General features: G+C 74.4%; 42 protein-coding genes (2 of these 42 only partly in view). 26 read left to right on the top strand and 16 right to left on the bottom strand.

Annotated features, from left to right (window positions below; all coding sequences use genetic code 11):
- Window positions 1-3,922: the 3' end of a hypothetical protein gene (locus ACLQ2V_RS21705; protein WP_425720379.1), read on the top strand. Its footprint begins 25,205 nt before the window's first position; 3,922 of the gene's 29,127 nt are visible here — the last part of the coding sequence; the start codon falls outside the window, past its left edge; it ends in the stop codon at window positions 3,920-3,922.
- Between the two features lie 281 nt (window positions 3,923-4,203).
- The gene (locus ACLQ2V_RS21700) at window positions 4,204-4,419 is read left to right on the top strand and encodes a hypothetical protein (protein ID WP_425720418.1); all 216 of its coding nucleotides are present in this window, start codon (window positions 4,204-4,206) and stop codon (window positions 4,417-4,419) included.
- Between the two features lie 240 nt (window positions 4,420-4,659).
- On the opposite strand, the gene ACLQ2V_RS21695 is transcribed toward ACLQ2V_RS21700, so the two are convergent.
- Complete coding sequence (locus ACLQ2V_RS21695) at window positions 4,660-5,418, bottom strand: DeoR/GlpR family DNA-binding transcription regulator (RefSeq protein ID WP_425720378.1); 759 nt, start codon at window positions 5,416-5,418, stop codon at window positions 4,660-4,662.
- A gap of 61 nt (window positions 5,419-5,479) precedes the next feature.
- Here ACLQ2V_RS21695 and ACLQ2V_RS21690 point away from each other — a divergent pair, with 61 nt between their 5' ends.
- On the top strand, window positions 5,480-6,691 hold the full coding sequence (locus ACLQ2V_RS21690) for an MFS transporter (RefSeq protein ID WP_425720377.1): 1,212 nt from the start codon (window positions 5,480-5,482) through the stop codon (window positions 6,689-6,691).
- Between the two features lie 162 nt (window positions 6,692-6,853).
- Here the strand turns inward: ACLQ2V_RS21690 and ACLQ2V_RS21685 are convergent, their stop codons facing one another.
- Window positions 6,854-12,313 (bottom strand): carboxyl transferase domain-containing protein, encoded by a 5,460-nt coding sequence (locus ACLQ2V_RS21685; RefSeq protein ID WP_425720376.1) that lies wholly within the window; start codon window positions 12,311-12,313, stop codon window positions 6,854-6,856.
- A 660-nt stretch (window positions 12,314-12,973) separates the two neighbouring features.
- Between ACLQ2V_RS21685 and ACLQ2V_RS21680 the strand changes: the two genes are divergently transcribed.
- Window positions 12,974-14,347, top strand: coding sequence for a PQQ-binding-like beta-propeller repeat protein (locus ACLQ2V_RS21680; RefSeq protein WP_425720375.1), 1,374 nt, complete (start codon window positions 12,974-12,976; stop codon window positions 14,345-14,347).
- Between the two features lie 81 nt (window positions 14,348-14,428).
- On the opposite strand, the gene ACLQ2V_RS21675 is transcribed toward ACLQ2V_RS21680, so the two are convergent.
- From ACLQ2V_RS21675 to ACLQ2V_RS21665, 3 genes are all read right to left on the bottom strand, one after another.
- Entirely contained in the window at window positions 14,429-15,649 is a 1,221-nt protein-coding gene (locus ACLQ2V_RS21675; RefSeq protein ID WP_425720374.1) for a S8 family peptidase, read from the bottom strand.
- Window positions 15,650-15,784: 135 nt separating this feature from the next.
- On the bottom strand, window positions 15,785-17,920 hold the full coding sequence (locus tag ACLQ2V_RS21670; RefSeq protein ID WP_425720373.1) for a B12-binding domain-containing radical SAM protein: 2,136 nt from the start codon (window positions 17,918-17,920) through the stop codon (window positions 15,785-15,787).
- Between the two features lie 560 nt (window positions 17,921-18,480).
- Window positions 18,481-20,070: a beta-1,3-glucanase family protein gene (locus ACLQ2V_RS21665; protein WP_425720372.1), complete on the bottom strand. Its 1,590-nt coding sequence runs from the start codon at window positions 20,068-20,070 to the stop codon at window positions 18,481-18,483.
- Window positions 20,071-20,201: 131 nt separating this feature from the next.
- Between ACLQ2V_RS21665 and ACLQ2V_RS21660 the strand changes: the two genes are divergently transcribed.
- Entirely contained in the window at window positions 20,202-21,224 is a 1,023-nt protein-coding gene (locus ACLQ2V_RS21660; protein WP_425720371.1) for an NAD(+) diphosphatase, read from the top strand.
- On the opposite strand, the gene ACLQ2V_RS21655 is transcribed toward ACLQ2V_RS21660, so the two are convergent.
- Both ACLQ2V_RS21655 and ACLQ2V_RS21650 read right to left on the bottom strand, forming a co-directional pair.
- Entirely contained in the window at window positions 21,202-22,815 is a 1,614-nt protein-coding gene (locus tag ACLQ2V_RS21655; protein WP_425720370.1) for a class I adenylate-forming enzyme family protein, read from the bottom strand. The genes ACLQ2V_RS21660 and ACLQ2V_RS21655 overlap by 23 nt on opposite strands.
- Before the next feature lie 6 nt (window positions 22,816-22,821).
- Entirely contained in the window at window positions 22,822-23,829 is a 1,008-nt protein-coding gene (locus ACLQ2V_RS21650) for an aldose epimerase family protein (protein ID WP_425720369.1), read from the bottom strand.
- 50 nt (window positions 23,830-23,879) lie between these two features.
- Here ACLQ2V_RS21650 and ACLQ2V_RS21645 point away from each other — a divergent pair, with 50 nt between their 5' ends.
- On the top strand, window positions 23,880-24,833 hold the full coding sequence (locus ACLQ2V_RS21645; RefSeq protein ID WP_425720368.1) for an LLM class flavin-dependent oxidoreductase: 954 nt from the start codon (window positions 23,880-23,882) through the stop codon (window positions 24,831-24,833).
- Between the two features lie 96 nt (window positions 24,834-24,929).
- On the opposite strand, the gene ACLQ2V_RS21640 is transcribed toward ACLQ2V_RS21645, so the two are convergent.
- The 4 genes from ACLQ2V_RS21640 to ACLQ2V_RS21625 are packed head-to-tail and all read right to left on the bottom strand — an operon-like array spanning window position 24,930 to window position 29,323.
- On the bottom strand, window positions 24,930-25,991 hold the full coding sequence (locus ACLQ2V_RS21640; RefSeq protein ID WP_425720367.1) for an SIS domain-containing protein: 1,062 nt from the start codon (window positions 25,989-25,991) through the stop codon (window positions 24,930-24,932).
- 39 nt (window positions 25,992-26,030) lie between these two features.
- Complete coding sequence (locus ACLQ2V_RS21635; RefSeq protein WP_425720366.1) at window positions 26,031-26,834, bottom strand: BtpA/SgcQ family protein; 804 nt, start codon at window positions 26,832-26,834, stop codon at window positions 26,031-26,033.
- Window positions 26,835-26,862: 28 nt separating this feature from the next.
- On the bottom strand, window positions 26,863-28,434 hold the full coding sequence (locus ACLQ2V_RS21630) for a pyridoxal phosphate-dependent aminotransferase (protein WP_425720365.1): 1,572 nt from the start codon (window positions 28,432-28,434) through the stop codon (window positions 26,863-26,865).
- Window positions 28,435-28,471: 37 nt separating this feature from the next.
- Window positions 28,472-29,323 carry a TauD/TfdA family dioxygenase gene (locus tag ACLQ2V_RS21625; protein WP_425720364.1) on the bottom strand — a complete coding sequence of 284 codons (852 nt, stop codon included), beginning with the start codon at window positions 29,321-29,323 and terminating at the stop codon, window positions 28,472-28,474.
- 133 nt (window positions 29,324-29,456) lie between these two features.
- On the opposite strand from ACLQ2V_RS21625, the gene ACLQ2V_RS21620 reads away from it, so the two are divergent.
- On the top strand, window positions 29,457-30,854 hold the full coding sequence (locus tag ACLQ2V_RS21620; protein WP_425720363.1) for an aldehyde dehydrogenase family protein: 1,398 nt from the start codon (window positions 29,457-29,459) through the stop codon (window positions 30,852-30,854).
- Between the two features lie 50 nt (window positions 30,855-30,904).
- Here the strand turns inward: ACLQ2V_RS21620 and ACLQ2V_RS21615 are convergent, their stop codons facing one another.
- On the bottom strand, window positions 30,905-31,429 hold the full coding sequence (locus ACLQ2V_RS21615; RefSeq protein WP_425720362.1) for a hypothetical protein: 525 nt from the start codon (window positions 31,427-31,429) through the stop codon (window positions 30,905-30,907).
- Entirely contained in the window at window positions 31,426-31,827 is a 402-nt protein-coding gene (locus ACLQ2V_RS21610; RefSeq protein ID WP_425720361.1) for a cupin domain-containing protein, read from the bottom strand. The genes ACLQ2V_RS21615 and ACLQ2V_RS21610 overlap by 4 nt, the downstream gene beginning before the upstream one ends.
- Window positions 31,828-32,138: 311 nt before the next feature.
- Between ACLQ2V_RS21610 and ACLQ2V_RS21605 the strand changes: the two genes are divergently transcribed.
- Complete coding sequence (locus ACLQ2V_RS21605; protein ID WP_425720360.1) at window positions 32,139-32,399, top strand: phosphopantetheine-binding protein; 261 nt, start codon at window positions 32,139-32,141, stop codon at window positions 32,397-32,399.
- A 171-nt stretch (window positions 32,400-32,570) separates the two neighbouring features.
- Window positions 32,571-33,428: a hypothetical protein gene (locus ACLQ2V_RS21600; protein ID WP_425720359.1), complete on the top strand. Its 858-nt coding sequence runs from the start codon at window positions 32,571-32,573 to the stop codon at window positions 33,426-33,428.
- Here ACLQ2V_RS21600 and ACLQ2V_RS21595 read toward each other — a convergent pair.
- Window positions 33,391-34,875 (bottom strand): serine hydrolase, encoded by a 1,485-nt coding sequence (locus ACLQ2V_RS21595; RefSeq protein ID WP_425720358.1) that lies wholly within the window; start codon window positions 34,873-34,875, stop codon window positions 33,391-33,393. The genes ACLQ2V_RS21600 and ACLQ2V_RS21595 overlap by 38 nt on opposite strands.
- 722 nt (window positions 34,876-35,597) lie before the next feature.
- Between ACLQ2V_RS21595 and ACLQ2V_RS21590 the strand changes: the two genes are divergently transcribed.
- From ACLQ2V_RS21590 to ACLQ2V_RS21520, 15 genes are all read left to right on the top strand, one after another.
- Window positions 35,598-36,962, top strand: a complete 1,365-nt coding sequence (locus ACLQ2V_RS21590; protein WP_425720357.1) for an MFS transporter — start codon at window positions 35,598-35,600, stop codon at window positions 36,960-36,962.
- Complete coding sequence (locus tag ACLQ2V_RS21585; RefSeq protein WP_425720356.1) at window positions 36,959-41,194, top strand: amino acid adenylation domain-containing protein; 4,236 nt, start codon at window positions 36,959-36,961, stop codon at window positions 41,192-41,194. Before ACLQ2V_RS21590 ends, ACLQ2V_RS21585 begins: the two co-directional genes overlap by 4 nt.
- A 20-nt stretch (window positions 41,195-41,214) precedes the next feature.
- Window positions 41,215-42,987 carry a non-ribosomal peptide synthetase gene (locus tag ACLQ2V_RS21580; protein WP_425720355.1) on the top strand — a complete coding sequence of 591 codons (1,773 nt, stop codon included), beginning with the start codon at window positions 41,215-41,217 and terminating at the stop codon, window positions 42,985-42,987.
- Window positions 42,984-44,225, top strand: coding sequence for a cytochrome P450 (locus tag ACLQ2V_RS21575; protein WP_425720354.1), 1,242 nt, complete (start codon window positions 42,984-42,986; stop codon window positions 44,223-44,225). Before ACLQ2V_RS21580 ends, ACLQ2V_RS21575 begins: the two co-directional genes overlap by 4 nt.
- 216 nt (window positions 44,226-44,441) lie before the next feature.
- Window positions 44,442-45,368: a hypothetical protein gene (locus tag ACLQ2V_RS21570; RefSeq protein ID WP_425720353.1), complete on the top strand. Its 927-nt coding sequence runs from the start codon at window positions 44,442-44,444 to the stop codon at window positions 45,366-45,368.
- 82 nt (window positions 45,369-45,450) lie between these two features.
- Window positions 45,451-46,203, top strand: a complete 753-nt coding sequence (locus ACLQ2V_RS21565) for a TenA family transcriptional regulator (protein WP_425720352.1) — start codon at window positions 45,451-45,453, stop codon at window positions 46,201-46,203.
- The gene (locus ACLQ2V_RS21560) at window positions 46,200-47,153 is read left to right on the top strand and encodes an aminotransferase class IV (RefSeq protein ID WP_425720351.1); all 954 of its coding nucleotides are present in this window, start codon (window positions 46,200-46,202) and stop codon (window positions 47,151-47,153) included. The genes ACLQ2V_RS21565 and ACLQ2V_RS21560 overlap by 4 nt, the downstream gene beginning before the upstream one ends.
- A complete protein-coding gene (locus ACLQ2V_RS21555; protein ID WP_425720350.1) occupies window positions 47,150-48,526 on the top strand; it encodes a hypothetical protein in 1,377 nt (458 codons plus the stop codon). The genes ACLQ2V_RS21560 and ACLQ2V_RS21555 overlap by 4 nt, the downstream gene beginning before the upstream one ends.
- Window positions 48,523-49,200 carry an RraA family protein gene (locus ACLQ2V_RS21550; RefSeq protein ID WP_425720349.1) on the top strand — a complete coding sequence of 226 codons (678 nt, stop codon included), beginning with the start codon at window positions 48,523-48,525 and terminating at the stop codon, window positions 49,198-49,200. The genes ACLQ2V_RS21555 and ACLQ2V_RS21550 overlap by 4 nt, the downstream gene beginning before the upstream one ends.
- Window positions 49,197-49,814 carry a nitroreductase family protein gene (locus tag ACLQ2V_RS21545; RefSeq protein ID WP_425720348.1) on the top strand — a complete coding sequence of 206 codons (618 nt, stop codon included), beginning with the start codon at window positions 49,197-49,199 and terminating at the stop codon, window positions 49,812-49,814. Before ACLQ2V_RS21550 ends, ACLQ2V_RS21545 begins: the two co-directional genes overlap by 4 nt.
- Complete coding sequence (locus tag ACLQ2V_RS21540; protein WP_425720347.1) at window positions 49,811-51,094, top strand: MFS transporter; 1,284 nt, start codon at window positions 49,811-49,813, stop codon at window positions 51,092-51,094. Before ACLQ2V_RS21545 ends, ACLQ2V_RS21540 begins: the two co-directional genes overlap by 4 nt.
- The gene (gene dapE / locus ACLQ2V_RS21535; protein ID WP_425720346.1) at window positions 51,091-52,197 is read left to right on the top strand and encodes a succinyl-diaminopimelate desuccinylase; all 1,107 of its coding nucleotides are present in this window, start codon (window positions 51,091-51,093) and stop codon (window positions 52,195-52,197) included. The genes ACLQ2V_RS21540 and dapE overlap by 4 nt, the downstream gene beginning before the upstream one ends.
- Window positions 52,198-52,221: 24 nt before the next feature.
- Window positions 52,222-53,616, top strand: a complete 1,395-nt coding sequence (locus ACLQ2V_RS21530) for a hypothetical protein (RefSeq protein ID WP_425720345.1) — start codon at window positions 52,222-52,224, stop codon at window positions 53,614-53,616.
- A 75-nt stretch (window positions 53,617-53,691) separates the two neighbouring features.
- Window positions 53,692-54,927, top strand: a complete 1,236-nt coding sequence (locus ACLQ2V_RS21525; RefSeq protein ID WP_425720344.1) for an ATP-grasp domain-containing protein — start codon at window positions 53,692-53,694, stop codon at window positions 54,925-54,927.
- A 96-nt stretch (window positions 54,928-55,023) separates the two neighbouring features.
- The gene (locus tag ACLQ2V_RS21520) at window positions 55,024-55,416 is read left to right on the top strand and encodes a hypothetical protein (RefSeq protein ID WP_425720343.1); all 393 of its coding nucleotides are present in this window, start codon (window positions 55,024-55,026) and stop codon (window positions 55,414-55,416) included.
- Between the two features lie 269 nt (window positions 55,417-55,685).
- Here the strand turns inward: ACLQ2V_RS21520 and ACLQ2V_RS21515 are convergent, their stop codons facing one another.
- The gene (locus tag ACLQ2V_RS21515) at window positions 55,686-55,916 is read right to left on the bottom strand and encodes a DUF2188 domain-containing protein (protein ID WP_425720342.1); all 231 of its coding nucleotides are present in this window, start codon (window positions 55,914-55,916) and stop codon (window positions 55,686-55,688) included.
- Between the two features lie 244 nt (window positions 55,917-56,160).
- Between ACLQ2V_RS21515 and ACLQ2V_RS21510 the strand changes: the two genes are divergently transcribed.
- Window positions 56,161-56,616 carry a DUF4383 domain-containing protein gene (locus ACLQ2V_RS21510; RefSeq protein ID WP_425720341.1) on the top strand — a complete coding sequence of 152 codons (456 nt, stop codon included), beginning with the start codon at window positions 56,161-56,163 and terminating at the stop codon, window positions 56,614-56,616.
- Window positions 56,617-56,712: 96 nt separating this feature from the next.
- Here ACLQ2V_RS21510 and ACLQ2V_RS21505 read toward each other — a convergent pair whose 3' ends face one another.
- A complete protein-coding gene (locus ACLQ2V_RS21505; protein ID WP_425720417.1) occupies window positions 56,713-57,474 on the bottom strand; it encodes an aminotransferase class IV in 762 nt (253 codons plus the stop codon).
- Between the two features lie 179 nt (window positions 57,475-57,653).
- On the opposite strand from ACLQ2V_RS21505, the gene ACLQ2V_RS21500 reads away from it, so the two are divergent.
- A protein-coding gene (locus tag ACLQ2V_RS21500; protein WP_425720340.1) for a SpoIIE family protein phosphatase crosses the window boundary here: on the top strand, window positions 57,654-57,671 show its 5' end (the start). It continues 1,791 nt past the right edge of the window; 18 of the gene's 1,809 nt are visible here — the first part of the coding sequence; its start codon is at window positions 57,654-57,656; the stop codon falls past the right edge of the window.

The raw sequence follows: 57,671 nt of genomic DNA, 5'->3' as shown, positions 1-57,671 counted from the left end.
CGCGCCGCCGACGGAGGAACTGGAGATGCTGCGCCAGGACCCGATCACCGTGGCGCAGGGCGTGGCGTTCAACCTCAACACCCACGTCGATCTGGAGATCACCGACGGTCCCGGGGCGGGACGGTACCGGATCAACCCGCTGGGGCTGGCCGCCCAGCTGCGGCCGGACCCGCTCTCCGGCACGCTCGTGCCGGTGACCACCGCCCAGGCGGTGCGGGACCTCGACGCCGGCCTGGTGCACCGGGCCGACGCGGCCGGCATCGACCAGGCGGAACGAGAGCGGATCTACGAGGACCTGCTCGGGCGGACGTCGTTGCAGTCGAAGGCCGTGGAGCAGCTCCCGGCCGTGCTGCAGGGGCGCATCGAGCAGGCCCGCGAGGACGCCGACAAGCAGACCCTGCAGTGGCTGCGACAGCACCTGCCCGGCGGGGCGGAGGCGGCCCCGGGCACCGCGCGGCCCGTCGTCGACACCCCCGACAGCGACTCGGCCGAGGTCCGGGCCGGGCGGGCGCGGCGGTTGCTGGCCGAGGACGCGCCGGCCGGCTGGAGCACGATCGGGCCGCTGACCCAGCTGCCGGCCGTGCTGCGGCCGGGCACCGGCATCTGGGTGGCCCGGCCGCAGGGCGCGTTGGCGGCGCGGCGGGACGTCGACGGCAGTTTCCGGGTACGGGATCCGTTCACCGCCGGGGGCGAGCAGACCCTGAGCGCCGCGCAGTTCCACGCCGGCATCGCCGGTGCCGGGCCGGTGACCCTCGTCGAGCCCGACGTGGTGACGAGCTGGCTGCTGCACGACGGGGCGTGGGCGCAGTCGCGCCAGTTCGCCGTGGCCAACCTGGCGGTGCTGCGCGCCGACGACACCGCCGCGCAGTTGGCGACGGCGTCCACCGACCCGGTGGCGAAGCTGCACCACGCGTTGATCCAGCTGATCCGCGGCGGCGCGGTGACGCCGGCCTACCAGTACATCGAACAGGACGCGGCGGGCCGCCACGAGATGCTGACGCGGCTGGTGACCGCGCCGCCGCCCCCGGCTGCCCTGCGCGCGCTGGCCGACCTCGTCGAGGCCGCCGCGCACGCCGCGCCGGCCGACCAGCGGCGGGTCGCCGCCACCGACGCGCAGCTGCTGCGGGCGGTCGCGGCCATCCGGGACCCGGAGAGCGGTCCCGTGGCGACGTTCCGGGCCATCGCGGCCGCCGCGTACTCGGCGCGGGGGGAGCAAGCGCAGCATGACTGGCTGCCGGCCCTCAAGGGCCTGCACCGCGGGTCGCCCCCGGCGCAGGCCAGGGACGTCACGCTGTTGAGCGAGGCCTTCAACGTCGTGCGCGCGATGCAGTACCACAGCGTCGACACCTGGATCGGTGAGCGCATCTCGGACCCGGAGACGGGAGCCAGGGCGGCGAACGCGTTGTACGCGAGGGCGGCCGGGCTGAGCGCGGCCGACCTGGGCGCGCACTGGAAGGACGTCTCCGACGACACGGACCTGTTCAGGGTCCTGCCCCGCCCGGCGCCGGACGCCGTCGCCGAGACGCCGCCGGCCCCGCCGCCCGCCGTGCACCACCCGATGCCGGAGGGCTCCGGCGCGCTGCGGGACTGGCGGCAGATCACCGACTGGCAGCGCTCGCGGGAGCACCTGGACAGCCACCGCGCCGAACTGCTCTCCGACCGCGCCGAGGCGCAACTGGCCCGGCTGCGCCGCGCGCAGCCCCACGATGCCCACCTCGACGTGTTGGACGCGGTGCTCACGCTGGCCCGGCACGGCCACGTCGACGACGCGTACCGCTACCTGCTCGGCCCCACTCCGGTGACCCCGTCGCCCGTCGCCGAGGGCGCACCCACCGGGCGGGAACGGCTCCTGACCGGCCTGCTCGCCAGCCCGGAGCTGGCCACCCCCGCCGCCGTGGCGGCACTGGCGACCCTGGCCCGGGCCGTCTCCGGCCCTCTCGCCGCCGACGCGAACATTCTGCGGCTGACCGGCGACCTGCTCGCCGGTAGGACGGTCGATGCCGGCGAGGTCACCGCCGTGGTGCGCGACGCGCGAAACAACCAGTTCGACAAGCAGCGGGAGTCGTGGGCCGAGGCGATCCGGCGGCTTAGCGACGCCGCGCCGCCCGCGCAGCGGGCCGGGCTGCGCCATGTCGCCGATCGGCTGCACCACCCGGCCTCGGTGGCGGCCACCGAGGCCGGCGCGCAGCACACCGCCCGGCAGGCCGCGCGGCAGCGGCAGCAGCAGGCCGCCCGGGACCTGCAGGCCGCCCAGGAAGCGCTCGACCGGGCGCGGACGCGCCACGGGGAGGCCACCCGGGAGTACGAGGCAGCGCGCCAGCGGGTCAAGGCGGCGCAGGCGGCCCTGCAGCATGCGCGGGAGCGGTCCGACGCGGCCGACACGGCACGTGCCACCGCCGATCAGGAGCTGGCGGCGGTGCGGTCGCAGCTGCGGACCGCCCGGGCGGAGCTGCAGAACCGCCAGGGCGACCGTGCCGCCGAGGCCCAGCCCGTCGGGGCCGCTGTCGGCGGCGGGACCACGGTGGTGGCCGACCGGCCCGGTGCGGGTGGCTCCGGGCGGGGCGCGGGGCGGCCGTTGCCGGCCGAGGACCCTCGGGTGGCGCGGGTGAGTGCGCTGGAGGAGCAGCTGCGGCGCGCCCAGGAGAAGCTCGACGCGGCCGACAGGGCGCGCACCGAGCGGCGGCAGGAGCTGCCGGCGGCGCGGCTGCGGGTGCGCGATGCCCGCGAGTCCGCCCAGGCCCGGCGGCTGGCGTGGGAGGCGCACGGCAACACCGTCGCCACGCTCGACCGGGCTCGCCAGGTGCGGCAGACGCGGTGGGAGGCGGCGCGGACCGAGACCCGGCTGCCGACCCCGCCGGACGGTCCGGTGGTGTCGGCCGGGGACCTGGACGCGGAGCTGGTCGAGGTCGTCCGGTCCGGGTTCGGCCGGTCGGAGGTCGTCGCCGAGCTGATCCGCCGGTTGGGGGAGCGCCACGGCGGCGCGGTGCCGGGCCCGGTGGTGTTCACCGCCGCCGACCCGGCGCAGTGGCGGGGCGACGGGGCCACCCCGGTGGCCGACGAGGGGTCGGTGCTGACCCTGGACCGGGTGCGGCTGGCGCGGGACCTCGCGCGGAGCCTGGACGTCCCGGTCGAGTTGCGGATGGGCGTCGCCCCCACGCGCGACCTGCGGCCGTATCTGGCGTATCCGGGTGGGGAGGTGGTGCGGCTGACCGCCGCTCGTCGCCCGGAGACCGTGGGCGAGGCCGTCGCGCACCTGCCGCAGCCGCTCCGGGACGACCTGCGTACGCAGCAGCAGCGGCCGGAGGTGTGGGAGCGGGTGGAGGTCCTGCACGAGGCGCAGGTCGAGTCGCTGCGGGACTTCGAGGCCAACGTCGCGGCGTTGCTGGACGGTGTGAACCGCCATCAGGCGCTCCTGGCGTACCGGTGGGTGTCGGCGGCCGATCCGCCGGCGGACCTCGGGCGGGCGTCGGGGCTGGCCGACGGGTTGAGCACCGACGTCGCGCCGGTCGCTGCCGCTGCCGCGCCGGCCGGGCCGGTGGACGCCGGCCGTCCCGAGCAGGTGGCGCAGGCGTGGCTGGCGGCGTCGACGTCGCGCGAGCGGGCGGAGCTGATGGCGCAGTTGTGGGGCGCGGGTGGTGGGTCGGGCTCGCCCGCGCCGACGCCGACGCCGACGCGGCGACCGCCGGCCGATGCGCGGCCGGGGGCGCGGGTGGTGGTCGTCGCCGCCGGCGCGGTCGCGGTGGGGGTGGTGCGCCCCGACGGCGGGTTGCGATGGTACGTGCCGAATGCGAGCAGGGCGACCGAGGGCACCCTGCGAGACCTCGACCGCTGGGTCGCCGACCGGGTCGGCGACGGCGCGGCACACGACGACGTCTGGTACGTCGAGGTTCCGTCCGCGCCATCGGGTGACTACTCGGAGTAGTCGCCTCGGCGATTTTCGGCGTCGTGCGGACGCCTGCCGGGCGGCCCGACGGCCGGCGTGCCGGCGCGACGCCGGGACGCGGGCGGGCGGTGGGCCTTTGCGCCGTCCAGGCCTCCGGCCTGCTCGGTCAAGGGAAAGCCGGCTTCGGGGGGACCCGCCCGCGAGTCGGCGCAAATCGTCCCTTCAGGACATTCCGCGACCGGCAGTAGGTCACAGGTCGGGTGTCTCGGGCCGATGGCCCCTGTGCTCCGCACGGGAATTTGCTATACGGTCGGTGTGTGATGGTCGAGAAGCATTGGTGGAACGGTGACCCGACCCCGCGCGGGCGCCGTGATGTGTACATCCGCACTGACGGTCGACGTTGGGATGTTCAGGCGCAGATCGGCGGCGAATCCGGCCGCTCCCGAGTGCAGGAATGCCCCAGTCGGGCCTCGGCGGCCATTCTCGCCGACGCCTGGCGTGGTAACCAGGCGGCCTGGCGCGAGTTGCCGCGCTGACGCCCGGCCCGCCGCTCGCGGCGGGCCGCAGTGGTCGTGGGTCCGGGGCCGTGCGTTCGTAGCCGGCGAGGTGCAGCACCCCGCCGGCACGATGCGCCCGGCCCTTCACCCCGCCGCTGCTGCGTTCCCGGCGGCGAATCCCCCCTCCGCCCGGCGGCGAATCCCCCCTCCGCCCGGCGGCGAATCCCCCTCCGCCCGGCGGCGGGTCACCCCCTCCGCGCCGCGATGTCGGCGGGCGATTCACGCCCTTCGCACCACGACGCCGGCGGCGCTCAGCGCGTCGACCTCGTCGTCGGGGGCGTCGTCCGAGGTGACGACGCTGTGCAGCGCTGATGCCGGCGCGACGAAGGCGAGGGCCGTGCGGGAGAGCTTGGCCGCCTCGGCGACCGCGATGACGCGATGGGCCGAGGCCAGCGCCGCACGCTTGATCGCGGCGTCGGCAAGATCGTAGGCGGTGAGGCCGCTCGCGGCGGTCAGGCCGCAACAGCCGATCACGGCGGTGTCGAAGCGGAGCGCGGCGAGCGACGCCTCCGTCAGGGGGCCGGTGAGTGCCAGCTCGCCCGGGCGTGGTTCCCCACCGGGTAGGAGCAGCCGCAGCCGGGGCGCGTCGACCAGCGCGTTGGCCGCGTGCAGGGACAGTGGCATGACGGTCAGCCGGCGTGGGAGCAGCGCGCGGGCCACCTCGAGGCAGGTGGTGCCGCTGTCGACGACGACCGCCTCGCCGTCGGCGATCATGTCGGCGACGGCGGCGGCGATGCGCTGCTTGACCCCGAGACCGTCGCGGGCGCGCAGCGCGAACGGCTGCTCCTCCCCGCGCAGCAGTAGGGTCCTGGCCCCGCCCCGGTAACGCTCCAGCACGCCCTGCTCGGCCAGGACCTCCAGGTCGCGGCGGATCGTCATCTCCGAGGTGCGGGTCAGCTCCGCCAGCTCCGCCACGCTGAGCTGCCCGGCCCCGCGCACCGCGTCGATGATCCGTCGGTGTCGGTCCGCGCTCGTCATGCGCTCATTGAACACCGACCCCCCGCATAATTCAACGTTTCGAACGCGATTTGTGTGCGCTATGTTCGAAGTCATGATGAGATCGCTGCGGGCCGCCCGGCTGGCCACCTTCGCCTACTTCGCGCTCAACGGCTTCGTCCTCGGCATCTGGATCGTGCACATTCCCGCCGTCGAAGAGCGGGCCGGCATCAGCCACGCCGTGCTCGGCTGGCTCCTGCTGCTGCTCGGCGCCGGTGCCTTCGCCGGGATGCAACTGGTCGGCCCGCTCGCCGACCGGTTCGGCGCCCGCCGGGTCGTGCCGCTGAGCGCGGCCCTCTGCGCCGGGGCCCTCGTCCTGCCCGCGCTCGCCACGGACGCCTGGACGCTGGGCGCGGCGCTGCTGGTCTTCGGCCTCGGAAACGGCAGCCTGGACGTGAGCATGAACACCCACGCCGTACGGGTCGAGGCCGGCTACGGCCGCCCCGTCATGTCCGCGTTCCACGCCGTCTTCTCCGTCGGCGGGGTGCTCGCCGCGCTGGTCGGTGCCCGGACCCTGAGCTGGGGCTGGAGCACGACGGTCACCCTGACCGTCGTCGGGCTGCTCGCCCTCGCCGTCGCCGCAGCCGCCGCCCCCGCGCTGCTGCCGGCGACGAACGCCACCACCGCGCGGAAGCGCCCGGCCACCGAGGCCACCGGCTGGCGGACCGCCCCCCGGCGCATCTGGGCCCTCGCCGGGCTCGCCCTGCTGCTGATGCTCAGCGAGGGCGTCGCCAACGACTGGAGCGTGCTGGCCATGCGGGACGTGCTCGACGCGCCCGCCGCCACCGCCGCCCTCGCCTACGGTGCCTTCGCCACCGCCATGACCCTCGGGCGCTTCCTCACCGACCGGGTCGCCGCCCGCTTCGGCCCCGTCGCCATCGTCCGGTACGGGTCGGCGCTGGCCGCCGTCGCCCTCACGATCGTCGCGCTCTCGCCGTCGATCCCGCTGGCCATCGCCGGCTGGGCGCTGTTCGGAATCGGGCTCGCCGGCACCATCCCGCAACTCTTCAGCGCCGCCGGCCACGCCGACCCCGACGCCGCCGGCACCAACGTCTCCCGCGTCGCCGGGCTCGGCTACCTCGGCATGCTCGCCGGGCCGGCCATCATCGGGCCGCTGACCCACCTCATGCCGCTGAACTACACGTTCTTCCTGCCCGTGGCCTTCTGCGTGGTCGCCGCCCTCGCCGCCCAGCTCCTCCGGCCGAAGGGCGAGGCGACGACCCCGGTCGCGCCCGCCGTCAGCCACGCCGGCTGAGCTGTCGGCCACGTTGGCTGAGCCGAGTGACCGACGCGCCCGACGGGCCGGCCGGGGTCCCGCAACGGGCCGACCGGGGGCCGCAACGGGCGTCGCCCCGACCGATGCACTCCGGTCGGGGCGACGCCCGTCTGAACAACCTCCGCCGTCAGGCGACGGCGATCATGCCAGCTGCCGCAGCCGCGACTCGATGGCCTCGATGACCTTCGGGCGCAGCTCCGCAGCGCGGACGACCGCGTCGACGGAGCCGACCTCGACGGCGCGCTGGATGTTGTGCACCCGGTCGAACTCGGCGGCCACCTCGCCGAGCTTCTCCGTGCGGACCGACGCGCGAAGCTCGTCGAGCTCGGCGGTCAGGGTGGCCCGGTCGGTCCCGGCGGCGGCCGCGACCCGGGCCTCCAGGTCCCGCACCCGTGGGTCGCGCGCGGTGCGGGCGTTGACCTCGCCGGAGAAGACCACCGCGGCGGCGGGGGCCCCGCCGAGCACCGAGGCGAACGACCCCTCCAGCGCCAGCACGGTCATGTTCGGGTTCAGCGCCTTCGAGAAGACCACGAACGCGCCGCCGTGGTAGCGCGAGATCACGCAGAACACGATGGGCCCCCGGAAGTTCACGATCGCCCGGCCGATCTCGGCGCCGTACTCCAGTTGGAGGTTGCGCATCGACTCCGGTGAGCCGTCGAAGCCCGACAGGTTGGCCAGCACCACCAGCGGTCGGTTGCCGCTGGCCGCGTTGATCGCCCGTGCGGCCTTCTTCGACGACCGGGGGAAGAGCGTGCCCGCGGTGTACGTGTCCGGGCCGTCGGTGGGCGGGAAGCCGCGCCGGGGCACCGACCGCGACTCCACGCCGATCAGGCAGACGGGCATCCCGCCCAGGTGCACGTCCTGCACCGCCACGGTCTCCGCGTCGGCCATGCCCGCCCAGCGCTCCAGCACCGGGTGGTCCTGGTCGGCCAGCGCCCGCATCACGGTCCGGATGTCGAACGGCTTCTTGCGGTCGGGGTTCGCCGTGGCGGAGAAGATCTCCCCGACGGTGGTGAAGTCGCTCTCCGCCACGGCGTGCGGGAACTGGCAGATGTCGCGGTCCACCGGGTCGGTCGTGCTGGTCCGCCGCGGCGCGTCCTCCCCGGGCGCGACGTACGTGTGGTCGTAGTACGACATCAGCACGTCCCGCGCGGCGACCAGGTTCGGCGCCCAGTACTGCGCCTGCCCGTTCGGGCCCATCACCCGGTCGTAGCCGCCGATGCCGAAGTTGTCCTCGGCCGACACCCCGCCGGAGAAGTCGAGCGACTGCTTGCCGGTGAGCACCATCGCCGAGTCCGGCGTCATCACCAGGATGCCCCTGGTGTGCATGAGCATCGTCGCCTCGGCGTTCCAGTAGGGCTGCGCGCCGACGTTGATCCCCGCGACCACGATGTTGATCTCGCCGCCGCCCTGGGTGAACTCGACGATCCGCTTGAGCGCCGCCGCCACCCAGTCCATGTTCTCCGTGCCCGAGCCCATCGAGATGCGCGCGCCTGCGGAGAGCGCGTACCACTCCAGCGGCACCCGCAGCTGCTCGGCCAGGTCCAGCGCGGCGATCACCCGGCGGCACTCCGGCTCCGACAGCGCGCCCAGCGCCTTCGTCGGGTCGCCGAGCAGCACCACCCGGGTGACGCCCTGCGGGTGCCGGGAGGTCCGCGTGCTGACCACGCCCGCGACGATCGCCGCGCTGTTGTGGCCCCGGGGCCGGTCGACCGGCACCAGCGCGTGGCGCTCGTCGAGGTCGTGCTCGACGAAGTCGCCGAGCAGCTTGGCCAGCTCGTACGGGTAGACCGTGTTGCGGCTGCTCGCCCGCAGCACCTTCTGCCGGTAGTCGTCGAGCGGCTCCAGCGGCTCGTCCGACGGCGCCCCGATGGTCAGCTCCACGCCGCCGGTGGCGTGGAAGGAGACCCGTACCTCGGTCTTGACCAGCTCGCCGGTGCGGTGGTCACGCTGCCGCCCGATGAACAGGATCTCCTCCAGCCCGGCGCCCGCGGTGGTCGGCAGCACGCGCCCGGCCAGCATCTCCAGCTCCGCGCGGGTGATCTCGCTCGGCGGCCAGACGTAGATGACGATCCGGTTGGTGTTGACCCGCTTCTTCGACGGCCGCCGTGACTGCGCGCGGCGGATCGAGTCGAGGCAGGTCGCGAGGGTGTCCTCGGCCGCCGGCAGCGAGACCAGCCGGCCGTCGTGCTCCCGCAGCTCGGTCAGGTTGCGCACCTGCGCGAACGCGACGAGACGCTCGTCGGAGGGGTTCTCCCGCGCCACGCACTGGAAGAGGTAGACCTCCTCGTCCGACGACGGCAGCCGGGTGAGGTCGAACTTGCGCAGCCGCTCCAGCTGCATCCGCTGCGCGATGTACGGGTGCAGGCCGCGGACCAGCCGCTCCTCGGCCATCCCCTCGGCCGACGGCCGGAACGTGAAGTGGTGGTGCATCACCGCGCCGCTGCGGCCGGCGACGGTGGCGGTGACCCGGCGGACCTGGCTCGGCAGCGGGAACCCGCCGATCACCTGGTGCAGCGCCGCCGCCATGGCGTCGGATTCCGGCGGCTGGTTCTCCCAGGCGAGGTAGATGTCGGCGTCGATGGCGTCCTCGTCGCCGGCCAGCTCCGCCAGCCCGCGCAGCGCCCCGCCGAGCGCCTCGAAGCTCACCGCGGCCGAGGCCACGCACGCGCCCGGCCGTCGGGCGACCACGAAGGTGCAGCCGGCGGCCTCGCGGCTGCGGAGGCTGAGGTCCTTGTTGCCGTAGTACCGCCGGGTCAGCACCTCCAGCATGACCGCGTTGTCGAGGTGGTCGCGGACGAGCCGCTGGCCGAGCAGCCGCACCAGCGGCTCGGTGCTGCGGACCATCTCGGCGATCCGCTCGGCGCGGTCCGGCGCGTCGGGGTGCGTGTCGAGGTGGCGCAGGTGCCTGCGGACGTTCGCGTAGACCAGGGCGCGGTTGCGGCGCAGCAACGGCTGGCCCAGCCAGGCGAAGACCACGCCGCGCGCCAGGTCGGCGACCACGGGGAAGCGGACCTGGGTCGCGGAGACCAGCCGCTCCAGCGCCAGACCGGCGGGCTCGCGCAGCACGTCGTCCGGCGGCGGCTCCTGCAACCACTGGCGCAGCAACGCCGCGACGACCGTGGCGTCGGCGGCGGCGCGTTGCAGGGCGAGGAAGATCCGGAACACCGCCGCCTCGAGCTCGGGGGAGCGGTCCAGCTCGGTGACGCCGTAGTGCCCGAGGGCCTTGGCGAGCTTGGTCTGGAACGACGCCGGCAGGCCGGCCCGCTCGACGTCGAGGCTCTGCAGGTAGGTGTGGAAGCGCTCGCGGGGGCTGTGCACGTGGCTGTCCGGGCCGCCCTCCTCGCCCGCCGGCCGGTTGCGGCTCAGCTCCGCCAGGTCGGAGAAGAGGTCGACGAGGTCCAACTCCTCGGCCAGCGGCCGGTGGCCCTCGTCGGCGGCCGTCCGGCGCGCCACGAGGTAGTCGTCGAGCACCCGGCGGTCGTCGTGCGGGTCGACGTCGAAGCCCAGCAGCAGGGCGCGCAGGTCCTCCTGGCCCCGGGTGGCCCGCTCCCGCGCCGGGATGCGCTCGGGCGCGGCCGGCAGGTCCAGCTCGACGGCGGCGGTGGAGACCTCTTCGGCCTTGGCGTCGTCGAGGGCCTCCAGCCGCAGCAGCGGGGCGCCGGTGGCCACCTGGCTGCCCACGGAGACGGCGCACTCCTTGAGTCGGGCCCGGAACGGCGCCCGCAGCACCGTCTCCATCTTCATGCTCTCCAGCACCAGCACCGGCGCGCCGGCCTCCACCTCGGCGCCGACCTGAAGCGGCGTGGCGACGACCAGGGCGGGCATGGACGAGCGGATGACGCCGCCCTCGTCGAGGCTGACCCGGTGCGTCACGCCGTCGACCTCGACCAGGTGCATCGGCCCGTGCGTGGCGGTGAGCAGGCGGTACCGGGTGCCGTTGACGACGACCTGCCCGGTGTGCCGGTCGAAGCGGTCCAGCTCGACGTCGGCGGTGCGCACGGCGTCGCCCGCCTCGATGCCGACGCGGAACCGGTGCGCGCCGACCCGGGCGACGCGCACCCGGTAGCCGGCGCCGCGCAGCTTCAGGTCCAGCGGCCGGCCGCTGGCGTGCTGCACCTGCGGGCGTCCGCCGGAGGCCGTCGAGAGCAGCCGGTGCTGCTCGACCCGCTCCTCCTCCTCGTACGCCTCGATGGCGGCGGCGGCCAGCGCGACCGCGGAGTGCCGGTGCGAGACGAGCCGGCCCTCGCCCCGGACGCGGTCGATCCAGCCGGTGTCGGCGCTGGCGTCGATCACCTCGGGCTGGTCGAGCAGGTCGAGCACGAAGCTCTTGTTCGTCGCCCCGCCCTCGATGATCACGGTGGTCTCGGCCATCGCCCGGCGCAGCCGGCCCAGCGCCTCGGCGCGGTCCCGGCCGTAGGCGATGATCTTCGCGATCATCGAGTCGAAGTCGCCGGGGATGGTGTCGCCCTCGCTGACCCCGGTGTCCACCCGGATGCCCGGCCCCGCCGGCAGGTCCAGCCGGAGGATGCGGCCGGGGGAGGGCGCGAAGTCGCGGTCCGGGTCCTCGGCGTTGAGCCGGGCCTCGATGGCGTGCCCGCGCTCGGCCGGCGGCTCGCCCTCGAGCCGCCCGCCCGAGGCGACGTGCAGCTGCGCCTTGACCAGGTCGAATCCGGTGGTGGACTCGGTGATCGGGTGCTCGACCTGCAACCGGGTGTTGACCTCGAGGAACGCGAAGAGCCGGTCGCCGGGGTGGTAGAGGAACTCCACGGTCGCCGCGCCGCGATAGCCGACGGCGACGGCCAGCCGCTCCGCCGACGTCTTCAACTCGGCGGTCTGCTCGGGGCTGAGCACCGGCGACGCCGACTCCTCGATGACCTTCTGGTTGCGCCGCTGCACCGAGCAGTCCCGCACGCCGAGCGCCCACGCGGTGTGGCCGTCGGCGATCACCTGGACCTCGACGTGCCGGGCGCCGGTGACCAGGCGCTCCAGGAACACGATGCCGCTGCCGAAGGCCCGTGCGGCCTCCTGGCTGGTGCGCTCGAAGGCGTCCAGGAGCTCGGCCTCGTTGGTGACGACGCGGATGCCGCGCCCGCCGCCACCGGCGGTCGCCTTGAGCATCAGCGGGTAGCCGATCTCGGCCGCCGCCGCGACCGCGGCCGCCGGGCTCTCCACCGCCCCCCGGCTCCACGGCGCGACCGGCACGCCGACCTCCTCGGCGATCAGCTTCGCGCCGATCTTGTCACCGAGCTTGCGCATCGCGTCCGGGCTCGGGCCGACGAAGGTGACACCGACCTTCTGGCACAGCTCCGCGAAGGCCGGGTCCTCGGCGACGAAGCCCCAGCCGACCCACGCCGCGTCGGCCCCGGTCTCCACCAGCGCCCGCTCCAGCACCTTCAGGTCCAGGTACGGCCGGGCCGAGGCGGGGCCGAGATCGTAGGCTGTGTCGGCCTCCCGGACGAAGGTGGCCGTGCGGTCGACGTCGGTGTGCAGCGCGACGGTCTCGATCGGTTGCCCGGTCTCGGCGGCCAGGTCCCGGACGGCGTGGATGAGCCGCATCGCGGCCTCACCACGGTTGACGATGGCGATACGACTGAACACCCGAGGGAGCCCTTCTGCCCAAGACACGAGTCGGGCCGACTGGCGAGCTGGGCGGTTTCTGATTTGCAGCGGACGGTGGCCGGCCCGATCATAGTGGCTACTGCCCGGTACGAGAATAGTGCGCGCGCGGCCGGGGGCCTGGGTCTGCCGGTCGGCTTGGGAAGCGGATTGTCGCGGGTGCGGGCACGAACTGCCTTCCACTGCGGACAACGGCGCAGGGATCGCACCGAAAGCCAGCGTCTCCTCACCCGCCGTGCCTGTTACTCCAGGTCAGCGCGGTGCGACGTGACCTGCGTCGAGGGCCGTCAGGTATTCGCCTTTGACATCGTCAAGAACAAATATCGCAGGTGGGAGTGGCGTTACGGAGCATTGTGGTGAGCATTTCGGCAATTGTGCCGAGACCGATGGGCAGTTCGGGACCGGCGGCTCGGGGTGGCGAATCCCTTTTGCCCTGACCACCGCCCCTACCGCTGCCCCGACCGGCCCCTACCGCCGCCGTGGTCGCCGCCGGTAGGGGGCGGGTGGCGCCGGGATCGTGGCGGGGCGGTCGGCGCGCCGCGGTCTTCGCCCGAGGCCGCCCCGGCCGCCGTGGGCGTCGCGGGGCGGCGAATGCGGGCAGGCCCTACGGTGAGGGCCCGCCGCCGATAGAGGGAGAGAGCCTTGTCATCATCGAACCGCCCGGCCCGGTGGGCGCTTTCCGGCCTGGCTCTCTGCCTGGTCGTCGGACTGGCCGCCTGCGTCCAGCCCCGCGCCGAGGGGCCGGTCCGGGCGAAGCGGCCGGACACCGGGGTCGCAGTGGACGACGGGTCGGGCGTGGGCGCCCGGCCGGAGGAGACGGGCCCGGAGCCGAGCTGGTCGACCCCGGTCGACCGGGTCAATCAGCCGCTGGCCCAGGTGGGCCGGGCGATCGTGGTGCCCGACGAGCGCCAGCTGCGGGCGGTGGACCGCTCCACCGGGCAGGAGCTGTGGCGGCACCCGTTCCCGCAGAAATATCAGTACGTGGTCGCGGGCGAGCTGATCGTCGCCACCGCCAACGACGGGGGGACCCTGGAGGTGCTCGACGCGGCCACCGGCGGCACCCGCTGGCGGGCCGCCGACGCCCACGACGTCGTCGTCGACCGAGCGGCCGTCTACCACCGGGAGTGCGTCGGCACCGGGCCGAAGGCGACCTGCGCGCTCGTCGCCCAGGACCTCCGCGACGGCCACCGGCTCTGGAGGCTCTCGGCCGACCGGTTCGCCACGGTCTCCGACCTGAGGATCGGCGCGCGGCTGCCGTACGCCCCGGCCGCCGAGCCGTACGTCTCGGTGCGACGCAGCGCGACCGGCCGGACGTTCACCACGGTCGCGGCCCGCACGGGCAAGGCCGGCGGCGGGCGGTTGCCGAGCCGGGCCTGGTACGGCTTCACCGCCGGCAGCCTGCTCGTGGCCACCGACCACGACCCGGCGCGGGACGATCGACGGTGCACGGTCGAGATCGCCACCGTCGACGCGGCGACCGGCGAGAAGGGCTGGTCCGGTCAGGTCTTCAGCGGGCGCACCGACGACGGTGAGTGCGAGAAGGTGCTGGCGCACCACTACAGCGGGACGACCCTGCTCGGGACCGGCACCCGGCTCGTCGCGGTCACCGCGACCGGCCGCCCGCAGCTCGTGGAGCTACGCACCGGCCGGACGCTCTGGCAGGCCCCTGCCGCCGGCACACCGATCGACGGCGACGACCGCTCGGTGCTGGTGCGGCGCACCGCCGACTCGGGGGCGCTGACCCTGCTCGACCTGGCCACCGGCCAGCCCCGGTGGACCGCGCCGGATCCGGGGCTCTCCGGGGAGTCGGCGAGCTGGCGGACGACCGTGACCGGGCGGTTCGTGGCGGTCAGCGGCGCGACCGAGGACCGACCGTTCGTGCTCGTCCACGACGCGCAGGGCGGCCGGCTGCTCGGCCGGTACCCCGGCTGGCTCGCCGGGGCCGGCGACGACTGGGTTGCGGTGATCCGGTCCGACGGCTCCGGGGGGACGGCCCTGGACGTGCACACCTTCTGAGCCGGGGCCGGCGTGTCCTGAGTTGGGGCCCGCACGCCCGCCGGGCCTACGAGGGTGCGGGCCGGCAGGCCCGGTCCGGCGTCAGGGGCCGCAGTAGAGCAGCCGGTTCGGGGTGCCGGCGACCACGCCGGTGACGACGCCGGCGGTGGCCCGGCCGGTCAGGTGCGCGGTGACCTGGGCCGGCGTCCAGCCGGGGTTGGCCGACAGGGCCAGCGCGGCGCAACCCGCGACGTGGGCCGAGGCGGCCGAGCCGCCGCTGATGGTGGCGGTGGCCGTGTCGCCGGTGTGCCAGGTGGAGGTGATGTTCGCCCCCGGCGCGAAGAGGTCGATGCAGCTGCCGTAGTTGCCGCTGGGCAGCCGGGCGTCGGTGGCCGAGGTGCCCACGGCGGTCAATGCGCCGGGCACCCGCGCCGGCGAGGCGTTGCAGGCGTCCCCGGCGGAGCTGCCCCCGGTGGTGACGTGGGTGATCCCCCGGTTGATCGAGGTGGTCACCGCCGCGTCCAGGATCGTGCTGACCCCACCGCCGAGGGCCAGCTCCGCCACCGCCGGCCGGACGGCGTTGGCGGCGATCCAGTCGATCCCGGCGATCACCCGGGCGAGGGTGCCGCTGCCGGCGCAGTCGAGCACCCGGACCGGATGGACCCGGACCTCCTTGGCCACCCCGTGCCGGCTGCCGCCGATGGTGCCGGCCAGATGGGTGCCGTGCCCGTTGCAGTCGTCGGCCGGCAGCGCCCCGTCGACGAGGTCGACCCCGCCGCCGACGCGGCCGGCGAAGTCGGTGTGGGTGGCCCGGACGCCGGTGTCCACCACGTACACGTGCACGTTCTGGGCGGTGTTCGGGTAGGCGTAGCGGCCGTCCAGCGGCAGCCGCCGCTGGTCGATGCGGTCCAGGCCCCAGGACGGCGGGTTGGTCTGCACGCCGGGGCCGACCGACGGCACGAGCCGGTTGGGCTCCACCGAGGCCACCGCCGGGTCGGCGGCGAGCCGGCGGGCGGCCCGGGGGGTGAGCCGGGCCTCGAAGCCGGCCACGGCGTGGCCGTAGACGTGGCCGACGCTGCCGGAGTAGCGGGCGCGCAGCCGGTCGGCGACCCGGCCGACCTCGGCGGCGGCCGTCGGCCCGTGCGCCGCTCGGGCCGGGGCCTGCCGGAGCAGGACGAGGTAGCTGCCGGGCACGGCGTCCGGGGCGTCGGCGTGCCGGACGGCCGCCTCGGCGGCGGCCGGGCCGGCCGGAAGCAGCGCGGCGCTCAGGGTGGCCGCCAGGGCGAACGCGAGCAGTCGACCCCGTGAGGGCGCAGCGGTCATCTCTCCTCCTCACCGGCGAGGGCTGGAGGTCACGCCGGGCGCGGCCCGACCGACCGCTAGGAGTCTAGCGATCGGCGGGCCGCGAAGATAGACGCTCGGCGGTGGGGCGAACGCGCTGCGCAGTGGCCGCCTCGGTCAGGCCGGCTGGGTCACCTCGGCGTACTCCAGGTGTCGCCGCCGGTTGGCGTTGGTGCTGGCGAAGCTGCGCAGGTAGATGCGGCGGATGTCGTCGCTGCCCCGCGACGCCCAGAGCCGCTCGTGGTGCTGGTAGCCCTCGATCCGCAGGGCGAACCTCCTCGGCGCGGCCAGGGCGAAGTCGGCCAGCGGCCGGCGGAAGTTGGCGTTCTTCCACTCCACCAGGTCGTAGCGGGACTCGACGAAGACGGTCTCGGGCACCGGCTCGTGCAGCGGGATGAAGGACTGCACCTGCAACTGGGCGATCACGTCCAGTTGCTCCAGGAATGCCTCCGACGGCTCCTCGCCGTGCAGCTCGCGGTGCAGCCGCAGGCCGCTGCGGGCGAACTCGTGCACGACCTCGGCGAAGCGGCCCTCGGTGAACAGGTCACTGAAGACCGCGTACTGGTAGCGCATCGCCCCGAACTGGTTGTCGGTGACCTGCTCCGGCTGGCGCTCGGCCAGGTCGCGGATGAGCTCGGCGACCTCCTCGCGGGTGTCGCGCATCATCGCCCGGTGGCCACTGAGGAACCGGCTGGCGAACTCGGCCAGGGTCGGGCACTGCTCGGGATCGGCCAGCATCGACCGGATCACGGACGTGGCCCGCACCCCGTTGGTCTCGAAGAAGAAGACCAGTTCCCGCAGCCAGCCGTAGAAGAGGGCGAAGTTGAAGAAGAAGATGAACTTGAAGAACCCGAGGTACTCCTGCTCCGGGATCGTCGAGGTGGCGACCACCAGCTCGTCCATCTCGAAGGTCTGCACGGAGTCGTACGCGGAGTAGCCGTTCTCCGACAGCGCGAAGCGGGTCTTCAGGCCGAACCGCTCGCGGTACTCCGCGAAGGCCATCTCGGCCTGGTCGAGGACGTTGAGCGCGTAGATGACCACGTTGTCGAAGCGGTGGTCGAGCACCTTGTCCAGGGAGTTCGTGAACGACTCGATGGTCTCCCCGGGCAGCCCGAAGATCAGCTCGGTGGAGAGCACCAGGCCGTGCTCGCGGGCGAAGGCGGCGGCCTCCTCGATCGCGGTGTCCTTGACGTTGACCCGCTTGATGTTCTTGAGCACCTGCTTGTCGAGCGACTGGAAGCTGATGTTGAGCGGGATGAGGTCCCGCATGAGCAGGGTGACCTGCTTGACGTTGCGGGTCAGGTGCTTGTCGGTGTAGACCTGCACCACGGACGGGTAGGAGAAGCTGTCCTTCACCTTGCGGATGTGCTCGGCGATCTCGACGTCGCGGGGGAGGATCCCGAAGTTCTCGTCGGCGATGCGCAGCAGCGGGTTCGACGTGCGGGCCTGGATGTAGTCGATCTCCTCCTTGACCCGCTCCACGCTGAACGCCCGCAGCTTGGACCACCAGTCGTGCCCCGCCACGCAGAACGTGCACCGGTACGGGCAACCGCGCGAGGTCTGCAGCAGCGGGATGTACTCCGGATTGGCCAGGAAGTCGTCGCAGAGGCCGGTCAGGTACGGCGAGGGGATCTCGTCCAGCACGCCGACGCGGTCCAGCGGGTCACCCTGCAGGATCAGTCCCTGCTCGGTCAGCGAGTAGCAGCCGTCGACGACGGTGCCCTTGACCTCGCTGGGATCGGCCAGGCTCAGGCACCGCTCGACCAGGTTGGCCAGCGGGTGCTCGCCCTCGCGGGAGATGTAGAAGTCGGCGGCCCGGTTGCGGCGCAGGCCGGCCTCCGCGATGGGCTTCTCGGTGGGGATGTTCGGCCCGGCCACCGCGATGACCACCTTGGGGTGTCGCTGCTTCACGACGCTGATCACCGCGTTGGTCAGCGCGGTGTTCCACGAGTAGTTGCCGAACGCGAAGACGTCGGGCACCTCCTCGGCCAGCGCCTCGTCGACCTGCTCGGTCGTGGCCAGTTGCCGGATCCGCACCGCGTCGCCGAAGCGTGCCCGCAGGTACGAGTGCACGTAGGTCATCCCGAGGGGCACCGTCACGCGCAGGTTCTTCCCGGTCGTGCTGTGCAGGTGCGCCAGGAAGACGACGAGTGGCCGTCCGGCCGCGGCGACCGGGGTGCCGCGGCCGAGAGTGCGGGTGTGCAGGCTCTCGACAGGAATGAAGTGCTGTCCCGGCTGCTCGTCGGTGCTCATGTGCGCCTGCCCTCTCGGCATGGTTGACCGGCGACCGTCCGGTGGGCACCGGGTGGTGCCCGAGACGGTCGCCTGACTGGGGGGATGACGGACCAGAATGGGTGGCCACCCGCGACGTCGCGGTGGCCCGTCGACCGGCCGCCCGTCGGGTCGACGGGGTGGGCGGTGGCGCAGCGGGTGCGCCTCGCCCCGGCTCGAACCCGCGCGGGTGCGCGGCCGGTTACCGGATCGAGGTGGACCGTATTCGGGCCGGCCACGGGCGCAGCGGGTGAACGGGGGACATCATCGGACCGCTTCCCTCCTTGGCAACTGCCGGCCGGTGTGGCGATCTTGCTGGATGATGCCGACGTTACGCGATCCGTCGCCTCGGCACGACCCATGGCGGGGCATGGATTTCCCGTCCCGCTGGTCGGTTCCGCCGCTGGTCACGGTGCGGCACGGCGAGGTCGCGAAGGGTGCGGCGCGGGGCCCGCGGCGGCGCTGCGGCTCGCCGCCCGTACGAGGGGTGGGGCGGGCCCGCGAGGTGCGCGGGTCCGCCCCACGGCCGGGCCGGTGGTCGGTCAGCCCTTGCGCCACTTCTGGTTCGGGCTGCCGGAGCAGTCCCAGAGTTGCAGCCGCGCGCCGTCGCCGCCGTTGTTGTCCTTGATGTCCACGCACTTGGCGGCCTGGACGTTGATCAGGTCGCCGCCCGCGTTGAGGATGAACTGCTGCGCGCCGGTGCCGTTGCAGGTGTAGAGCTGGACCGCCGCGCCGTTGCCGGTGGCGCCGCCGGCGACGTCCATGCACTTGTTGTCCTGGCTGCGCAGGCTGTTTCCGGTGAACGTCCACTGCTGGGCGTTGGTGCCGTTGCAGGTCCACGTCTGCAGGGGAGTGTGGTCGGTGAAGTTGGCGCCCGGCACGTCGACGCACTTGTTGTTCCAGTTGCTGACCACCGGCACCGCCGTGCCCGGGTTGCCGCCGCCCGCGCCGAACGGGCTCAGGATCAGGCCCGCCGCGCGGGGGTCGCCGTCGTGGACCAGGGACTCGAAGGCGCCGACGTCGTCGAAGGCGAAGGCGTACGCCTTGCCGTCGGTCATGTTGGCGTGGATGACCCGGGCGTACTGGTTGGTCGGGTTGTTGCGGTAGAACTCGGCGGCGTTGGTGCTGGGCTGGGTGTGGATCGTGCCGAGGGTGCCCCGGTTCAGCGCCGCGCAGAGGGTGCGGGAGATCGGGCCGACCACCTGGTCGTTGGGTGCGGGCAGGTCCCCGTCGCAGCCCCAGACGCTGGCCGAGGAGGGCCGGTTGAAGGAGGTGACGACCTGGCCGGCGGTGTTGGTGAAGGTCATCACGTTGCCCGACGTCCGCCCGAAGTACCGGATGTCGGGCCGGTCGGCGAAGGGCACCACGGTCAGCGTCCTGGTGGTGTACGCGTTCCACGCCGAGGCGATGTAGGAGTCCAGGTAGGTGCCGCTGAACAGCCCCGCGCCGGCGGCCTTGCCCGGCGAGAGCACCCGCAGCACGGTCCCGTCGGAGCGGGTCTGGACGGTGTTGGCCCAGCCGGGTTGCGCGCGGACGCCCTCGATGATGGCGGTGCGGCCGTTGTTCACGACGTCGCCGGTGCGCCTGGTGATGCCGTTGGCGCCGGTGACGGTGACCGCGTGCGGCACGGCGAACATGTCCACCTGGGAGCTGTTGAGCCACAGGCCGTCGTCGTTATAGGTGAACTCGCTCCAGTCGAACAGGATGTCGCGATTGGCGTCGCCGGCCGCCCACGGTGCGGGCTGCACGAAGCCGTCGGGGGTCAGGTAGAGCTTCAGCTTCTCGCCGAGGGAGAAGTAGACCCGGCCGGAGAAGCCGCGCGGGAACCGGATCGTCGTGCTGCCGCCGTTTCCGGGGCCGGGGATCGAGGCGTCCGGGGCGGGTGACGGTGGGATCTGCCCGCCGGTCCAGGGGATGAAGGTGCCGGCCTGGTTGACGTAGCCGAGGCGGCCGGTGGAGAGCTGGGTGCCGATCACGTAGAGGTGCACGGCGTCGGCGCGGCCGGTGTTGTTGCTGATCGTGACGGGCAGCAGCGCCGGGCCGATGGCCTGGGCGGGGGCGGCGACCAGCGCCAGCGGGACGGCGGCGAGCAGGGTGGCCAGGGCGCTGAGCAGCTTACTTCGGAGGATCATGAGAGCTCCTCGGGGGCGGGGGTGGCGCAGAGAGCGCTCTCTCAGCGTCTTACTGTTAACAATGTTTGTCAATATGTCGATCTCTTGCCGGCCCCGGCGTACACCGGTGGGGTGCCGGGTAGATTCCGCCCATGATCGTGCAGCGTGCGGCCGGAGAGCCGCCCCAGTCGGGCCCGGACCGCGCCGGGCCGGCGGCCGTGGGGCGGCTCGACCGGTGCCGGCGGCACCGCGACGATCCGACCTGGATCGCCGCGGCCTGGCCGAGGGCGCGCGTCCTGGTCGTCGACGCGGCCGGCGGCGGCCGGGTGCTGGTGCGGCCGGGCCCCGACGCGGACCCGGCCGGCGCGCGGCTGGTGCTGATCGACGCCGCCGGGGCCCCCGCCGGGGAGCGCATCCTGCTCGGCGTCCTCCCCGACGGGGTGCCCGCCTTCGCCGTGCTCGCCGCGCTGCCGACGACGCCCGCCGCGCTGCCGACGACGCCCGCCGCGCTGCCGACGACGCCCGCCGCGCGCCCGCAGACCCTGCGGGAGGTCGGGCACCGCCTGCCGGCGGTCGAGGCGGAACTGCTCAACCTGGCCACCGCCCTGGCCAACTGGCACACCGCCAGCCGCTTCTCCCCGGTCACCGGGGCACCGACGACCCCCACCTCCGGCGGCTGGGCCCGGCGCGGCCCGGGGGAGGCCCCGCTGCGGCCCCGGACCGACCCGGCGGTCGTCGTGCTGGCCCACGACGGGGTGCCCGGCCCGCAGGGGCGCTGCCTGCTCGTGCACCGGGCCGCCGGGGTGGTCGTCGACGGCCGGCGGCAGTTCTCCTGCGTCGCCGGCTTCGTCGAGGCGGGGGAGAGCCCCGAGCAGGCGGCGGCGCGGGAGGTCGCCGAGGAGGCCGGCGTCACGTGGCGTCCCACCCGCTACCGGGGCAGCCAGCCGTGGCCCTTCCCGGGCAGCCTGATGCTCGCCTTCGAGGGGCTGGCCGACCCCCGCGAACCGATCAGGACCGACCCGGTCGAGATCGCCGCGGCGGGCTGGTTCACCCGCCGCCAGGTGGCCGACGCCGTCGCCGGCACGCCGGTGGAGACCGGCCACGGCGCGGCGCTGGCGCTCCCCCCGCCGGTGTCGCTGGCCTGGTCGCTGCTCAGCCGGTGGGCGGTCGGGTAGCGTCCTGCGCCAGCACCCGGGCCAACTCCAGCCGCACCACCTTGCCCGTCGGGGTCCGCGGCACCGCCGCCAGCCGCACCACCCGCGACGGGAGGGCCGACGGGGGGAACGTCCGGCCGAGCTGCCGGTGGATCTCGTCGTCGCTGACCTGGTCCGGGCAGACCACCCCGGCGACGATCTCGTCACCGAGCGTGCGGTGGGGCAGGGCCACGCAGGCGGCGTCCACCATGGTCGGGATGACCCGCAGCGCCCGGTCCATCTCGTCGAGGGAGACCGACTCGCCCCGCACCTTGGCGATGTTCTTGCTCCGCCCGGTGATGACGACGAAGCGGTGCGGCGAATCCTCGTCGCCGGTGAGGAAGCCCAGGTCCTGGGAGTGGAACCACCCGTCGCGGAACGCCTCGTCGGTGGCGGCGACGTTGTCGACGTACCGGCTCATCACGTTGTGCCCGCGCATGCAGATCTCGCCCACCTCCCCGAGCGCCGCCGGCCGGCCGTCGGCGGCGAGCACGGCCACCTCGTTGCCGTACAGCGCGACGCCGATCGACGGGATCTCGGCTTCCAGCATCAACCGGCGGTACGTCTCGGCGGAGACGTCCGGCGGCATGGTGGCCGAGAAGTTGATCGTCTCGGTCAGGCCGTAGCCCTGCATCACCCGCACGCCCAGCCGCTCGGCGACCGCGCGGGCGGTGGAGGCCTGCAACGGCGCGGCGGCGGAGACGAAGTAGTCGAACTCGGCCGGCACCACCGGTCGCCGCCAGGTGTGCGCCAGCGACTCCAGGATGCTCGGCACCACGCTGGCGATCCGGGGCCGCATCCGCTCGATCAGCTTCGGATAGCCGAACGGGTCGAAGCCGTGCACGAGGATCGCGTGCGCGCCGGCCGCGAGCGTGGCCAGGAGGGTGAAGTGCACCCCGTTGACGTGGTGGATCGGCAGGCAGCCGAGCAACCGGTCACCGGGGCGCAGCCGGTGGTGGCGGCGCACCGCCTCCGCGTTGACCGCCGCGGCGTAGTGGGTCTGGGCGACCATCTTCGACGTCGCGGTGGTCCCGGAGGTGCCGAAGTAGAAGGCGTCGGCCCCCGGCTCGGACACCGGCGGCGGGATCGGCCCCGGCTCGGGCAGCGCGCCGGGCGCCGGGACCACCGTCGCGTCGGCGTAGGCCGTGCCCGCCGCGCCGGGTCCCCGCAGGACCACCCGCACCCCCAGCGCGTCGACCTGGCTGCGGATCCGCGGGACCGGGTCGCCGGGGTTGAGGAAGAGCACCGGGCAGCCGGTACGCATCAGCGCGAAGATGGTGACCACCGAGGCGACGTCGTTGACCGGCAGCAGCCCGACCGGCTGCCCCGGTGTCACCCCCGCCTCGCTGCGCAGCCAGTGCGCGCAGGCCGCGCTGAGCGCGTCGAGTCGCCGGTAGGTCAGGGTCTCGGTCGCGCCGTCGGCGGCCACCGTGGTCAGGTACGGGTCGTCCGGCGCCGACGCCAGCCGCTGCGCCAGGCAGGCGAGCAGCGTCGCGGGCAGCTCCAGCGGCCGGCCCAGCGGCCGACCCTGGAAGGTGTGCGCGAGGTCGTACGGCCCGGGCTCGGTCGTCACGGTGGTCTACTCCGCTTCGTCGACGGTGAAGTGGTGCACGGTGCGCTGGCGGTAGGTCCCGCCCGGGTCGAGCCGTACCGAGGGGAAGTCGGGCCGGTTGGGGGCGTCCGGCCAGGCGCCCGCCTCCAGGCACAGCCCGCCGCGGCGGTCGGCGAACCCGTCGGCCGAGTAGACGCCCAGGCCGGGCTGGTCGGTCACCACCCGCATCCGGCGGCCACTGGACGGCTCCGACAGCTCGGCCGCCCACGCCGGGTCGTCCAGGACGAAGAAGTTGTCCAGGGCCGCGCCGCCGATGGGCCGGGGCGAGCGGTAGTCCAGGTCGCCGCCGGTGACGTCCACCGGCGGCCCGGCCACCGGCAGCAGGTCGGCGTCGAACGCCACCGAGCGCGCGGCGTTGAGCGCCAGCCGGTGCCCGTCCACCACCCCGCCGCCGGCGAGGTTCCAGTACGCGTGGTTGGTCAGCCCGACGACCGTCGGCGCGGTGGTGGTGGCCCGGTAGTCGAAGGTGAGCCGACCGCTGCGGTGCAGCCGGTACGCCACGTCGACCGTCAGCTCCCCCGGATACCCCTGGTCGGCGTCGGCGGAGACCAGCCGCAGCACCACGGCGATCTCGTCGGGGTTGGTCTGCTCCACCCGGGCGGCGAAGACCCGCCGGTCGAAGCCGGTGGTGCCGCCGTGCACGTGGTGCGCCCCGTCGTTGCGGTCCAGGTCGTAGCGCACGCCGTCGAGGTCGAAGCGGGCCCGGCGCACCCCCCGGCAGTACCGGCCCACCGTCGAGCCGACGTACGGGTTGCGCGCGCGGTCCAGGTAGCTGTCCAGGTCGGGCAGCCGCCGCACCACGTTGTCGAGCCGGCCCCGCCGGTCCGGGACGAGCACCTCGACCAGCGTCGCGCCGTAGGTCCAGACCGTCACCGCCGGCCCGTCCCCGGTGACCAACGTGTACGACTCCACGGGGCGGTCCGCGTCGGCGGCCTCCGGCCCGGTGCGACCGACCAGCTCACGGCGGACGTCCATGCCGACGAAGATAGTCTTGATCGTGGTGGCCGGCGAGGGCAGGGGGACTCATGCAGGTGCACGGCGACGCGATCCGGGTCGGCATCCACTCGGGACAGCAGTACGACTCCTTCGCCGACCCGCTGGAGCTCTGGCAGCGCGCCGAGGCGCTCGGCTACGACTGGGCGTCCATCTTCGACCACTACCGGCCCCCGCTGGGCGGCCCCGCCGGGCCGTGCCTGGACGGGCTGAGCCTGCTGGCCGCGCTCGCGGCCCGGACCAGTCGGATCCGCTGCGCGGTGCTGGTCTCCGCGGTGACCTGGCGGCACCCGGCCATCGCGGCGAACATCGCCGCCACCATCGACCACATCTCCGGCGGGCGGCTGGAGTTCGGCGTCGGTGCCGCCGGTGCCGACCTGGCCTACCAGCAGTACGGCATCCCCTTCCCGCCCGCCGGCGACCGGTTGGACCTGCTCGACGAGGCGTGCCGGGTGCTGCGCGGGCTCTGGGACCAGCCGTCGACCACCTTCACCGGGCGGCACGTCCGGCTGACCGACGCCCACCTGGAGCCCAAGCCGGTCCAGGCCCGCATCCCGCTGATCGTCGGCGGCGAGGGGGAGCGGCGGATGCTGCGGATCGTGGCCGAGCACGCCGACATCTGGAACACCCTCGCCGGTGACCCGGCCGGCTACGCGCACAAGCTCGACGTGCTGGGCCGGCACTGCGCGGCGATCGGCCGGGACCCGGCGACGATCCGCAAGTCCGTCACGTTCCGGGTCGCCCTCTCCGACGACCCGGAGCAGGCGCGGGAGAGCTTCGCGCGGGCCGGCCGGCGGTGGGGCGCGGACTCACCCGTCATGCGGGAGTACCTCACCGTGGGCACGCCGCAGGACTGCGTGCGCGACCTGCGGCCGTACCTGGACCTCGGGGTCCGCGACTTCGTGCTGGGGGCCCGCCCGCCGGTCGACTGGCACTCCGTCGAACTCTTCGCCGAGCGGGTCGCCCCGGTGCTGCGCCAGGGATGACCGGCCGCCGCCGCGCGACGCGGTCGGCGCGGCTGCCCCGCCGGGGTCGGCGGCCGCCACCGCGCGACGCGGGGTGGGTGCCCCGGGCCTCGCGGGTCAGCGGCCGTCGCTGCGGAAGGGGGCGCGCCCCAGCGCCTGCGCCGTCGCGGCGGCCAGGTAGCTGGCGAAGCCGTGGTAGACCAGCGGGGAGAACTCCTCCCGGACCTCGCCCGGCACGGGCAGCACCGCCGCGGCGTGCGCGGTGAGCGCCGCGTCGTCGGGCCGGGCCACCGCCACCACCCGGCGACCCAGCTCGTGGGCGCGCTGCGCCACCTCCGCGGCCCGGTCGTGGCCGCGCCCCGGCGGGGCCAGCACGAACAGCGGGGCCTCGGTCGGGTGGATGAAGCGTTCGACGTGGCACCACTCCTCGACGTCCTGCCCGGCGGCGTCGATCCCGGCGGCCTCGACGAGCTTGGCGGCGGCGTAGAGCGCGGTGCCGTAGCTGGGGCCGCTGCCGAGCAGCATGGCGCCCTCGGCGGCGGCGCACCACCCGGCGACCCGCCCGCACTGCGCCCGCCCGGCCGCCAGCGTCTCGTCGATGAGCCCCGCCAGCGAGGCGATCTCGGCGACCCGGGCGTCGCCGTCGCGGGAGCCGCCCAGCCGGACGGCCAGCAGCAGCAGCGCCAGCAGGTTGGCCTGGTAGGTGCGGATGCCGGGGGAGCGTTCCCGGTCACCCACGTCGACCACCACCGCCTGCTCGGCGGCGCTGGTCAGCCGGCTGCCCGGGGTGCCGGTGACGGCCAGGGTGGCCGAGCCCCGCTGCCGGGCCTGCTCCAGGGCGCGGACCACCAGCGGGGTGTTGCCGCTGGCGGAGACCCCGACGACCAGGACCCGCCCCGGGTCCTGGCCGGCCGGCGCGGTGCCACCGTAGGCCAGGAAGCGCAGCGTGCTCAGCGGAGCGCAGCGCACCCCGCCGAGGGTGCGGAACGCCAGCTCGGCGGCGTGGCCCGCGTGGTGGGAGTCGCCGCTGCCCACCAGCAGCACCTCCCGGACCGCCCCGTCCGGGCGGGCCGCCAGCAGCTCCCGGATCCGCTCGTCGGTCGGCGCGGTCAGCCGGCGCAGGTCGTCGCTGAGTCGTTCGACCTGGCGCACCAGCACGTCGGGCGGGATCGGTTCCACCGGTTGTCCTCCTCGCGGGGTCGGGCGCGCACGGACCTGTCAGGACCGCACGGATCGGACGGCGGCCACGTACTCCCGTACCCGGTCGACGTCGATCTCACCGCCCCAGCCGTCGCGTTCCAGGCAGGTGCCCACGAACGCGCCGTCGGCGGCGGCCAGCAGCCGCGCGGCGTTGTCGTGGTTGGTGTGGCCGCCGAGGATCACCGGCAGGCCCGGGGCGGACCGGCGCACCTGGGCGACGAGCTCCAGCGTCCGGTCGTCGTCGGGGTGGCAGACGCAGACCGCGTCCGCGCCGGCGCCCCGCGCGGCGCGGGCCACCTCCCCGGTCGATTTGCCCCCGCCGAACCAGGAGTAGTGCATGGTGTCGACGTCGGCGATGACGCCGATGTCGCGGGCGTCGATGCCCCGCCGGTACGTCATCACGTCGTGCGGGTCGGGCCGCACCATGCCGTGCGCGGTGAGCGTCATGCCCACCAGGGCGTTGGCCCGGATGAAGGAGCCGCCGGCGACCTTCGCCACCGCCAGGGACGCCTTCAGCGCCCCGCGCATGAGCTGCACCCCGACCTGGAAGCCGGGGCGCACGGCCTGCGACACCGCGTTGACCACCAGCCCCATCGCGACCGTCCGGGCGGGGTCGGCGCTGTCCTCGACGCTGTAGACCCGGTCGACGGTCTGCACCAGGCAACCGTCCGCGCCGCCGGCGTCGAGCGCCCGCGCCGAGCGCACGGCGGTCTCCAGCGTCGCGGCGAACGAGCCCTCGGTGTGGAACGGGGTGCCCGGCAGCGGTTGCAGGTGGATCATGCCGAGGACGGGCTTGCTTCCCTCGGTGATCGAGTACGGCATCGTGCGGCTCCTCTCCTCGCTGTCGCGGTCAGCTCGCCGGCCCGGCGGCCAGCCGCCGACCGACGCGCTCGGCGGCCCCGGCCAGATCCGACCAGCGGCGGGCCGTGGTCACCCGGCCGACGCCGCCGGAGAGACAGAACGTGAGGATACCCGGGAAGACCGACACGCCGGTGTCGCGCAGCAGGTCCCGGAAGCACCGGTACGAGTCGTCCCAGCCGGGGAACTCGATGGCCAGGTTGATCGAGTAGTGGGCCGGGTGGACGATCGCCGCGGCCTCGCTGAACACCGCCGTGGCGCCGTCGCGCAGCGTCGACAGCCCGCGCTCCCGGTTGATCCGGTCGGCCCGGTAGGCGACGTAGGTGGCGTTGAGCAGGCCGGCGTCCATCGGGTACGTCGCCTCGAACTCGGCCAGCTCCGCCGGGCCGACCTCCTCCCGGCCGCAGAGCAGCCAGCGCTCCATCCGGGCCAGCACCTCGACCAGGGTGTACAGGAACGACGGCGGCCCACCGAAGGTGGTCGAGGCGTACTCGTAGTAGTCGGCGATGAAGCCGGCGTCGGCGGTGATCCAGCCGACCTTCAACCCGGGGGCCGACCAGGCCTTCGACAGGCTCGACACCCGGATCACGTTCGGCGCGGCGCGGCGCGCTCCGGCCCGGCGCACCGGGCCCAGCCACTCGTGGCACTCGTCGAGCAGGATCATCGTGCCCGGCCCGGCCGCCTCGATCAGCCGACCCAGCTCCTCCTCGTCGACGGCCGCCCCGGTGGGGTTGCCGACCGTCTGGATCAGGACCAGCGGGGTCGCGGGGGTGAGCGCGGCGATCAGCGGCTCCAGCGACATCCGCCCGTCGGCGGAGGGCAGCGGCACCAGCCGCACCGGGCGGCGGCGGGCGACGGACTCCACCAGCGGCGGGTAGTTCGGGATGCCGCAGAGCACCGGCTGGTCGGTCGCGCCCCCGCCGTGCAGGATGAAGTCGGCCAGCGAGCTGACCGCGAAGGTGCCGCCCATGGTCAGCGCGATCTCGTCCACCGTGTACGGGCTGCCCTCGATGCGTTCGTTCTCGTACGCGGCGACCGCCTCGCGGGCCGGGACCCGCCCCCGGGAGTCGGAGTAGCCGTACCAGTCCTGGTCGAGGGCGAAGCGCAGGCAGTCCTTCAGCGACTCGGGCAGCCCCCACTCCTGCTCGTCGACGGAGCCGCTGGAGAGCAGGACGGTGTCGGGCGCGGCCAGGTCGCCGTAGAGGTCGTCGCGGAAGTACCAGTTGAACAGCTCCTTGACGAACCGGACGGTGGCCCGCGACCCGAGCACCTCCTCGGGGGTGAGCTGCTGCCGGGGGGCCGCCGAGCGCCACCGGTCGGCCAGCCAGGGCCGGTGGCTCGCCGCGCCCAGTTCGTGTTCCACCCGGCCGAGCCACAGGTCACGCAGCTCCATCGGGTCACCCGGGTCCTTGGCCCGGGCGAACACGTCCAGCACCCGCTCGTCGACCACCGGCAGGAGCCGGCCGTCGGAGGGCACGGCGGCGCGGGCCCGGCGGGCGGCGGCGTGCGCCTCGTCGGGCACCACGGCGGAGCGCTGTCGGGGCACCGGGGCGAACAGCTGCATCATCTTCTCCGATCAGGGCGTGGTCGCGGCGGGTGGGTCAGACGATCCGCAGTCGCCGCAGGTGCCGCCGGTGGGCGGAGGCGACGGCCGGCCCGGCGGTCCGGCCGTGGAAGAAGAACCGGTTGTCGATGACGACGACGAGGCCGGCCCGCCAGTGCACGCTGGCCGCCGACGCCGCCGAGTACATGGCCCTCAGCAGGTCGGCGATGGCGTCGTTGACGGTCTGTTCGTCGGCGGGGCCGTGGCTGGTCCACCGCAGCGGCTGGTCCAGGAAGTCGCGGAAGGTGAACACGCACCGGCCGTCGTCGTAGCGGACGATGGGCGCCAGCCGGGCGTCGTGCCGGTAGCGCACCCGGCTGAGCGTGTCCAGGCTGGCCGGGTCCATGGCCCGCGCGACGGCCCGCATCGGCACCAGGACGGTCCGCGCCGACGTCGCGTCGCCCGGGTCGTGGCACATCAGCACGATGTATCGGGGCTGCTCGGCCGGGGGGCGGCCGCTGCCCTCGGTGTGCAGCGACAGGTAGTTCGTGGCGAACGGTTGCAGGGCCACGTCACCGGTCCGGTCGTGCTCGCTGAGCAGGTTGAGGATCACCCCCCGCTCGACGTACGGCTGCACGGTCGGGTCGGTCTCGGGCATGGCGGTGCCGAGCAGGCGGCCGAGGGCGAGGAAGCGTTCGTCGGCCAGGGGCTCGTCGAGCTGGACCAGGCCGAGGCCGTGGGTCGTCAACTGGGCGGTGAGCGCGTCCGCCGCCGCCTCGGGGAAGCGCCGGGACTCGGCGACGACGGGGCTCAGTTCGAGCCCCGGAAGCTCGCGTCCGTCCAACAGCTCTTCACGCGCTGTGATGTGCCGGTGGGTGTCGGGTCGCTCAAGGAAGGTGCCGTCGAGCATGTCGCTCCCGTGGTTGGCAGTCGGTGGCGCCCGGGGCCGGGGCTGCCGTCTTTCGGCAGGTCATTCCCGATCGGTCCGCTGCGGGCAGTGAGACGATGTCATCTTTCGGCGAACTCCACTAGGCTCGGTCGCCATGGTCGATCTGCTACCGCACCACACCGACAGTCCCTCCGACGATGACTCTGCGTCGATGGTGGCGCTCACCGATCCGCGTACCGGCCTGGAACGGGCCCGCAGTCGGCCCGGCCGGCGCGCCGAGGTGGCCGAGGCGGTCGCGGCGGCGCGGCGCGCGCAGCCGCAGTGGTGGCGGCTCACCGCCCGGGAACGGTCCCGGCGGTTGTCGCGGCTGGCCGACCGGATGGAGGAGCGGGCGGCGGACTTCCTGCACGCCGAGCGCGCCGGCACCGGCAAGCCGGACGGGGAGCTCACCGGCGAGCTGGAGCAGTGCGCGGACGTGCTGCGGTTCTACGCCGGCGCGGCGCGCGCGGACCTGGGCCCGGCGGGCGGCCGGCGGATGCCCGACCGGGAGAGCTGGGTGCGGTGGGAACCGCTCGGGGTCGTCGGCGTCGTCGTGCCGTGGAACTACCCGCTGCTGATGGCGGCGTGGCGGCTCGGTCCCGCCCTCGCCGCCGGCAACACGGTGGTGCTCAAGCCGGCGCTCACCACTCCGGACAGCGCGGTCCTGCTGGCCCGGCACGCCGACGAACTGCTCGGGGCGGGCGTGCTCACCGTGCTGCCCGGCGACCGGCGCACCGGTCAGCTCCTCGTCGAGTCCGACGTGGACGCGGTCGCCTTCACCGGCAGCAACGCGGGGGGCGCGGACGTGGTGGGCCGCGCCGGCGTGCGCCGGGTGAGCCTGGAACTGGGCGGCAACGCCCCGGCCCTGGTGCTGCCCGACGCCCCGGCGCACACCTACCAGTCCCTCGTGGACGCCTGCGTCTACAACGCCGGGCAGAGCTGCGCCGCCCCGGCCCGGGTCATCACGCTGCGCGACAACCATCGGGAGACCGTCGAGCGGCTGGCCGAGGCGATGCGGCAGCGCCGCGCGGGCGTCGACTTCGGCCCGTTGAACAACGCCGACCAGGCGGCCCGGTTCGACCGGATCGTGGCCGCCAGCGCCGCCCGGACCCGGCACGCCGCCGAGCTGGGGACGACCCCGCAGGAGAGCCAGGGGTACTGGCGGGCCGGCCTGATCCTGGCCGACCTGCCCGACGACGACCCGGCGGTGGTCGGTGAGGTCTTCGGCCCGGTGCTGACCGTCCAGGCCGCCGACGATCCCGCCCACGCGGTCGCCCTGGCCAACTCGGTGCCGCAGGCGCTGGCCGCCAGCGTCTGGGGCACCGACGCCGGCCTGCTGCTGCGCCTCGCCGGGGAGATCGACGCCGGCGAGGTGTGGGTCAACTGCCACCTCGACCAGACCGCCGAGCTGCCGCACGGCGGCCGGCGTGGCTCCGGTCACGGCACCGACCTCAGCGTGCTGGCGCTGGCCGAGTACCAACGCCCCAAGACGGTCACTGTCCGGCTCTGCTGAGCGACCGCGCTCTGCTGAGCGACCGCGCCGATCGGGCTGGGCCACGACGGTCAGCCCTTCGGCCGGGTCAGCGGCCGGTGCAGGTAGGCCCAGGACCGGCCGGCGGCGTCGGAGTGCGTCGGCCCGCACGGCAGGAAACCCAGGCCGGTGAGCAGCGCCCAGGTCGGGGCGAGGTCCGGGTTCGCCTCCGCGCGCAGGTCGTCGGCGCCCTGCGCGCCGGCGACCTGGATCGCCCGGCGCACGCAGCGCACCCCGACCAGGGAGCCGGCGGCCAGTTCGTCCGGCCGCACCGAGAGCCGGCTGAGGTAGCTCGGCCGCCGGGCGGCCGGAAAGGGCACGGCCGAGGCGTCGTAGGGGGCGTCCCAGGTGAGGGTGAACATCCCGACCGCGCGGCCGCCGGCCCGCAGCAGGTGCACCGACCCCGACGCGACCCGCTGGCTGGTGGTCGCCAGCCGCCGCGCCGGCACCGGCGACCCGGTCGCCGCCGCCTGGTGGGCGTCGCTGGCGCAGAGCAGGTCGTGGACCTCGACCGGGTCGTCGGCGACCACCCAGCCGTTGAGCGCCGGCTCGGTCACTTCACCAGGGTCATGCGCTTGGTCGAATCGACCGGCATGTGCGGTACGCCGAAGGCGAGGATCTCCAGCACGTCGTCGACGTCCGGGTTCGTCCTGACGCCGTGGGCGAAGTTGGCCGGCACGTAGACCGTGTCGCCCTCGGTCATCTCGTAGTCGACGCCGTCGACGTGGATGAAGCCCCGGTTGCGCAGCACGTACAGGATGTGGGCGCCGGGGTGGGTGTGCAGCTCGAAGGCGGAGCCCGGCTGCATGATCAACCGGTCGGCACCGATCTCCAGGCCGGCGTCGATCACGTCCGAGACGCCGGAGACGCCGGCGATCCCGGGCACCACGGAGCCGTCGTCGGTGAAGAGGGTGACCTCGGGGCCGGTGAGCACGTTCTGCACATGCTCGGACATCTCAAAGCGCTGATCCGGCAAGACGCCTCCCCTGGTTCGACGGCCGTGCGTCGGTGCCGTGCGGTGACGTCGACTCCCGCCGACCGCCGCACCCGACAATTCCGTCCCTGACGTAGGTCCGGCGCCGCTTGTGATGATCAAGGAGGACGCCGGACACAATGTAGGTCGCCCATTGGTTCACCGCAACCAGCAGAACTGTCCGTGGCGGCGACCGGCCGGATTGGTGCGCGGGCGTGCCGGAACGGTCGCGTAACGTGCCATCCGTATCGCCGCGAAGCGGCAAACCCTACTGAGGAAATAGGGAGTCCGGAATGGACGACGTCCTGCGTTCCGTCATCGAGATCGCCCGCCGCCACCTGCCGCCGACGTCCGCCGCCGCGCTCGGCCAGGACCCGGACGCGGACCTGTCGGCCCTCGGCCTGACCTCGCTGCGCACGGTGGACTTCCTGGTGGAGGTGGAGGAGCGGCTCGGCGTGGCGTTGCCGGAGGAGGCGATCCGGGCCGAGACCTTCCGCACCCCGCGTACCGTGGCCGACACCCTCCGCGAGCTGCCGGGAGAATCGGCACGCTGAGTCGCCGATAAGTGCGGTGCGAGTTACCGGCGCCGTGCGACCCGGTCGACCGCAGGTCCCTGCCGAATTGTCCGACATTGAAGCGAAACTAACTGCCGAATTGCCGTCGCCGTGCCGCCCGGGAATGATCCGGTACTGTCCGAGCCAATTGCGGGCGAGTGGTTACGAGGGGTGAGTGACATGGGCGTCGGCGTACCGGACACGACGATGTGGAGCCCGCTCCGGGCGGCTGCGGACGGGCGGGACCTGGTGCTCACCGTCGACTTCGGCGGGGCCCGGCCGGAGGCCGGGTTCGCGGAGCTGACGCCCCTGCTGCCCGACGACCGCGCCGTGCTGGTCACCCGGCCGCCGGACCGGGTCGTCGACGACGCGGCGGACGCCGCCCGGCAGGTCGACGCCTGGCGCGACGCGGTGCTGGCCTCCGGGGCGCGGGTCTGCACGGTGATCGGCTACTGCACCGGGGCGGCCGTGGCCGCCCGCCTGGCCCAGGATCTCGCCGCCCACGGCCACCCGGTCGGCCTGGTCCTGGTCGACCCCGCGGTGGCCGGCGCCGGGCAGCTCCTGGCGGCGCACCGGGACGCGGTCGAGTCGCTGGTGGCGGTGCTCGACCGGGCGCCGGCCGACGCCGAGGCGACCGACCCGACGCCGGGCCCGGCCCCCGACCTGGTGGAGCTGGCCCGTGGGCTGGCCGCCGACTACGCCCGCACCGCCGGCCGGGTCGGCCGGGAGCTGGACCTGGACGACGAACTCGTCGCCGACCTGGTCGTCCGGGTCCGGCGCTACCTGTCGTACCTGGTGGTGGTCGCCCTGACCGCGCCGCCGACGCCCCAGGACGGGCCCCCGACGCTGACCGTGCTCTCCGCCGCGCACCCTCCGGACGCCTTCCCGGCCGTCGGCGGCCGCCAGGTGCGCTTCGACGTCCCCCGCGCCGACCTGCTGGCCGACGCCGGGGTGGGCCGGCTGCTGGCGGAGTTCGTCGCCGGGCGGCCGGTCACACCAGCCCCAGCTCCCGGTACACCGCGTCGCTGATCCGGTGCCAGATGGCCTTGCCCGCCGCGAAGCCGGGCAGGCCGTTGCCGTTGAAGGCCACCACCAGGTCGTGCTCCGGGTCCACGTAGGCCATCGGCGAGGAGCCGTGGCCCTGGTGGCCGAAGGTGCGCGGGCTGGTGTGCGACCCGTAGTAGGCGTGCTCCTCGCCGTGCCGCCGGCTCTCCAGGGTCAGGCCCAGCCCGAAGTCGATGAGCGGGGCCTCCGCGAAGAAGCTCGGCCGCTGCGGTCGGATCATCTGCGCGACGGTCGGCGAGTCCAGCGGGCCGTCGCCCTCCTCGCCGGCCGCCCGGCGGCGCAGCAGCTCGTAGAAGCGGGCCATGCTGCGGACGCTGGCCCACAGCCCCTCACCGGGATGCCGGGTCGTGTGCACCAGGCCGCTGGCCAGCAGTCGCCGGCTCTCGGCGCCGGTCCGCGCCTCCTGCGGGCTGCTGAACTGCGCCCCCCGCCCCCGGTGGTAGGTGCCCACCCGGCTGCCGAGGCCGCGCAGTTCGTCGGCGGAGAAACCGTAGTGGTACGCCGCGCCGAGCGGACCGGCGAACTCGTCGGCCACGAACCGGTCGAAGTCCCGGCCGTCGAGCTGTCGGAGGACCTCGGCCAGCGTCAGCCAGCCGATGGCCGAGGAGGAGTACGACGCCTGCCGTCCGGGCACGTCGTCGGGGTGCAGCCGGGCCCCGAGCGCCCGATCGGTCGCCCGGGCGTAGCCCACCACGTAGGGGTCGGCGTCGGCCGGGTCGTCGGTGAGCAGCCGCCCGGAGCAGTGGGTGAGCAGGTGCCGCAGGGTGATCGCGTCCTTGCCGCCGACCCCGAACGCCGGCAGGTAGGTCGCCACCGGCTCGTCCGGGTCCAGTGACCCCCGCCGCCACAGCTCGGCCACGGACGCCGCGACCAGCGGCTTGCCGCCGCTGAACCAGGGCAACACGTCGTCACCGCCCAGCGGCGTGCCGTCCTCGCGCCGCCCGGCGACCCGGTCGTGCACCGGCTCGCCGGCGAGGGAGACGTAGAGCTGGAGGCCCAGGTGCTGGTGCTCGCCGAGCGCCTCGTCGATCGCCCGGTCCACCTCACCGGCGGCCGACCGGGAGACCCGCCGATCGGCCGCCGGCTCGGCGCGGCGGTGCTCGGCCCGCAGGACGGTCAGCCGTTCGGCGAACCGGCGCGGGGTGGGCGCCGAGATGAGCGTGTCGAGGGGGATCGGAATGCCGAGCGTGCGGCGGACCCGTTGCAGGAGCTGGATCGCCAGCAGCGACCGGCCCCCCGAGGCGAAGAAGTCGGCGTCCGCCGCCAGGTCGGGCCGGTCGAGCAGGTCGCGCCAGAGGGCCAGCATGTCGGCCAGCAACGGATCGTCGAGGTCGATCGGCCGCGCCTCGGCGGGCGGGTGTGGGCGCGAGGTCCCGTGCTCGAAACGCTCGTCCGTGTCGCTCTCCGGCATCCTGTTCCTCTCGGCCGACGGCCATCCGCCCAGCCAGGCGTGGCGATCATCGTAGGCCGGCAGGGAGGCTCCCGCACCGGGCCCCGAGGGCGCAGCGACGCATCGCCCGGACCGGGAGGTACCGGACCGTCCGAGTTGGCTCCTCGCCACCCTGACCCACCCGTGTGGACACTCTGGGTGACGGCGGGTGTTCCGGTCCGACGGGCCGCCGCGGACCCTCCACGCGCGGCGGCGACCGGGCGGCCCGTAGGGGTCGTCGGCGGGCGCATCGGGGGCGTACGCAGCACCCCTGACGCTATTGATCACCTGACCCGGTCCTGCTAGCGTCGGTCCCGCATCGGGGATCAACTGTGTTGCATGTGCTGAAAGCGGCCGAGGGCAGTGACCACAGGGGACGTGGCGACGTGACAGTGGGTAGGCAGATCCGTCCGGTGCGGTCCGATCGGGGCACGCGGCTGAGACCGTGACTCCGCCCCGAGCCCGCCGGTGGGCGGCGCTCGCGCCCACCGGAGCCGATCGCGCCCCCACGACCACCACCCCCCCGACCACAGCCCCCACGACCACCGCCCGCCGGCCCGCCGGCCGCGCTCGCGCGCTGGGGACCCGGCCGGCGGCCGCCCGGTGATCCGGCGGGGCGGCGACGCCGCGGCACCACCACAATTCCGTACGGCCGGCGCACCCGACCCGGCGAGGCATCGAGGCGGAAGGGACGGAGCAGTCAGGTGGCGAGCTTCAGAGGTGCTGCCGATCGGTCCCGGAGCTGGTGGACCGGCGTCCGCGAACTGCCGAAGGTCGAGGCGATCCTGCTCGTCAACACCCTGGTCGGGTGCGTCGGGTTCGGCCTCTACACCTCGGTCAGCGTGATCTACTTCTCCACCTTCGCCGACGTGTCGGCCGTGCAGGTGGGGCTCGGCTTCTCCCTCACCGCCTCGGTCTGGGTCGTCGCCGCCGGGACGGTCGGGCGGCTGGTCGACCGGATCGGTCCGAAGGAGACGACCGTCGGCGCGGGCGCGGTGCAGGGGCTCCTGCTGGCCTGCCTGCCGCTGGTCCACGGCGTCGCCGCGTTCCTCATCCTGATGTGCGTCCTCGGCATCGCCGAGCGGGGCGCCAGCGTCAGCCGGGAGGCGCTGCTGGCCCAGCTGGTCGACGAGAAGCGCCGGGTGGCCACCGCCGCCCGCAGCCGCAGCGTCGCGAACATCGGCGTCTCGCTGGGCACCGCCCTGGCCGGCGTCGCGCTCGCGGTGCACACCAGGACGGCGTTCGTCGTGCTCCTGGTGACCTACGCGCTGCTCACCCTGGCGGTCAGCGCGATCAGCCTGCAGTACCCCCGGGTGCCCGGGCGGCGGGCCGCCGCCGGCAGCGGCCCCAGCGGCGTCCTGCGGGACCCGCCGTTCCTCGCGGTGGCCCTGCTCAGCGGCCTCGTCTCCATCTACGACACGGTGCTGGTGATCGGCCTGCCGCTCTGGATCGCCCACCACACCGAGGCCCCGACCGCGATCTTCGCCGCGCTGATCATCGCCAACACCCTGTTGATCATCCTGTTCCAGGTGCGGGCGGCCCGCGGCGTCGAATCGGTGCCCGACGCGCGCCGGGCCCTGGTCCAGGGCAGCCTGGCCGCCGCGTTCGCCTGCGCCGTCTTCGCCGCCACCGCCTGGACCGACACCGCCGTGCTGGCCGGCGCGGTGCTGGCCGCCGGCGTCCTGCTGCTGACCGCCGGTGAGCTGCGCGCCGCGGCCGCCGACTGGGCGCTGCGGTTCGGCCTGGCCCACCCCGAGGCCCAGGGCGAGTACGGCGCCATCCACTCCCTCGGGTCGACCATCCGGTCGATCTGCGGCCCGGTCCTGGTGACCTTCCTGCTGAGCACCTGGACCGACGTCGGCTGGCTCGTCCTGATCGGCGTCTTCCTGGCGCTCGCCGCCGCGACCGGGCCCGTCGTCGGGTGGGCGCAGCGCACCCGCAGCCGGTACGTCCCCGCCCCGGGCCACCCCGAGGCGGCCCCCGCCACCACCCCCACCGTCCCCTCGCGCACCGACGGCGTCGCCGACGAGCCGGGGCCGGCCGCCCGACCCCAGGGAGCGACGCGATGAGCACACCGGTTCCGGCCAGCCCCGAGCAGCGCCGCCTGTGGCTGATCGACCGGCACGAGGAGGGTGGCACGGCCTACGCCGCGCCACTGCTCTGGCAGGTGTACGGGGAATTGGACGTGCCGGCCCTCGGCGCGGCGGTCGACGCGCTGGTGGCCCGGCACGAGGCGCTGCGCTGCCGGTTCACCGACGACGGCGACCAGGTGCACATGCTGGTCGCCGAGGCCACCGGCGGCAACCTGCGGGTGTCCACGGTGGACGGGCCCGAGCAGGCCGAGGCGGAGCTGGCCGCGTTCCTCGACCTGCCGTTGAGCCTGCAACGCGGCGAGGTCTTCCGGGCCGCGCTCTGGATCCTGCCCGAGCAGGAGGCCCTGCTCGTCCTGGTCATGCACCACGCGGTGGTCGACGGCTGGTCGGCCGCCAACCTGGCCGAGGACCTCTCCGCGCTCTACGCCCGGCTGACCGGCGCGGCGCACGACGCCGACGCGGAGCTCCCGCCGGTGCCGGGGCTGGCCGAGGTGGCCGCCTGGCAGCGGCGGGAGCGCACCGAGCAGGCGCAGCGGGAGGCGGTCGAGCACTGGCGGGAGGTGCTGCGGGGGGCACCCGCCGAGCTGCACCTTCCCGTCGACCGGGCCCGCCGCAGCGACCTGCTCGACTGGCGCGGCGGCATCCACACCCACGTGCTGGACCGGTCGACGACCCAGGCGCTGCGGGCCCTGGCCGCCGACCGGCGGACCACCCCGTTCGTGGTGGCGATCTCGGTGCTCGGGGTCTTCCTGGCCCGCTGGTGCAACGTCGACGACCTGGTGATCGGCGTACCGGTCGCCGACGACCGGGACGAGGCGACCGAACGGGCCGTCGGCTTCTTCGTCAACACGCTGCCGATCCGGCTCGACCTCGGCGGCGACCCGTCCTTCGCCGAGGTGGTCGGCCGCACCCAGGAACGCGCCGTCGACGCGCTGCTGCACCGGCAGGCCCCGCTGGAGGCCATCATCCGGTCGCTGGGGCTGGACCGGACCTCCGGGACGCATCCGCTGTTCCAGGTCATGATGACGTACCAGAACGTGCCGGAGCTGCGGCTGCGGCTCGGCTCCGCCCGGGTGCGCTACCGCCCGGCCTACCCGTCCGGGGCGAAGTTCGACCTGCTGGTCGACGTGCTGCCCGACGGCGAGAAGACGAACGTGCGCTTCGAGTACCGCACCGCGCTGTTCGACGACCGGTCGATCGCCGAGGCCGTCGAGGCGTACGTCGAGGTGCTGCGCCGATGCCTCGCCGACCCCGGGGTCCGGGTGGGCGAGCTCGACCTGCCCGCCGGTGGGTCGACGGTCGACCCGGCGGACGAGTCGACGCAGCAGCCGCCGCTGCTCGCCCTGATCGCCGAGGCGGCCCGCGCCGAGCCGGAGGCGGTCGCGGTGAGCTGCGGCCCGGCCCGGCTGACCCGGCGCGAGCTCTGGCAGGCCGGTCTCCGGCTGGCCGCGCGGCTGCGCGCCGCCGGTGTCACCGAGGGGGTGCCGGTCGGTTCGTACCTGCCCCGGGGGGTCGACCTGCTGGTGTCCATGCTGGGCATCTGGGGCGCGGGCGGGGTGTACGTGCCGCTCGACCCCCGCCACCCGGTGCCGCGCAGCCTGTTCGTCTGCGACGACGCGGGGGTCGGGGTGCTGGTCGCCGACCGGGCGGTGCCCGAGCTGGGCCGGCGCACGGTGGTGCTGCTGGGCGAGGACGGTGACACCGGCCCGACCGCCGCGCCGCCGGCGACCGACCCCGCGTCGCCGGCCTACCTGATGTACACCTCCGGCTCGACCGGTCAGCCGAAGGGCGTGCTGGTGGGGCACGGCAGCCTGGTCGGGCTGCTGCGGGAGATGGAACGGCTGGTGCGTCCGGCCGCCGGGGACCGGATGGTCGCCTCGGCGACGGTCATCTTCGACATCTCGCTGCTGGAGTTGCTGCTGCCGCTGACCACGGGCGTCGAGTGCGTCGTCGCCGACGACGAGACCGCCGCCGACGCCGTCCGGCTCGCCGAGCTGATCCGGGACCGCGGCGTGACCCTGGTGCAGGCGACGCCGAGCGTGTGGCGGATCCTCGCCGAGCACCTCGACACCCGGGTACGGGTGGCGATCTCCGGCGGCGAGCCGATGACCGTGAAGGTCCGGGACGCGCTGCTGGAGGTGACCGACGAGGCGTTCAACGCGTACGGCCCGGCCGAGACCACCATCTACTCGTCGGCCTGGCGGATCACCCCGGAGGACATCTCGGTGGGCCCCCCGCTGCGGGGCAACCGGTTCTTCGTGCGGGACCGGTGGGACCGCCCGGCCCCCGTCGGCACCTGGGGCGAGCTGTGGATCAGCGGCCCCGCCCTGGCGCACGGCTACGTGAACCGGCCCGAGCTGACCGCCGCGGCGTTCGTGACGCTCGAGGGGATCGGCCGCGCGTACCGCACCGGCGACCGGGCCCGCCGGACCCGCGACGGCGGGTACCAGATCCGCGGTCGGCTGGACGACCAGTTGAAGCTGCGCGGTTACCGGATCGAGCCGGGGGAGGTGGAGAGCGCGATCAACCGTCTGCCGGGGGTGGGTGGCTGCACGGTCGTCGCGGTCGACGTCGACGACAACCGCAGCCTGGCGGCGCTGGTGGTGCCCCGCGAGTCGGACGGGGCGAGCGCGGCCGTCGACGACTGGCGCACCCAGTGGGAGGAGGTCTACACGGACCTCGAGCCGTCGGGGTTCACCGGCTGGACGAGCAGCCTGACCCGCGAGGCGTACTCGGACGAGGTGATGCGGGAGTGGGCCGGCCACACGGTCGACGCGCTGACCCGCCTCGGCTTCACCCACGTGCTGGAGATCGGGGCGGGGGCGGGGATCGTGACCCGGCCGCTGGCCCGCAAGGCCACCACCTGGCTGGCCACCGACCTCTCGACGCGCTCGGTCGACGCGCTGAACGCCGACCGCGAGGCGCTGGGCCCCGGGTTCGCGGCGCTGTCGCGGCCCGCCGACGAGTGGGACGGGCTGCCGGACCGGTTCGACCTGATCGTGCTCAACTCGGTGATCCAGTACTTCCCCGGCCGGGAGTACCTCGACCAGGTGCTCGGCGCGGCGCTGGACCGGCTCTCGCCCGGCGGCCGGCTCTTCCTCGGTGACCTGCGCTCGTGGCCGCTGGCGCGGGCGCAGTACCGGGCGATGGCGCAGGCGCGGCACCCGGACGCGGACGAGGCGCGGCTGGCCGAGGTGGCCGACCGGCTCGCCGACGACGAACGGGAACTGCTCGTCGACCCGGGGTACCTGTACCGGCTCGCCGCAGACCGAGGTGACCTGCGGGTCTCCCTGCGGCCCAAGCACCTCACCGCCTTCAGCGAGATGTCGGCGTTCCGGTTCGACGCCGTGCTGACCCGGGCGGACGCGCCGCCCGCGCCCGACCGGGCCCCCGCCGAGCACACCTGGGCGACCCCGGAGGAGTTCGCGGGGATCTGCGCCCGGGTGGCCGACGACGGCCCGGCGGTGGTCCGGGGGATACCCAACGCGCAGAACGTCGCCTGGCTCGACGACCCGGCCCCGCAGCGCCGGGCGGCGGTGACCCCGGCGGCGCTGGTGGAACTCGCCCGCGCCCACGGCATCGCCGCCGTGGTCCGCGTCGACCCGCGCGACGCCACCCTGCTCTGCGCGTACCTCGACGGCCGGGCCACGACCGCCCGGCGGCACGCGGAGGCCGACGCCGCGCGGGCCCCGGTGGACCCGGACCGGCCGCTGGTCAGCCAGCCCCGGCGGTCGGCGGCGGCCGGGTTCGACCCGGAGGACGCGATCGAGCGGTTGCGCCGGACCCTGCCCGCCTACCTGGTGCCCCACGTGATCGTGCCGGTGGCGCAGTTGCCGCTGCTGCGCAACGGCAAGGCCGACCGGGACCGGGCCCGCCGGCTGGCGCTCGAGCACGTGCAGGCCCGGCAGGGGCCGACCGGGCAGCCGGCCGACCCGCTGGAGTCGGCCGTGCGCGACGCCTGGGCCCGGGTGCTCGGCCACGACGGCTTCGGCCGGGCCGACAGCTTCTTCCGCCTCGGCGGGGACTCCCTCGGCGCGGTGCGCGTGCTGGCGGAGCTGCGCCGCCGGCTCGGGGTCCGGCTCCGCCTGCCGCAGTTCGTGCAGGCGCCGACGCTCGCCGGGCTCTGCGGGCTGGTACGCGAACTCGCGGCGGCGCAGCCGTCGGGAACTGCTCAGGGTGGGGACGCGATGAGGGGAGCGACGCTGTGACGGGTCAAGGGGGCGCGCCGATGGTCGACGACACGGTGCTCGGGCTCTTCGGTCGGTCGGTGCGGGAGCACCCGGACCGGTTCGCGGTCGGCGACGGCAACCGTCGGCTGACGTACACCGAACTCGACCGGGAGTCCGACGCGGTGGCGGCGGGGCTGCGGGGCCGGGGGGTGGCCGTGGAGGACCGCGTCGGGCTCTACGTCGAGCGTTCCGTGGACCTCTTCGTGGCGATCCTCGGGATCCTCAAGGCGGGCGCGGCCTACGTGGCGGTGGACAGCCGCTACCCGGCGGCCCGGCGGGACCTGATGCTGCGGGCCGGCGGCGCGAAGCTGATCATCGGCGAGGCGGCGTGGCGGGACCGGTTGGCGCACCTGGCGGCCGACGTGGTGACGCTGGCCGAGCTGGCCCAGGCCGCCCCGGCCGGTGCGGTCGCGGCGGCCGGGGTCGAGCCGGCCACGGCGGCCAGCGTGCTGTTCACCTCCGGCTCCTCCGGCGAGCCAAAGGCGATCGTCCTGGAGCACCGCAACCTGGTGTCGTTCGCGCTCAACCCGGGGTTGCCCCGGCTCACCCCGGACGACCGGTCGGGCCAGATCTCCAGCGTGTCGTTCGACGCCTTCCACTTCGAGATCTGGACGACACTGGCCGCCGGCGCCGAGGCCGTCGTGCTGCCGCCGGTCACGGAGCTGCTGGCCGCCGACTTCCAGCGCCAGATGAAGCGGTACGGCATCACCGCGATGCTGGTGCCGACGATGGTGGTCAACCACGTGGTGCGCGAGGACCTGGACGCGTTCGCCGCGCTGCGGCTGCTCCAGGTCGGCGGGGACGTGCTCCAGCCGGCCGCCTGCCGGGACCTGCTGGGTGGCCGGTTCGCGGGGGAGCTGTACAACCTCTACGGGCCGGCCGAGATCACCACGGCGTGCACGGCGCACCGGGTGACCATGGCCGACGCCGAGAGCGACCTGATCCCGATCGGCGCGCCGCTGCCGGGGGTGAGCGCCCACGTGCTCTCCCCGCAGTTGCTGCCGGTCGCCGACGGGGAGACCGGGGAGCTCTTCGTCGGCGGGCCGGGGGTGGCCCGCGGCTACCAGGACCAGCCGGAGCTGACCGCCGAGCGGTTCCGCACGCTGCCCGGCGAGGACGGCTCGCCGGTGCGGGTCTACCGCACCGGCGACCTGGTGCGCCGCCGCGCCGACGGCGCGCTGGAGTTCATCGGGCGGGTCGACGACCAGGTGAAGATCCGGGGCTACCGGGTGGAGCCGGGCGAGGTGGAGCGGGGCCTGCGCCGCCAGCGGGAGGTGCTCGACGCGGTGGTGCTCCCCGACGGCACGGCCGACGACCGGCGGCTGATCGCCGTCGTGGTGGTCGACGGGACGCCGGCCGTGGCGCAGCTGCGCGCCCAGGCGCAACGGGACCTGCCGGACTTCATGGTGCCCAGCGACTTCATCGTGGTGCCGCAGATCCCGGCCACCGACCACGGCAAGCGGGACACCGCGGCGCTGGGCGAGCTGCTCGACGCCCACCGGCTGCGCCGGGACAGCCACCTGCCGCCGAGCACGCCGACCGAGCGGTACCTCGCGGAGCTCTGGGAGGGGCTGCTCGGGGTGGAGAACGTCGGCCGCAACGAGAACTTCTTCGCGTTGGGCGGGCACTCGCTCCAGGCGTTCCAGATGCACCGGCGGATCACCCGGAACCTCGGGGTGAAGCTGCCGGTGCAGGCGCTGCTGGCCAACGTGGTCCTGGCCGACCTGGCCGACCTGATCGACCGGACCGCGGCGGGGAGTGAGCCGGCGTGACCGACGTGACGCAGGTGCCCGCCGTGGCGGGCATCGACCTCACCGACGTGGACCTGTTCGCGCGGGGGGAGCACCTCGACGCGCTGGCCAGGCTGCGGGCGGACGATCCGGTGCACTGGAACGAGGGCGCCGACGGCAGCCGCTTCTGGGCGCTGACGAAGTACGACGACGTGCAGTGGGCGTACCGGGAGCACGAGCTGTTCAGCTCGTCGCGGGGTGCCATCGTCGGGGGCTCCCTCCAGAGCTCCGACGACACCGCGGCCGGTCGGATGCTGGTCGTCACCGACCTGCCCCGGCACCGGCTGCTCAAGCAGGTCATCCAGCCGGCGCTGTCCAGCGCGGTGCTGAGCGCGGTCTCCGCGCAGGTCGGCGCGCTGGTGGACCGGGCGGTGCAGCGGCTGGTCGAGGCCGGCGGCGGCGACTTCGCCACCGAGGTCGCCACGGAACTGCCGGCCGGTGCGCTGATGACGATCATGGACATCTCCCACGAGGACGCGCACCAGCTGATCAGGTTGACCCGGCGGATGGTCGGCTACCGCGACGAGGTCTTCGTCGACACCGGCGACGACACCCGGCTGCGGCTGGCCTGGTTGCAGGCGGAGATCTTCGACTTCTTCGAGGACCTGCTGGCGCAGCGGCGCCGGCGTCCGGGCGACGACGTCGTCAGCCGGTTGGCGCGCTCGCGGATCAACGGCCGGCTGCTGGAGACCGACGAGATTCTCTACAACTGCCTGAACCTGGCGGTCGGCGGCAACGAGACGTCGTCGTACACCGCCTGCACCGGCCTGCTGGCGCTGATGGAGAACCCGGCACAGTACGACCGGCTGCTGGCCGACCACGAACTGCTCGGCACGGCGCTGGACGAGGTGCTGCGGTGGAGCTCCACCAATGCCTACGTGCAGCGGGTGGCCAAGCGCGACGTCGAGCGCCGGGGCCGGCAGATCCGCGCCGGTGACTCGGTGACGGTCTGGAACGTCTCGGCCAACCGCGACGCCGACCAGTTCCCCGACGCCGACGCCTTCGACGTCGGGCGCACCCCGAACCGGCACCTGAGCTACGGCTCGGGCATCCACCGCTGCATCGGGGCGCCGGTCGCCCAGGCCGAGCTGGGGCTGCTGTTCCGCCGGCTACTCACCGCCGGGGTGCGGTGCGAGCTCGCCGGCGAGCCGCGCCGGCTGCGGTCGAACTTCATGCTCGGCCTCACCTCCCTGCCGGTGCGCGTCGCCCGCGCCGGCTGATCCCCGGGCCGGCCAATCCGCGCGTTCTGCTCGAAAAAATGAGCACAGACCGGCGGATAACAATTTATAGATATCGATTTTGTTGTGACCCGGAACACACTTGCGCCACAGTGGACTCCAAGACATCCTTGCTCACGAATGCCCGGGGGGGATTTGGAGAATCATGCTGCCGCCATTCGACGCCATCATCGTCCGCACATATTTCGGGGCCGCGCGGTGAATCCCGAACGCGACCTCACCCTGTTGGATGTCACGTTGCGCGACGGCGGCTACGTCAACGGCCACAGCTGGACGACGCGTGAGGCCGAGGCGATCGTCCGCACCGTCGGCGCCGCCGGAGTCCCCGTCGTCGAGGTCGGGTACCTCCGCGAGGGGCACGAGCCGCAGCGCCCGAGCGCGATCTGCCCGCCGGAGTACCTCGCCGCGCTGGCCGCCGTGGCCGACCGGCCCCGCATCGCCGTGATGGTGCGACCGGGCGAGGTGCCGATCGGCCGGGTCGCCGAGCTGCCCGACCACGACGTGTCGATGGCCCGCGTGCTCGTCGCCGGGGGTTCCGTCGAGCGGGCGGCACCCTACGCCGAGGCGGCCCGGGCGGCCGGGCTGGCGGTGGCGATGAACCTGACCCGGGTCAGCGAGCGCACCGAGGAGCAGATCGCCACCGCCGTGCGGGCCTGCGCCGAGGCCGGCGCGCAGGTGGTGTACCTCGCCGACTCCAACGGCAGCCTGGACCCGGAGGCGGTCACCGCGCGGGTGGGCGCGGCGGTGGCGGCGAGCCCGGTGCCGATCGGGTTCCACCCCCACGACAACCTGGGGCTGGCGTTCATCAACGCCAAGGCGGCGATGGCGGCGGGCGCCACCGCCGTGGACGCCTCGATCGCCGGCATCGGCAAGGGCGGCGGGAACCTCCGGCTGGAGGTCATCGTCGCGCACCTGATCGTCCGGCACGGCGCGGCCCTGCGGCTCGACCCGATCGCCACCGACCAGACGACGCTCGCCACCCGGCTGCGCATGCTGGCCGAGGGGAGCACGAAGGCGGTCCTCACCGGCCTGCTCGACCTGAACCTCGACGGCGCGGCCGACTTCTCCGACATGCTCGCCGCGAACGGGTACGACGCGACCATCCTGACCATGTCCGACCAGTGAGCCTGCCCGACCGAGGGGCGTCGGCACCCGCCGCGCGCCCCTGCGAGCCCGTGCGTCCAGCCGAGATGGAGGGGGAGTCCCCATGACCGACTTCGTAGCCGAGCTCGACCGGATGATCGGTGAGCGGAAGAAGATGACCAGCGAGCTGTACCAGACGATCCTCGCCGGCAAGGCGACGGACCGCCTGCTGCAGGGCTTCGTCCAGCACCGCTGGCCGATCAAGAGCTTCTGGACCCGCAACATCCTGGGCATCGCCTCCCGCATCGAGGACTACCGCCTGCGGGTGCTGCTGGTGGAGAACATCTACGAGGAGGAGACCGGGAAGCTGTCGAACTCCGGCCGCCACCTCGACACCTTCGCCGCGTTCGGCGCGGCGGTCGGCGTGAGCGCCGAGGCGCTGGCGAACCCGCCGCTGGCCCCGGAGACCGCCGCGGTCATCGAGCACAACGTCCGGGTCTGCAACGGCGCGGCGCACTTCACCGAGGGGGTCGCCTCCGTGCTGCTGCTGATGGAGGGCCAGCCGCCGATCACCAACGACAACGGCAAGAGCATGCTGTCGGTGATGCGCGACGTCTACGGGCTGCCGCCGGAGGGCTACGAGTTCTTCGTCCACCACGCCTCGGCCGACGCGGGCGACGACGCGGTCAGCGAGCTGGAGGACGAGCACGCCGCGGCGGCCCGCGAGCTGCTGCGCCGCTACTGCGACACCCCGCAGTTGCAGCAGAACGCCATCGCCGCGCTGGCCAACGCGCTGGAGCTGCGGCACCGCCACTTCGACATGATCCTGCGCACGTCGTACGACCCGGCGGAGCCCGTGTTCCGCCGCGCTGCGTGAAGGCCTCGTCGGCCAACGGTCAGGCCGGGTCCTGGCCGTTGGCGCACCACCGGGGCGCGCTGGTGCCCAAACAGCAGGCCACCCTGCCGATGGGCAGCATCGCCCTGCGCTACGGGGTGTCGGTGTTCGAGGGGATCCGGCTCTACCGCCAGGACTCCGGCGGGGTCGTGCCCTGGCTGCTGGGGCCGCACCTCGACCGGCTGCGCAACTCCTGCCGCCTGATGGGGCTCGACCCGCTCTGCTGCGACGAGGTCCCGTCGATCATCGACGAGCTCGTGGCGGCGCAGGAGATCGACGCGGACGGCTACGTGCGGGTCGCGGTCAGCGCGGCCAACGTCGGCGGCATCGACGAGGAGGCCGAGACGGCGCTGACCGTCACCATCGCCCCCTCCGGGCGCAAGCGCTGGCTGGCCCGGGGCGAGGGCATCCGGTTGGGCGTCAGCGCGTGGCAGCGCCCCTCGGACGCGGTCTTCCCGAACGCGGCGAAGAACATCTCCGCGTACGCGGGCCCGCGCCTGGCCCTGGCCGAGGCGAAGCGGGCGGGCTTCGACTCGTGCGTGCTGCGTACGGCCGAGGGGCTGATCAGCGAGGCGCCGACCGCCACGGTCTTCCTGGTCGAGGAGGGCACCCGGATCATCACCCCGCGCCTCGACGACCACGTGCTGCCCGGCGTGACGCGGGCATGGGTGCTGGCCACCGCGCGGGCGCTGGGCTACCAGGCGGTCTCCGACGCGGTGACCGAGCAGCGACTGGCGGCCGCCGAGGAGGTGGTGCTCTGCGGCACCGGGCTGGAGTTCGGCCCGGTGCGTTCGGTGGCCGGGCGGGAGCTCTCCGGGTGGCCGGTCTTCCCGGTCACCACCGCCCTGGTGGACGCCTACTTCGACCAGGTGCGCGGGCGTGCCCCGGCCACGGCCGTGGACTGGGCGTCGGCCTCCGGGCGGGCGCGTTGAGCGGGTCCGGACTGATCGACTGGCCGGCCGCCCTGCTCCTCGCCCACGCCACGGTGCACGAAGCGGCGCGGACCGAGCGGGCGGTGCGGGCGGCGCTGGAGACCGCCCCGGTGTTCCGCAACAAGGACTTCCCGCTCTCCCCGGTGCCGGTGCTGATCCGCCACGACCGGGCCGAGGCGATCGCGCCGCTGCTCACCCGGTACGTCGAGCTGCTCGGCAAGGTCGGCGCGCTGTGGCGGGCGCGGGCGGACGTGCGGGCGTTCTACGCGCTCGACCCGGCGGCCGACCGGCTGATCGACGCCGACCGTTCGCTCGGTGACGCCCCCTGGGTGTGCCGCCTCGACGGCTACCTGGAGGCGGGCACCGAGCGGCTGCGGGTGTTGGAGAACAACGCGGACTCGCCGGCCGGCACGCTCTTCACCGCCCGGGTCAACGCCACCGTCGCGGCCGTGGTCCGGGACCTCTCCGCCGAGCAACTGCGCCCGACCGGGCTGACGTACACCGGCGAGGACCGCTTCCTCGACGGGCTGCGGGCGGCGGCCCGCTCGGCGGCGGCCCGCGAGCCGGGCCGGTGCGCGGAGCCGGGCCGCATCGCCGTGCTCCAGCCGACGGGCGGGGCCAACCGGGAGAGCGTCGAGCTGGTGGAGCGGATGCGGGCCGTCGGCGTCGACGCGTTCCTGGCCGACCCGCGCGCCATCGAGGTCGACGGCGGGCGGGCCCGGTTCGACGGCCGACCGGCCGACCTGTGCTGGAACAAGGTCAACACCGTCTCGTGGGTGGGATACTGCGCCGACCCGGACTTCGTGGCGCGGTGGGAGCGGGCGGTCCGGGACACCGCGCTGGTGCACGTCAACCCGTTCGTCGCCCGGTACGTCGCGGAGAACAAGCTGACCCTGGCCTTCGTCCAGCAGCCGGAGTTCGCCGACCTCTTCACCCCCGCCGAGCGGGCCCTGGTGGCGCGGCTGCTGCCGTGGGCCCGCAAGCTCACCCCGGACGCGGTCGACGACGACGGCGCCCCGCTGGCGCAGCGGCTGCTGGCCGACCCGCGCGAGTTCGTGCTCAAGCAGGCGTACGACATCCGGGGCGACGGGGTCACCATCGGCCACGACTGCCCGCCGGGGCGGTGGCGGGAGGCGGTGGCCGCCGCGCTGCGCGACGGCCACGTGGTGCAGCGGCGAGTGGTGCCGACCAGCTACCCGGTCGTGACGCCGGGCGAGGGGCGGGTCGACGCCCTGCCGATCAGCCTGGACACCTACCTGCTGGGCGGGCGGGTCGCGGGCTTCGGCGCGAAGGCCAGCCGCAACTCGAAGATCAACATTTTTCAGGGAGGCCAGAAGTTGGCTGTTCACGTCGTCGCGGGCGGCGCCCGATGAACGCCCTCGGTGCGGCCCTGGCCGCGCACGGCACGGCCGCGGTCAGCGACGCGCTCGACCTCGCCGGGGTGTCGAGCACCCTGTGGGGGGTGCGGCGGTTCTCCGGCACGGGGCTGGTCGTGGGCCCCGCCTTCACCGTGCGGTTCGAGCCGGTCGCCGACGGCGTGCGGGCCCCGGCGGCGGACTACATCGACGACGTGCCCCCCGGCGCGGTCGTGGTGATCGCCAACGAGGGCCGGCACTGCACCGTCTGGGGTGACATCCTCGCCGAGGTCGCCGTCGCCCGAGGGCTCGCCGGCACGGTCGTCGACGGCTACTTCCGCGACGTCGACGGCATCCGCGAGCTGGGCTATCCGATGTGGGCGCGGGGGGCCTTCATGCGCTCCGGCAAGAACCGGGTCCGGATGGCCGCCGCGCAGGAACCGGTGACCGTCGGCGCCGACGGCGACCGGATCACCGTGCGCCCCGGCGACCTGGTCGCCGCCGACGGCAGCGGGGTGGTCGTCGTACCCGAGGCCCTGGTCGACGACGTGGTCGCCAGCGTGACCCGGGTCGCGGCGATGGAGCAGCGGGTGCTCGCCGACGTCCGGGCGGGCACGCCGCTGCGCCAGGCGCGGGCCACCCACGGCTACCACGAGGTGGCGCGGCGGCCGGCGGCCGGCAGGCCGTCGTGACCGCCCTGGCCGGCCTGCTGCGCACCCGCCGCAGCGGCGGGCGGATCACCGACGCCGCCCCGAGCGACGCCGAACTCGGCGACCTGCTGGCCCTGGCGATGAACGCCCCGGACCACGCCGCCCTGCGGCCGTGGCGGCTGGTCCTGCTGCGCGGCGCGGCCCGCGACCGGCTCGGCGCGGCGCTGGCCGCCGCGCAGGGCGCGACCGGGCCCGAGCGGGACCGGGCCGCCGCCAAGCCGCGCCGCGCGCCGCTGCTGGTCGGGATCGTGCTGCGGGCCCGGCCGCACCCCAAGGTGCCCGAGTGGGAGCAACTCGCCGCCGCCACGGCCGTGGTCACCCACTTGGGGCTGCTGCTGCACGAGGCGGGCTGGTCGTCGATCTGGCGGACCGGGCCGCTGCTCGACGCCCCGCCGGTGCGCGCGGCGATGGACGTCGCGGCGGGGGAGCGGCTGCTCGGCTGGCTCTACGTGGGCCGGCCGGATCCGGGCGCGCCGCGCGGCGACCGGCCGCCGGCCGACCCCCGCCCGCACCTGACCGTCCTCGCCGCCGAGACCGCCGAGACCGCCGAGACCACCGAGGCCGCCGAGGCAGCCGGGCCGGTGCCCGGGTGGTGAGCGAGGTGTCCCGCGCCGACCCGCTCGGGGTGGCCGAGAAACCCCGGCTGGGCCCGGAGTTCGGCAGGTTTTGGACGGCCACGGCCTGCTCGGGCGTCGGCGACGGGATCTCGCTGGCCGCCGCGCCGCTGATGGCCAGCCACCTCACCGACGACCCCCGGCTGATCGCGGGCGTCACCATGGCGCTGACCCTGCCGTACGTCGTCTTCGGCATCCCCGCGGGCGTCCTCGTCGACCGGCTCGACCGCCGCCGCTCGATGGTGGTCATCGACGTGGTCCGGTTCGGGGCGATGGCGGGCTTCGCCGTGACCGTCTTCCTCGGCCACGCCCACCTCGGCGTGCTCTACCTCTGCTTCTTCGTCATCGGCCTGGGCGAGACCTGGTTCCGCAACGCCGCGCAGGCGCTGGTGCCCGCGATCGTGGCCCGCGACCGGCTCATGCACGCCAACGGCCGGCTGGTGGCCACCCAGAGCGCCACCACCCAGTTCATCGGGCCGCTGGCCGGTGCCGGGCTCTTCGCGCTGGCCCCGGTGCTGCCGTTCGGCGTCGACGCAATCACCTTCGGAGTCTCGGCCGTGCTGCTGAGCCGGCTGCGGCTGACCGGCCGGCAGCAGCCCGTGGCGGCCCGCCCGGCCGGCGGCGGCCTCACCGCCCGGCTGCTGGCCGACATGACCACCGGGGCGCGTTGGCTGTGGCGTCACCACCTGCTGCGTACCCTCGCCCTGATGGCCGGGGCGCTGAACTTCGTCTCGGCCGGCGCGCTGGCCGTCCTGGTGGTGTACGCCCACCGCAGCCTCGGCCTCGGCGACCTCGGCTACGGCCTGCTGCTGGCCGCCGAGGCCGCCGGCGCGGTCCTCGCCGCCCCGGTGGCCCCCGCGCTGGTGCGGCGCATCGGCCGCGACCACGCCCTGGTGATCGTCGCCGCCTCGCATGCCGTGGCCAGCCTCATGCTCTGGCTGGCCCCGACCTGGCCGATGGCGGTCGTCGCGTTCTTCGTCGCCGCCTGCGGCTCGGTCACCTGGGACGTGGTGGTGGTCGCGCTGCGGCAGACCCTCATCCCCGACGAGTTGCAGGGGCGGGTCAACAGCGTCTACCGGCTGGTCGCCTGGGGCGCGATCCCGCTGGGCGCGGCGGCGGCGGGCCTGGTCTCGCACCGCTACGGTCCGCCGGCCGTCTACGGTTTCGGCGCGGCGATCATGGCACTGATCATGCTGCGGATGCTGGCCGGCGCGCGAAGCCGCTGGCTGACCCGGGCCCTGGAGACGGAGGTGGGGCGGTGAGCGCGACGTCCACGGCGGCGGTGGTCCGGGCCGACACGGTCTTCGACCTGACGGCGGCGCTGGTCGCGGTGGGGTCGGTCAGCGGCAACGAGGCCGGGCTGGCCGATCTCGTCGCGGCCCGGCTGGCCGCGCGGGCGGAACACCTGCGGGTGACCCGCGTCGGCCACAACCTGGTGGCCCGGACCGCGCACGGCCGCCCCACCCGGGTCATGCTCGCCGGCCACCTCGACACCGTGCCCGGGGCGCCGCCCACCGGGTCGCCGGCGCGCGGCGACGTGATCGAGGGGCTGGGCGCCGTGGACATGAAGGGCGGGGTGGCGGTCATGCTGATGCTGGCCGAGTCCGCCCGCGACCCGGCGCACGACCTCACCTTCGTCTTCTACGACAAGGAGGAGGTCGGCTCGCACCAGAGCGGGATGCGGGTGCTCTTCGACGAGCACCGCGAGCTGGTGACGGCCGACGCCGCCGTGCTGCTGGAGCCCACCGACGGCCGGCTGGAGGCCGGCTGCCAGGGCAACCTCGTCGTCGAGTTCACCTTCGCCGGGGCGCGGGCGCACACCGCCCGGCCGTGGCGGGGGAGCAACGCCGTGCACCGGGCGGCCCCCGCGCTGGCCCGGTTCGTCGCGTTCACCCCGCCGCCGGTGCAGATCGACGGGCTGGTCTACCGGCAGTCCGCGTCGGTGGTCGCCGTCACCGCGGGGGTGCAGGGCAACGTCGTGCCGGACCGCTGCGCCGTACGGGTCAACTACCGGCACGCGGCCCAGCTGAGCACGCAGGCCGCGATCGAGGAGCTGACCGCCCTGGCGCCGGAGGCCGACGAGGTGCGCGTCCTGCTCACCTCGCCGCCCGCCGCGCCGGCGCTCACCCACCCGATCCTGGGCGCGCTGCGCCGCACCGGCGGGCTCGACGTACGCCCCAAGCTCGGCTGGACCGACGTCGGCCGCTTCGCCGCCCACGGGATCCCCGCCGTCAACTTCGGGCCCGGCGACTCCGAGTTGGCGCACACGCCGCACGAGGTGGTCGGCCGGGACGCGCTGACGCACTGCCTCGACGTGCTGCGCGCCTTCGTCGACGGCGCCGACCGCACGGCCGTTCCCATCTGACGTCCACGACTGGAGCCCTCGACCATGGCAACCCACGCAGCCGCTCCCACGGGCCGCGGCCTGACCGCCGGTTACCTCGCGCACCTCGCCCGGCTGGGGGTCGACCCGGCGGCCCTGGCGCAGCGCGCGGTCGCCTCGCCCCGGCTCGCGGTGGCCTACCGGGACCGGTTCCTGCCCTGCCCGGTGTTCCTGGAGCCGGGGGAGGCCCGCCAGCTCGGCGCGGACCTGCTGCTGACGCACGACCTGCTCACCGACCTGCCGCGACGGCTCTTCGCCGGCGACCGGGCCGCGTTCGGGCGGGCGCTGGGGCTCAGCGAGCCGCAGATCGAGCTGGTGCAGCGGGCCCCGGACGGGCCGCCGACGGCGCTGGCCCGCTCCGACCTGTACCGGGCGGAGGAGGGCTTCAAGCTGCTGGAGCTGAACATCACCTCGGCGCTGGGCGGGTTCGAGAACGCCGACATCAACCGGGCGATGCTCGCCCACCCGGCGCTGGCCGGGTACGTCGCGCAGCGCGGGCTGACCTTCCACGACACGTTCCGCACGATCGCCGAGACCGTGCGGTACGAGCTGGGCGACCGGGCGGCGGGCCGGCGGCCGGTGATCGCCCTGGCCGACTGGCCGGAGAGCTACCGGTCGTACGCCCCCCGGCTGGGGGTGATGGCCGGGCTCTTCGACGAGTTCGAGATGGACGCGATCCCGTGCCACGTCGGTGAGATCGAGGAGAAGGACGGCGCGCTGACCGTGCACGGCCGGGTGCTGGACCTGGTCTACCGCTTCTTCCTGCTGGAGGAGATCGTCACCCCGGCGGACCTGGCCCTGGTGGAGCCGGTGCTGGCGGCGGCGCAGCGTGGCACGGTGGTGCTCTGCTCCCGGATCGACGCCGAGCTGTACGGGAACAAGGGCGCGCTGGCGATGCTCTCCGACGACCGCGACGCCGACCTGTTCACCGACCGGGAACGGCAGACCCTGCGCCGGTTGTTGCCCTGGACCCGGTACGTGCGGGCGCGCTCGACCGGGCCCGAGGGCGAGCCCGTGGACGTCGTCGCCTACGCCACGGCCCACCAGCGCGACCTCATCCTCAAGCCGATCATGCTGCACGGCGGTTCCGGGATCGTGCCGGGCTGGCGGGTCGACGCCGCCGAGTGGGCGGCGCGGCTGGCGCAGGCCATGGACGGCCCCTGGGTCCTGCAGCAGCGGGTCCGCCCGGCGCCCGAGCCCTTCCCGGTCGTCGGCGGCGAGGGCTACCAGGACCTCTACCTCAACTGGGGGGTGTTCGTCGGCGATCCGAGGGCGATCGGCGGCGACGGCTACGCCGGGTGCATCGTGCGGGGGACGGTGGACGCCCAGGTCGGCGTGGTGAGCATGGGCGCGGGGGCCCTGGTCGGCTGCTGTTTCCACCCCGGCGGCGGCGACGGCTGACCCGGGCCACGGTGGGTGGACCGACGAGGCCCGGGGCGGCCGGGGACGGCCGAACGGGCAGGAGATGGGGGAAGCGTGCCGATCATCGCCATTGTGGACGGCTACTCCACCGGCGGCGCGTTGAGCCGGGCGCTGTGCGAGCGCGGGGTCACCTGCGTGCACGTGCGCAGCAAGGAGGTCTTCGCCGACTACTTCCTCAAGGCGTTCCGCCCCGACGACTACGCGGTCGATCTCGGTTTCGTCGCCGACCGGGCGGAGCTGGTGCGGCGGTTGCGCGCGATCGGGGTCGACCAGGTCCTCGCCGGCACCGAGTCGGGGGTGACCCTCGCCGACACCCTCAACCACCTGCTCGGCACGCCCGGCAACGAGATCGCGACGGTCGCGGCGCGCCGGGACAAGTCGGCGATGGCGCAGACCGTACGCGCCGCCGGGCTGGCCGCGCCCATCGGCCGCGCCTTCGCCTCGGTGGAGGAGGCCGCGGCCTGGTACGCCGCCATCGGCGGGCCCGCGGTCGTCAAGCCGTTGGACAGTGCGGGCACCGACAACGTGCACTTCTGCCGGGACGTCGCGCAGCTCCGGGCGGCCTGCGCGCAGGTGCTCGCCGGGCGGACCGTGTACGGCGTGCCCAACCGGCGCGTCCTGGTCCAGGAGCGGCTGGTGGGCACCGAGTTCTACGTCAACAGCGTGTCGCACGGCGGGTCGCACCGCATCGCCGAGATCTGGCGGTACGCCAAGCGGCCCGGCCCCGCCGACGCCCCGATCTACGACTACGAGGAGCCGGTCGACCCCGGCTCACCCCTGGCCGCGACCATCCGCGACTTCGTCTTCGCCGTGCTCGACGCCCTCGGCGTGCGCGCGTCGGCCGCGCACACCGAGCTGATGCTCACCGCCGCCGGGCCGGTGCTGATCGAGACCGGGGCGCGCCTCGGCGGGTCGACCCTGCCCGACGTGGTGGCGAAGCTCTCCGGTGTCTCGCAGACCCTGTTGCAGGTCCAGTGCCTGGTCGAGCCGGCCTTCTTCGCCGACTTCGACGACCGGGCGCCGCGCTGGTCCGCCGCCGTACGCAACGTCTCCCTGATCAACCCGGCCCCGGTCGCCGCGCAGTCGCCGCACTGGTCGGCCCGGTTGTCGGAGTTGCCGACGGTGGTGGCGGTGGCGGCGACCGGCGCGCCGGGCGCGCCGCTGGCGCAGACCGTCGACCTGGTCACTGCGCCGGGCTTCGTCTACCTGGCCGCCGAGGACCCGGCGGAGGTCGAGCGGGACTACCGGACGCTGCGCCGGTGGGAGCGGGACGGCCTGTACGGCAACTGACAGCCGCCCGGTACTTTTGTCATGATTTTCACCCATTGGTGGGTGTTGTCGCTAGACTGGGTCGGCCGATCCGCCGCCCCCGAGAGGATGACCCCGATGAGCGTTCGGGCAGTTCGTGGCGCGCTCACCGTCGCCCTGCTGGCCGCCGCCGGCCTCACCGTCGCCGGCTCGCCGGCCCAGGCGGCCCAGGCGGACATCGTCGTCTACTCGGCCACCGCCGTGACCGCCGACGAGCTCCAGGTCAACGGCGCGGTGACCTGCACCGGCTCGACCGGCGCCGCGCACGTCACGGTCTTCGCCACCCAGGTCATGCCCTTCTCGTTCGGCTCGGCGTCCCTCGACGTGCCCTGCACGGGCGGCCTGGCCTACTGGGAGGTCGACGTCTACAGCGGCTTCGGCTGGCAGTCCTGGCACGACGTCTCGGTGAACGCGCACATGACCGACGACGACGCGGGCACCGACAGCTTCTCCGGCCTCTTCTACGCCTAGCCCGCCCGCCGGCCTGACGTGGGGATGCCTCGGCGGTGAGTGGCAGGGCGAAAGATCTTGGTAGTTTCAGGCCCCTCCAGGGGCCATTTCGTACCATGATCTTCCCTGCGGTCGTCGCCCTCGACCACGCTGCAAGCCATGCGGATAGCGGTCGCCTCGGCAGCCACCGTGCGCACGACGACGCCTGCCCGACGATCCCGGCCCGGCGTCGCGTGGGACGCCGGAGCGGGGTCGCCGGGCAGGCGGGACGATAGCGACCGAGGCGCCGGTCAGCCCGGGATCTCGCGCGGGTCGCGGCTGCGCGGGTACGTGTTCTTCTCGGTGATCGTGCCGTCGGTCTTCTTGATCACGTGCTCGACGCCCCGCTCCTTGGCCATCTCCCGCCCCGGCTCCTGCGCCTCGCCCTTGGTCTCGTGCGTGCTGCTGGCCCGCTGGTTGCCCTCCGGGCGGTTCTTCCACTGCCCGTCCTCGTAGTACGTCTCGATGTCGCCCTTCGGCATGGTCACCCTCCTGGCTGGATCGATGTGCTGGATCGATGTGCTGGGTCGTTGTGCTGGATCGTTGTCGTCCTCCGGTACGTGCCCCGCGACCGTCGCCCGCTAAACCCCGGTGCCGGCGGGCTGCGCGCCCGAGGTGCGGAGAGACCGCTGCGAGCCGCTGCGAATCGACTGGTTTCGACCGCGACGACCGGGGCACCTCGTTCACACGATGCTCCGGTGAGCAGGTTTTCTGGGAGGTAGACAAATGGTCAACAGGACCGGATCCGGTGCCGCGACGGCCGCTCGGCACCCCGTGCGCACGGCGGCGCTGGCCGTCGGCGTGGTCTTCCTGCTGGTCGGCGTGCTCGGGTTCATCCCGGGCATCACCAGCGACTACGACACCATGACGTTCGCCGGTCACGAGTCCGAGGCGAAGCTGCTCGGGCTCTTCCAGGTGTCCATCCTGCACAACCTGGTCCACGTCGTCTTCGGCATCGCGGGCATCGCACTGGCCCGCTCCGTCTCCGGCGCGCGGGCGTACCTCGTCGGTGGCGGCGCCGTCTACCTGGTGCTGTGGCTCTACGGCCTGGTCGTCGACCACGACAGCGGCGCCAACTTCGTGCCCCTCAACGGCGCCGACAACTGGCTGCACCTGTTCCTCGGCATCGGCATGATCGCGCTCGGGCTGGCGCTCACCCGCCGTCCCGCCGACCGCCGCTGACCTGCGGCACCTTCCGCCGACGACGCCGCGACCGGACCGGTCGCGGCGTCGCCGTGTGTCGGGCTCCCGCACACCCCGACCGGCTCCCTGCCCGGCTCACAGGGGTTCGGGGACGATCCGGGCGTACCGCTCGCGCAGCCGGGCCAGGACCGGGTGGTCGACGTCGAAGCTGGTGCCGTCGACGGCGGCGATGGGGCGGATGCCGCCGGCGGCGTTGGTGGCGAAGGCGACGGTCATCGCGGGAAGGTCGGCGAGCCGCACGGGTTCGGTGCGCTGCGGGCCGGGGTGGCCGGTGGCGAGCAGCCGCCTGGTGATGCCGGGCAGCGCGTCGCCCGCCGGCCAGACGACGGTGTCGTGCCGGATGAACCCGATGTTCCAGGTGGGGCCCTCGGTGACCAGCCCGGCGGCGCTGACGAAGAGGGCGTCGTCGTACCCGGCGAGTTGGGCGCGGCGGCGTTCGTGCAGCGCGCCGAAGAGCCCGGTGTGCTTGATGGCGGGCGCGTCCCGCGCGTACCCGGTGGAGCGCACCCGCAGCGGCGGCTGCGGCTGCGCGGTGGGGGCGCGGGTGGTGACCACGACGCGCGGGCGGGCGGGCGCGGCGAGGTGGGTCAGCGCGAGGTCGGGGTCGGTGACGGTGACCCGGACGGTCAGCGGCCCCTCGGCGGCGGCGGTGGCGGCGCGCAGGCACTCCCGCACGTGGGCGGGGCGCAGGTCGGCCGAGAAGACGGTGGCGCAGTCGGCGACCAGCCGGCGCAGGTGCAGGCCGAGGCCTCGGACCGCCCGCCGCTCGACCCGCATCGTGGTGAAGTGGCCGTAGGCCGTCGGCGCCGGGCCGTCGAGCGCGCTCATGCGGGTCAGTCTGCCACCGGCCGATCCGGCCCCCGGCGGCCGGCGGGCGCGGCGGTACGGCCGCCTGAGCTCGTGGTACGCGGTGGCCGCTGGGTCCCCTCTCCGCTACGCTTCGCGCGTGACGGGGCAGCGGGGCGCGGTGTGTGGCGGGCAGCGGGGGGCGGGTCGGTCCGTCCCCAGGTTGCTCCGTGACGCCTGACGACCTG

Origin of the sequence: Micromonospora sp. DT233, assembly GCF_049841815.1 — a bacterium.
In the GTDB taxonomy this organism is placed as follows: domain Bacteria; phylum Actinomycetota; class Actinomycetes; order Mycobacteriales; family Micromonosporaceae; genus Micromonospora.
The sequence above is the reverse complement of the archived record's forward strand: the minus strand, read 5'-3'. Positions and strand labels throughout refer to the sequence as shown.

What these genes read in the sequence shown, in the direction of transcription:
- ACLQ2V_RS21700 (WP_425720418.1), top strand. Translation starts at nt 4,204, where the DNA reads ATGGTCGAGAAGCATTGGTGGAACGGTGACCCGACCCCGCGCGGGCGC.
- ACLQ2V_RS21695 (WP_425720378.1), bottom strand. Translation starts at nt 5,418, where the DNA reads ATGACGAGCGCGGACCGACACCGACGGATCATCGACGCGGTGCGCGGG.
- ACLQ2V_RS21690 (WP_425720377.1), top strand. Translation starts at nt 5,480, where the DNA reads ATGTTCGAAGTCATGATGAGATCGCTGCGGGCCGCCCGGCTGGCCACC.
- ACLQ2V_RS21675 (WP_425720374.1), bottom strand. Translation starts at nt 15,649, where the DNA reads ATGACCGCTGCGCCCTCACGGGGTCGACTGCTCGCGTTCGCCCTGGCG.
- ACLQ2V_RS21670 (WP_425720373.1), bottom strand. Translation starts at nt 17,920, where the DNA reads ATGAGCACCGACGAGCAGCCGGGACAGCACTTCATTCCTGTCGAGAGC.
- ACLQ2V_RS21665 (WP_425720372.1), bottom strand. Translation starts at nt 20,070, where the DNA reads ATGATCCTCCGAAGTAAGCTGCTCAGCGCCCTGGCCACCCTGCTCGCC.
- ACLQ2V_RS21660 (WP_425720371.1), top strand. Translation starts at nt 20,202, where the DNA reads ATGATCGTGCAGCGTGCGGCCGGAGAGCCGCCCCAGTCGGGCCCGGAC.
- ACLQ2V_RS21650 (WP_425720369.1), bottom strand. Translation starts at nt 23,829, where the DNA reads ATGGACGTCCGCCGTGAGCTGGTCGGTCGCACCGGGCCGGAGGCCGCC.
- ACLQ2V_RS21645 (WP_425720368.1), top strand. Translation starts at nt 23,880, where the DNA reads ATGCAGGTGCACGGCGACGCGATCCGGGTCGGCATCCACTCGGGACAG.
- ACLQ2V_RS21635 (WP_425720366.1), bottom strand. Translation starts at nt 26,834, where the DNA reads ATGCCGTACTCGATCACCGAGGGAAGCAAGCCCGTCCTCGGCATGATC.
- ACLQ2V_RS21630 (WP_425720365.1), bottom strand. Translation starts at nt 28,434, where the DNA reads ATGCAGCTGTTCGCCCCGGTGCCCCGACAGCGCTCCGCCGTGGTGCCC.
- ACLQ2V_RS21625 (WP_425720364.1), bottom strand. Translation starts at nt 29,323, where the DNA reads ATGCTCGACGGCACCTTCCTTGAGCGACCCGACACCCACCGGCACATC.
- ACLQ2V_RS21620 (WP_425720363.1), top strand. Translation starts at nt 29,457, where the DNA reads ATGGTCGATCTGCTACCGCACCACACCGACAGTCCCTCCGACGATGAC.
- ACLQ2V_RS21610 (WP_425720361.1), bottom strand. Translation starts at nt 31,827, where the DNA reads ATGTCCGAGCATGTGCAGAACGTGCTCACCGGCCCCGAGGTCACCCTC.
- ACLQ2V_RS21605 (WP_425720360.1), top strand. Translation starts at nt 32,139, where the DNA reads ATGGACGACGTCCTGCGTTCCGTCATCGAGATCGCCCGCCGCCACCTG.
- ACLQ2V_RS21595 (WP_425720358.1), bottom strand. Translation starts at nt 34,875, where the DNA reads ATGCCGGAGAGCGACACGGACGAGCGTTTCGAGCACGGGACCTCGCGC.
- ACLQ2V_RS21585 (WP_425720356.1), top strand. Translation starts at nt 36,959, where the DNA reads ATGAGCACACCGGTTCCGGCCAGCCCCGAGCAGCGCCGCCTGTGGCTG.
- ACLQ2V_RS21580 (WP_425720355.1), top strand. Translation starts at nt 41,215, where the DNA reads ATGGTCGACGACACGGTGCTCGGGCTCTTCGGTCGGTCGGTGCGGGAG.
- ACLQ2V_RS21565 (WP_425720352.1), top strand. Translation starts at nt 45,451, where the DNA reads ATGACCGACTTCGTAGCCGAGCTCGACCGGATGATCGGTGAGCGGAAG.
- ACLQ2V_RS21550 (WP_425720349.1), top strand. Translation starts at nt 48,523, where the DNA reads ATGAACGCCCTCGGTGCGGCCCTGGCCGCGCACGGCACGGCCGCGGTC.
- ACLQ2V_RS21530 (WP_425720345.1), top strand. Translation starts at nt 52,222, where the DNA reads ATGGCAACCCACGCAGCCGCTCCCACGGGCCGCGGCCTGACCGCCGGT.
- ACLQ2V_RS21520 (WP_425720343.1), top strand. Translation starts at nt 55,024, where the DNA reads ATGAGCGTTCGGGCAGTTCGTGGCGCGCTCACCGTCGCCCTGCTGGCC.
- ACLQ2V_RS21515 (WP_425720342.1), bottom strand. Translation starts at nt 55,916, where the DNA reads ATGCCGAAGGGCGACATCGAGACGTACTACGAGGACGGGCAGTGGAAG.
- ACLQ2V_RS21510 (WP_425720341.1), top strand. Translation starts at nt 56,161, where the DNA reads ATGGTCAACAGGACCGGATCCGGTGCCGCGACGGCCGCTCGGCACCCC.